General features: G+C 72.2%; 54 protein-coding genes (2 of these 54 cut by a window edge). 32 read left to right on the top strand and 22 right to left on the bottom strand.

Features of this window, described 5'->3' with window-relative positions; all coding sequences use genetic code 11:
- The 5 genes in view from CP970_RS33715 to CP970_RS33695 are tightly spaced (each overlapping or abutting the next) and all read left to right on the top strand, a layout consistent with a single transcriptional unit that may run on beyond the window.
- A protein-coding gene (locus CP970_RS33715) for a cobalamin biosynthesis protein (RefSeq protein WP_150494353.1) crosses the window boundary here: on the top strand, positions 1–345 show its 3' portion. It extends 594 nt beyond the left edge of the window; only the last 345 of its 939 coding nucleotides appear in the window; its start codon lies beyond the left edge, outside the window; its stop codon occupies positions 343–345.
- A complete protein-coding gene (locus CP970_RS33710; RefSeq protein WP_055549337.1) occupies positions 342–1,907 on the top strand; it encodes a cobyric acid synthase in 1,566 nt (521 codons plus the stop codon). The genes CP970_RS33715 and CP970_RS33710 overlap by 4 nt, the downstream gene beginning before the upstream one ends.
- A complete protein-coding gene (locus tag CP970_RS33705) occupies positions 1,904–3,985 on the top strand; it encodes a putative cobaltochelatase (protein WP_055549339.1) in 2,082 nt (693 codons plus the stop codon). The genes CP970_RS33710 and CP970_RS33705 overlap by 4 nt, the downstream gene beginning before the upstream one ends.
- Positions 3,985–4,593, top strand: coding sequence for a cob(I)yrinic acid a,c-diamide adenosyltransferase (cobO, locus tag CP970_RS33700; RefSeq protein WP_055549341.1), 609 nt, complete (start codon positions 3,985–3,987; stop codon positions 4,591–4,593). Before CP970_RS33705 ends, cobO begins: the two co-directional genes overlap by 1 nt.
- Positions 4,587–6,005 (top strand): cobyrinate a,c-diamide synthase, encoded by a 1,419-nt coding sequence (locus CP970_RS33695; RefSeq protein WP_055549343.1) that lies wholly within the window; start codon positions 4,587–4,589, stop codon positions 6,003–6,005. Before cobO ends, CP970_RS33695 begins: the two co-directional genes overlap by 7 nt.
- A 32-nt stretch (positions 6,006–6,037) precedes the next feature.
- Here CP970_RS33695 and CP970_RS33690 read toward each other — a convergent pair whose 3' ends face one another.
- Positions 6,038–6,769 (bottom strand): ZIP family metal transporter, encoded by a 732-nt coding sequence (locus CP970_RS33690; RefSeq protein WP_055549345.1) that lies wholly within the window; start codon positions 6,767–6,769, stop codon positions 6,038–6,040.
- A gap of 77 nt (positions 6,770–6,846) precedes the next feature.
- On the opposite strand from CP970_RS33690, the gene cobC reads away from it, so the two are divergent.
- Positions 6,847–8,406: an Rv2231c family pyridoxal phosphate-dependent protein CobC gene (cobC, locus tag CP970_RS33685; protein ID WP_150494352.1), complete on the top strand. Its 1,560-nt coding sequence runs from the start codon at positions 6,847–6,849 to the stop codon at positions 8,404–8,406.
- Positions 8,407–8,960: 554 nt separating this feature from the next.
- On the opposite strand, the gene CP970_RS33680 is transcribed toward cobC, so the two are convergent.
- Positions 8,961–9,899 (bottom strand): SCO1860 family LAETG-anchored protein, encoded by a 939-nt coding sequence (locus CP970_RS33680; RefSeq protein ID WP_079044004.1) that lies wholly within the window; start codon positions 9,897–9,899, stop codon positions 8,961–8,963.
- A gap of 335 nt (positions 9,900–10,234) precedes the next feature.
- Positions 10,235–11,332: an amidohydrolase family protein gene (locus tag CP970_RS33675; protein ID WP_055555566.1), complete on the bottom strand. Its 1,098-nt coding sequence runs from the start codon at positions 11,330–11,332 to the stop codon at positions 10,235–10,237.
- A gap of 88 nt (positions 11,333–11,420) precedes the next feature.
- On the opposite strand from CP970_RS33675, the gene CP970_RS33670 reads away from it, so the two are divergent.
- The 6 genes from CP970_RS33670 (at position 11,421) to thpD (ending at position 16,796) form a co-directional block, all read left to right on the top strand.
- On the top strand, positions 11,421–12,521 hold the full coding sequence (locus CP970_RS33670; protein ID WP_055555564.1) for a pyridoxal-phosphate-dependent aminotransferase family protein: 1,101 nt from the start codon (positions 11,421–11,423) through the stop codon (positions 12,519–12,521).
- Positions 12,522–12,753: 232 nt separating this feature from the next.
- Positions 12,754–13,083: a mycothiol transferase gene (locus CP970_RS33665; protein ID WP_079044005.1), complete on the top strand. Its 330-nt coding sequence runs from the start codon at positions 12,754–12,756 to the stop codon at positions 13,081–13,083.
- 360 nt (positions 13,084–13,443) lie between these two features.
- The gene (gene ectA, locus CP970_RS33660; RefSeq protein WP_079044003.1) at positions 13,444–13,995 is read left to right on the top strand and encodes a diaminobutyrate acetyltransferase; all 552 of its coding nucleotides are present in this window, start codon (positions 13,444–13,446) and stop codon (positions 13,993–13,995) included.
- A 110-nt stretch (positions 13,996–14,105) separates the two neighbouring features.
- Positions 14,106–15,377, top strand: a complete 1,272-nt coding sequence (gene ectB, locus CP970_RS33655; RefSeq protein WP_055553475.1) for a diaminobutyrate--2-oxoglutarate transaminase — start codon at positions 14,106–14,108, stop codon at positions 15,375–15,377.
- 50 nt (positions 15,378–15,427) lie between these two features.
- Positions 15,428–15,832 carry an ectoine synthase gene (locus CP970_RS33650; RefSeq protein ID WP_055553473.1) on the top strand — a complete coding sequence of 135 codons (405 nt, stop codon included), beginning with the start codon at positions 15,428–15,430 and terminating at the stop codon, positions 15,830–15,832.
- Between the two features lie 64 nt (positions 15,833–15,896).
- Positions 15,897–16,796 (top strand): ectoine hydroxylase, encoded by a 900-nt coding sequence (thpD, locus tag CP970_RS33645; RefSeq protein WP_055553471.1) that lies wholly within the window; start codon positions 15,897–15,899, stop codon positions 16,794–16,796.
- 69 nt (positions 16,797–16,865) lie between these two features.
- Here thpD and CP970_RS33640 read toward each other — a convergent pair whose 3' ends face one another.
- Entirely contained in the window at positions 16,866–17,927 is a 1,062-nt protein-coding gene (locus CP970_RS33640) for an alkene reductase (RefSeq protein WP_055553469.1), read from the bottom strand.
- Positions 17,928–18,087: 160 nt separating this feature from the next.
- Between CP970_RS33640 and CP970_RS33635 the strand changes: the two genes are divergently transcribed.
- The gene (locus CP970_RS33635; RefSeq protein ID WP_055553467.1) at positions 18,088–18,618 is read left to right on the top strand and encodes a MarR family winged helix-turn-helix transcriptional regulator; all 531 of its coding nucleotides are present in this window, start codon (positions 18,088–18,090) and stop codon (positions 18,616–18,618) included.
- A 247-nt stretch (positions 18,619–18,865) separates the two neighbouring features.
- Here the strand turns inward: CP970_RS33635 and CP970_RS33630 are convergent, their stop codons facing one another.
- From CP970_RS33630 to CP970_RS33610, 5 genes are all read right to left on the bottom strand, one after another.
- Positions 18,866–19,879 carry a maleylpyruvate isomerase family mycothiol-dependent enzyme gene (locus CP970_RS33630; protein ID WP_055553465.1) on the bottom strand — a complete coding sequence of 338 codons (1,014 nt, stop codon included), beginning with the start codon at positions 19,877–19,879 and terminating at the stop codon, positions 18,866–18,868.
- The gene (locus CP970_RS33625) at positions 19,876–20,493 is read right to left on the bottom strand and encodes an RNA polymerase sigma factor (RefSeq protein ID WP_055553463.1); all 618 of its coding nucleotides are present in this window, start codon (positions 20,491–20,493) and stop codon (positions 19,876–19,878) included. The genes CP970_RS33630 and CP970_RS33625 overlap by 4 nt, the downstream gene beginning before the upstream one ends.
- 83 nt (positions 20,494–20,576) lie before the next feature.
- Positions 20,577–21,623 carry an aminotransferase class V-fold PLP-dependent enzyme gene (locus CP970_RS33620; protein ID WP_055553461.1) on the bottom strand — a complete coding sequence of 349 codons (1,047 nt, stop codon included), beginning with the start codon at positions 21,621–21,623 and terminating at the stop codon, positions 20,577–20,579.
- A gap of 11 nt (positions 21,624–21,634) precedes the next feature.
- On the bottom strand, positions 21,635–22,372 hold the full coding sequence (locus tag CP970_RS33615) for a DsbA family oxidoreductase (protein ID WP_055553459.1): 738 nt from the start codon (positions 22,370–22,372) through the stop codon (positions 21,635–21,637).
- A gap of 86 nt (positions 22,373–22,458) precedes the next feature.
- Positions 22,459–22,824, bottom strand: a complete 366-nt coding sequence (locus CP970_RS33610; RefSeq protein WP_055553457.1) for a winged helix-turn-helix transcriptional regulator — start codon at positions 22,822–22,824, stop codon at positions 22,459–22,461.
- 63 nt (positions 22,825–22,887) lie between these two features.
- Between CP970_RS33610 and CP970_RS33605 the strand changes: the two genes are divergently transcribed.
- Positions 22,888–24,015 (top strand): Gfo/Idh/MocA family protein, encoded by a 1,128-nt coding sequence (locus CP970_RS33605; protein WP_055553455.1) that lies wholly within the window; start codon positions 22,888–22,890, stop codon positions 24,013–24,015.
- 33 nt (positions 24,016–24,048) lie between these two features.
- Here the strand turns inward: CP970_RS33605 and CP970_RS33600 are convergent, their stop codons facing one another.
- Positions 24,049–24,657, bottom strand: a complete 609-nt coding sequence (locus CP970_RS33600) for a DUF1349 domain-containing protein (protein ID WP_055553477.1) — start codon at positions 24,655–24,657, stop codon at positions 24,049–24,051.
- A 28-nt stretch (positions 24,658–24,685) separates the two neighbouring features.
- Positions 24,686–26,218 carry an aldehyde dehydrogenase (NADP(+)) gene (locus CP970_RS33595; RefSeq protein ID WP_079043883.1) on the bottom strand — a complete coding sequence of 511 codons (1,533 nt, stop codon included), beginning with the start codon at positions 26,216–26,218 and terminating at the stop codon, positions 24,686–24,688.
- 171 nt (positions 26,219–26,389) lie between these two features.
- On the opposite strand from CP970_RS33595, the gene CP970_RS33590 reads away from it, so the two are divergent.
- The 6 genes from CP970_RS33590 (at position 26,390) to CP970_RS33565 (ending at position 32,315) form a co-directional block, all read left to right on the top strand.
- Complete coding sequence (locus CP970_RS33590; RefSeq protein ID WP_055553451.1) at positions 26,390–27,163, top strand: IclR family transcriptional regulator; 774 nt, start codon at positions 26,390–26,392, stop codon at positions 27,161–27,163.
- A gap of 3 nt (positions 27,164–27,166) precedes the next feature.
- Entirely contained in the window at positions 27,167–27,643 is a 477-nt protein-coding gene (locus CP970_RS33585) for a GNAT family N-acetyltransferase (protein ID WP_055553449.1), read from the top strand.
- A gap of 150 nt (positions 27,644–27,793) precedes the next feature.
- On the top strand, positions 27,794–28,822 hold the full coding sequence (locus CP970_RS33580) for a hypothetical protein (RefSeq protein ID WP_317987173.1): 1,029 nt from the start codon (positions 27,794–27,796) through the stop codon (positions 28,820–28,822).
- Positions 28,819–30,072, top strand: coding sequence for a sensor histidine kinase (locus CP970_RS33575; RefSeq protein WP_055553691.1), 1,254 nt, complete (start codon positions 28,819–28,821; stop codon positions 30,070–30,072). Before CP970_RS33580 ends, CP970_RS33575 begins: the two co-directional genes overlap by 4 nt.
- Complete coding sequence (locus CP970_RS33570; RefSeq protein WP_055553689.1) at positions 30,069–30,728, top strand: response regulator transcription factor; 660 nt, start codon at positions 30,069–30,071, stop codon at positions 30,726–30,728. Before CP970_RS33575 ends, CP970_RS33570 begins: the two co-directional genes overlap by 4 nt.
- Positions 30,729–30,866: 138 nt before the next feature.
- Positions 30,867–32,315 (top strand): peptidoglycan D,D-transpeptidase FtsI family protein, encoded by a 1,449-nt coding sequence (locus tag CP970_RS33565; RefSeq protein ID WP_055553686.1) that lies wholly within the window; start codon positions 30,867–30,869, stop codon positions 32,313–32,315.
- Positions 32,316–32,436: 121 nt separating this feature from the next.
- On the opposite strand, the gene CP970_RS33560 is transcribed toward CP970_RS33565, so the two are convergent.
- The 5 genes from CP970_RS33560 to CP970_RS33540 all read right to left on the bottom strand — a co-directional run bounded on the left by CP970_RS33560 (position 32,437) and on the right by CP970_RS33540 (position 36,020).
- Entirely contained in the window at positions 32,437–33,186 is a 750-nt protein-coding gene (locus CP970_RS33560; protein ID WP_055553684.1) for a hypothetical protein, read from the bottom strand.
- A complete protein-coding gene (locus tag CP970_RS33555; RefSeq protein WP_055553681.1) occupies positions 33,183–33,527 on the bottom strand; it encodes a PadR family transcriptional regulator in 345 nt (114 codons plus the stop codon). Before CP970_RS33555 ends, CP970_RS33560 begins: the two co-directional genes overlap by 4 nt.
- Before the next feature lie 75 nt (positions 33,528–33,602).
- The gene (locus tag CP970_RS33550; protein WP_055553679.1) at positions 33,603–34,334 is read right to left on the bottom strand and encodes a CPBP family intramembrane glutamic endopeptidase; all 732 of its coding nucleotides are present in this window, start codon (positions 34,332–34,334) and stop codon (positions 33,603–33,605) included.
- A gap of 143 nt (positions 34,335–34,477) precedes the next feature.
- A complete protein-coding gene (locus CP970_RS33545; RefSeq protein ID WP_055553678.1) occupies positions 34,478–35,272 on the bottom strand; it encodes an HAD family acid phosphatase in 795 nt (264 codons plus the stop codon).
- 154 nt (positions 35,273–35,426) lie between these two features.
- Positions 35,427–36,020, bottom strand: a complete 594-nt coding sequence (locus tag CP970_RS33540) for a TIGR03086 family metal-binding protein (RefSeq protein ID WP_055553676.1) — start codon at positions 36,018–36,020, stop codon at positions 35,427–35,429.
- A 157-nt stretch (positions 36,021–36,177) separates the two neighbouring features.
- On the opposite strand from CP970_RS33540, the gene CP970_RS33535 reads away from it, so the two are divergent.
- On the top strand, positions 36,178–37,404 hold the full coding sequence (locus tag CP970_RS33535; protein WP_055553674.1) for an MFS transporter: 1,227 nt from the start codon (positions 36,178–36,180) through the stop codon (positions 37,402–37,404).
- Here the strand turns inward: CP970_RS33535 and CP970_RS33530 are convergent.
- From CP970_RS33530 to CP970_RS33520, 3 genes are all read right to left on the bottom strand, one after another.
- The gene (locus CP970_RS33530; protein WP_055553672.1) at positions 37,379–38,731 is read right to left on the bottom strand and encodes a S28 family serine protease; all 1,353 of its coding nucleotides are present in this window, start codon (positions 38,729–38,731) and stop codon (positions 37,379–37,381) included. The genes CP970_RS33535 and CP970_RS33530 overlap by 26 nt on opposite strands.
- A gap of 61 nt (positions 38,732–38,792) precedes the next feature.
- Entirely contained in the window at positions 38,793–39,959 is a 1,167-nt protein-coding gene (locus CP970_RS33525; RefSeq protein WP_055553670.1) for a hypothetical protein, read from the bottom strand.
- Complete coding sequence (locus CP970_RS33520) at positions 39,956–40,906, bottom strand: 5-dehydro-4-deoxyglucarate dehydratase (protein WP_055553668.1); 951 nt, start codon at positions 40,904–40,906, stop codon at positions 39,956–39,958. The genes CP970_RS33525 and CP970_RS33520 overlap by 4 nt, the downstream gene beginning before the upstream one ends.
- A gap of 276 nt (positions 40,907–41,182) precedes the next feature.
- On the opposite strand from CP970_RS33520, the gene CP970_RS33515 reads away from it, so the two are divergent.
- From CP970_RS33515 to CP970_RS33475, 9 genes are all read left to right on the top strand, one after another.
- The gene (locus CP970_RS33515) at positions 41,183–41,992 is read left to right on the top strand and encodes an NAD-dependent epimerase/dehydratase family protein (protein ID WP_055553666.1); all 810 of its coding nucleotides are present in this window, start codon (positions 41,183–41,185) and stop codon (positions 41,990–41,992) included.
- A gap of 193 nt (positions 41,993–42,185) precedes the next feature.
- The gene (locus CP970_RS33510) at positions 42,186–43,382 is read left to right on the top strand and encodes an alpha/beta hydrolase family protein (protein ID WP_055553665.1); all 1,197 of its coding nucleotides are present in this window, start codon (positions 42,186–42,188) and stop codon (positions 43,380–43,382) included.
- 217 nt (positions 43,383–43,599) lie between these two features.
- Positions 43,600–44,370 carry a DeoR/GlpR family DNA-binding transcription regulator gene (locus tag CP970_RS33505; protein ID WP_055553663.1) on the top strand — a complete coding sequence of 257 codons (771 nt, stop codon included), beginning with the start codon at positions 43,600–43,602 and terminating at the stop codon, positions 44,368–44,370.
- Between the two features lie 108 nt (positions 44,371–44,478).
- Positions 44,479–45,846 (top strand): ABC transporter substrate-binding protein, encoded by a 1,368-nt coding sequence (locus CP970_RS33500; protein ID WP_055551641.1) that lies wholly within the window; start codon positions 44,479–44,481, stop codon positions 45,844–45,846.
- On the top strand, positions 45,843–46,811 hold the full coding sequence (locus tag CP970_RS33495) for a carbohydrate ABC transporter permease (RefSeq protein ID WP_055551639.1): 969 nt from the start codon (positions 45,843–45,845) through the stop codon (positions 46,809–46,811). Before CP970_RS33500 ends, CP970_RS33495 begins: the two co-directional genes overlap by 4 nt.
- A 14-nt stretch (positions 46,812–46,825) precedes the next feature.
- Positions 46,826–47,677 carry a carbohydrate ABC transporter permease gene (locus CP970_RS33490; RefSeq protein WP_055551637.1) on the top strand — a complete coding sequence of 284 codons (852 nt, stop codon included), beginning with the start codon at positions 46,826–46,828 and terminating at the stop codon, positions 47,675–47,677.
- On the top strand, positions 47,674–48,663 hold the full coding sequence (locus CP970_RS33485; protein WP_055551635.1) for a zinc-dependent alcohol dehydrogenase family protein: 990 nt from the start codon (positions 47,674–47,676) through the stop codon (positions 48,661–48,663). The genes CP970_RS33490 and CP970_RS33485 overlap by 4 nt, the downstream gene beginning before the upstream one ends.
- 41 nt (positions 48,664–48,704) lie before the next feature.
- Positions 48,705–48,926: a hypothetical protein gene (locus CP970_RS33480; protein ID WP_055551632.1), complete on the top strand. Its 222-nt coding sequence runs from the start codon at positions 48,705–48,707 to the stop codon at positions 48,924–48,926.
- An 89-nt stretch (positions 48,927–49,015) separates the two neighbouring features.
- A complete protein-coding gene (locus CP970_RS33475; protein WP_191095093.1) occupies positions 49,016–50,248 on the top strand; it encodes a TerD family protein in 1,233 nt (410 codons plus the stop codon).
- Between the two features lie 88 nt (positions 50,249–50,336).
- Here the strand turns inward: CP970_RS33475 and CP970_RS33470 are convergent, their stop codons facing one another.
- The 3 genes from CP970_RS33470 to CP970_RS33460 all read right to left on the bottom strand — a co-directional run bounded on the left by CP970_RS33470 (position 50,337) and on the right by CP970_RS33460 (position 53,427).
- Positions 50,337–50,564: a CarD family transcriptional regulator gene (locus tag CP970_RS33470; protein WP_055549867.1), complete on the bottom strand. Its 228-nt coding sequence runs from the start codon at positions 50,562–50,564 to the stop codon at positions 50,337–50,339.
- Positions 50,565–50,743: 179 nt separating this feature from the next.
- A complete protein-coding gene (locus tag CP970_RS33465; protein ID WP_055549865.1) occupies positions 50,744–51,763 on the bottom strand; it encodes a 1-aminocyclopropane-1-carboxylate deaminase in 1,020 nt (339 codons plus the stop codon).
- A gap of 77 nt (positions 51,764–51,840) precedes the next feature.
- Entirely contained in the window at positions 51,841–53,427 is a 1,587-nt protein-coding gene (locus CP970_RS33460) for a TROVE domain-containing protein (RefSeq protein ID WP_055549864.1), read from the bottom strand.
- 99 nt (positions 53,428–53,526) lie between these two features.
- Here CP970_RS33460 and CP970_RS33455 point away from each other — a divergent pair, with 99 nt between their 5' ends.
- Positions 53,527–53,814: a hypothetical protein gene (locus tag CP970_RS33455; RefSeq protein WP_150494348.1), complete on the top strand. Its 288-nt coding sequence runs from the start codon at positions 53,527–53,529 to the stop codon at positions 53,812–53,814.
- 243 nt (positions 53,815–54,057) lie between these two features.
- Positions 54,058–56,099, top strand: partial view of a protein kinase domain-containing protein gene (locus tag CP970_RS45585; protein ID WP_263406804.1) — the 5' portion only. It continues 370 nt past the right edge of the window; the window shows 2,042 of its 2,412 coding nt (coding positions 1–2,042); the start codon lies at positions 54,058–54,060; its stop codon lies beyond the right edge, outside the window.

The raw sequence follows: 56,099 nt of genomic DNA, 5'->3' as shown, positions 1-56,099 counted from the left end.
GACGACGTCATGGGATGGCCCGGGGCCCGGCTGACCGCCGTCCTCGCGACGCTCGCGGGCGACTCGCCGCGCGGCGCGCTGCGGGCCTGGCGCGCGGACGCCGCGAAGCATCCCAGTCCCAACGCGGGGCCCGTCGAGGCGTCCTTCGCCGGGGCCCTCGGCGTACGGCTCGGTGGGACGCTCTCGTACGCGGGGCGGGTCGAGCACCGTCCTGTTCTGAACGCGACCGGGCGTGCCGTACGGGTCCCGGACATCGAGCGGGCCGTGCGGCTCTCTCGACGGGTGAGCTGGCTGGCGCTGGGGGTCGCGGTGGCGGCCGCCCGGCGGAAACGGAGAGACGCATGAGCGGCGGGCTGCTGGTCGCGGGGACCACGTCGGACGCGGGCAAGAGCGTCGTCACCGCCGGGATCTGCCGGTGGCTGACGCGCAAGGGCGTGTCCGTCGCGCCCTTCAAGGCGCAGAACATGTCCCTCAACTCCTTCGTCACGCACGAAGGCGCCGAGATCGGGCGTGCGCAGGCCATGCAGGCGCAGGCCGCGCGGGTGGAGCCGAGCGCGCTGATGAACCCGGTGCTGCTCAAGCCGGGCAGCGACCGCTCCAGCCAGGTCGTCCTCATGGGCAAGCCGGTGGGCGAGATGAGCGCGCGCGGCTACCACGGGGGGCGCCAGGCGGCGCTCTTGGAGACCGTCGTGGGATGCCTCGATGAGCTCCGGAGCACGTACGACGCCGTGATCTGTGAGGGCGCGGGCAGCCCCGCCGAGATCAACCTGCGGCGCACGGACATCGTGAACATGGGGATCGCGCGGGCCGCCCGCTTCCCCGTCCTGGTGGTCGGCGACATCGACAGGGGCGGGGTCTTCGCGTCCTTCTTCGGGACCACGGCGCTGCTGAGCGCCGAGGACCAGGAGCTGGTCGCGGGGTACCTGGTGAACAAGTTCCGCGGGGACGTCTCGCTGCTCGAACCCGGGCTCGACATGCTGCGCGGCCTGACCGGGCGGCGTACGTACGGCGTGCTGCCGTTCCAGCACGGGCTCGGCATCGACGAGGAGGACGGCCTGCGGGTGTCCCTGCGCGGCGCCGTCCGGGAGTCCGTGGTCGCGCCGCCGGTCGGCGACGACGTGCTGCGGGTCGCTGTCTGCGCCGTGCCACTGATGTCCAACTTCACGGACGTGGACGCGCTCGCCGCCGAACCGGGTGTCGTGGTGCGGTTCGTGGACCGGGCCGAGGAACTCGTCGACGCCGACCTCGTGGTCGTGCCCGGCACGCGCGGCACCGTGCGCGCCCTGGAGTGGCTGCGCGAGCGGGGGCTCGCCGCGGCCCTGGCGCGCCGGGCCGCCGAGGGGCGCCCCGTGCTCGGGATCTGCGGTGGCTTCCAGGTGCTCGGCGAGTACATCGAGGACGAGGTCGAGTCGCGGGCGGGATCCGTGGACGGGCTCGGGCTGCTGCCCGTACGCGTGCGGTTCGCCCGGGAGAAGACCCTCGCTCGGCCGGTGGGTGAAGCACTCGGGGAGCGCGTCGAGGGATACGAGATCCACCATGGCGTGGCCCAAGTCCTCGGCGGGGAAGCCTTCTTGGACGGCTGCCGGGTCGGCGAGGTGTGGGGCACGCACTGGCACGGGTCGCTGGAGAGCGACGCGTTCCGGCGCCGGTTCCTGACCGAGGTGGCGCGCGCGGCCGGACGGCGCTTCGTGCCCGCGCCCGACACGAGCTTCGGCGTACTGCGCGAGGAACAGCTCGACCTGCTCGGCGATCTGATCGAAGAACACGCGGACACGGACGCGCTGTTGGGCCTGATCGAGAAGGGGGTGCCGACGGGTCTGCCGTTCATTCCACCGGGGGCGCCCGCGGCACCCGCACCAACACCAGCGCCGTCAGCAACACCAGAACGTACCAAGGAGGCTCTGTGAGTACCCCGTATCCGTTCACCGCCCTCGTCGGGCAGGACGACCTGCGGCTCGCGCTCTTGCTGAACGCCGTATCGCCCGCCGTCGGCGGCGTGCTCGTACGGGGTGAGAAGGGCACCGCCAAGTCCACCGCCGTGCGCGCGCTCTCGGCGCTCCTTCCCGAGGTGCCGGTCGTCGCCGGGTGCCGCTTCTCGTGCGATCCCGCGGCCGCCGACCCGAACTGCCCCGACGGACCGCACGACGCGGGCGGCGCCACCGCGCGGCCCGCGCGGATGGTCGAACTGCCCGTCGGCGCCTCCGAGGACCGGCTCGTCGGCGCCCTCGACATCGAGCGGGCGCTCGCCGAGGGCGTCAAGGCGTTCGAACCCGGACTGCTCGCCGACGCGCACCGCGGCATCCTCTACGTCGACGAGGTCAATCTCCTCCACGACCACCTGGTCGACCTGCTCCTGGACGCCGCCGCGATGGGCGCCTCGTACGTGGAGCGCGAAGGCGTGTCAGTCCGGCACGCCGCCCGCTTCCTGCTCGTCGGCACCATGAACCCCGAAGAGGGCGAGCTGCGGCCGCAGTTGCTCGACCGGTTCGGCCTCACCGTCGAGGTGGCCGCCTCCCGGGAGACGGACCAGCGCGTCGAGGTGGTCCGGCGCAGGCTCGCGTACGACGACGACCCCGAGGGCTTCGCGGGGCGCTGGTACGACGACGAGAGCGCACTGCGCGAGCGGGTCGTGGCCGCGCGTGCGCTGCTCCCCCAAGTGACCCTGGGTGACGGAGCGTTGCGGCAGATCGCGGCGACCTGCGCGGCGTTCGAGGTGGACGGGATGCGCGCGGACATCGTGATGGCGCGCACCGCGACGGCGCTTGCCGCGTGGGCGGGCCGCACCGACGTGCTGAGCGAGGACGTGCGCCAGGCCGCGCTCCTGGCGCTGCCGCACCGCAGGCGCCGCAACCCCTTCGACGCGCCGGGCCTCGACGAGGACAAGCTGGACGAGACGCTGGAGGAGGCGCGCGAGGACGAGGCGCCCGAGCCCGATGGCGGCGGCTCCCCCGACGGCGACGACGACCCCGACCCGGACGGGCCCGACGGAGGCGGCGGAAAGCCCCCGGCGGGGGACGGACCCGACTCCCCCGAACTGCCCTCCCAGAACCAGGGCGAGAACGGGAACGAGAGCGGGAACTCGGGCGAGGACCAGGGGCAGGACGAGACGCCCGCCCCGGCGCCCGGCGGCGCGGGCGAGCAGCAGGCGGTGCGCGCCGCCGAGCCGTTCCGCACGAAGATGCTGAGCGTGCCCGGCATCGGCGAGGGCGCGGCGGGTCGACGCTCACGCGCGCGCACCGAACACGGCCGTACGACGGGTTCTCGACGCCCTCAAGGCGCCCTGACCAAGCTGCACTTGGCGGCGACCGTGCAGGCGGCGGCCCCGCACCAGAGGGCGCGCGGACGCTCCGGCACCGGACTCGTCGTACGCCGTGACGACCTGCGGCAGGCGACGCGGGAGGGGCGCGAGGGCAATCTCGTGCTGTTCGTCGTGGACGCCTCCGGGTCGATGGCGGCGCGGCAGCGGATGAGCGCCGTCAAGGGCGCCGTGCTCTCGCTCCTCCTGGACGCCTACCAGCGGCGCGACAAGGTGGGGCTCGTGACGTTCCGGGGCGCCGAGGCCGAGGTGGCGCTGCCGCCGACGTCGTCGGTGGACGCGGCTGCGGCCCGCCTCGAATCGCTGCCCACGGGCGGCCGCACTCCACTGGCCGCCGGGCTGTTGAAGGCGCACGACGTGCTGCGTGTCGAGCGGCTGAGGGACGCCGCGCGGCGGCCGCTGGTGGTCGTGGTGACGGACGGGCGGGCGACCGGAGGGGTCGAGCCGGTGGCCCAAGCCGGGCGCGCGGCGCGGCTGTTCGCGGCCGACGGGGTCGCCTCGGTGGTCGTCGACTGCGAGTCGGGCTTCGTACGCCTGGGCCTCGCGGCCCAGTTGGCGGGCGAGCTCGGCGGCACCGCCGTCACCCTCGACGAGCTGCGGGCGGATTCGATCGCCGGACTCGTCAAGGACGTACAGGGAATGAACTCGCCTTCGAGGAGGGCCGCTTAATGCCGCAGGGACAGCCGAGCGTCGTACCGGACGACGGACTCACGACGCGCCAGCGCCGCAACCGCCCGCTCGTCTTCGTCCACACGGGCATCGGCAAGGGCAAGTCGACCGCCGCGTTCGGGCTCGCGCTGCGCGCCTGGAATCAGGGGTGGCCGATCGGCGTCTTCCAGTTCGTGAAGTCGGCGAAGTGGAAGGTCGGCGAGGAGAACGCGCTGAAGGTCCTCGGGGCCTCCGGCGAGGGCGGCACGGTCGACTGGCACAAGATGGGCGAGGGCTGGTCGTGGATCCAACGCGCCCCCGCCGAGGGCGAGTTGACCAACGAGGACAAGGCGCGTGAGGGCTGGGAGCAGGTCAAGCGCGACCTCGCCGCCGAGACGTACAAGCTCTACGTCCTCGACGAGTTCGCCTACCCGATGCACTGGGGCTGGATCGACCCGGCCGAGGTCGTGGAGGTCCTCCGGAACCGCCCCGGCACCCAGCACGTGGTCATCACAGGGCGCAACGCGCCCCAGCAGCTCGTCGACTTCGCCGACCTGGTGACCGACATGTCCAAGGTCAAGCACCCGATGGACGCCGGGCAGAAGGGCCAGAGGGGCATCGAGTGGTAGCTCGCCTCGTCATCGCGGCGCCGTCGTCGGGCAGCGGCAAGACGACCGTCGCGACGGGCCTGATGGCCGCGTTCGCGGCCGCCGGGCTCGCCGTCTCCCCGCACAAGGTCGGGCCCGACTACATCGACCCCGGCTATCACGCGCTCGCCACCGGGCGGCCAGGACGCAACCTCGACGCGTACCTGTGCGGGCCCGACCTGGTCGCGCCGCTGTTCGCGCACGGGGCGGCCGGGTGCGACATCGCCGTGGTCGAGGGCGTGATGGGGATGTACGACGGGGCCGCGGGGCAGGGCGAACTGGCCTCCACGGCGCATGTCGCCAAGCTGCTGCGGGCGCCGGTCGTCCTGGTCGTCGACGCGTCGTCGCAGTCGCGGTCCGTGGCGGCGCTCGTGCACGGCTTCGCCTCGTGGGACCCCGAGGTGCGGGTCGCGGGCGTCATCCTCAACAAGGTCGGCTCGGACCGGCACGAGGCGCTTCTTCGGGAGGCGCTGGAGGAGTCCGGGGTACCGGTGCTCGGCGCGTTGCGCCGGGTGAGTGAGGTCCGGGCTCCCTCTCGGCACCTTGGGCTCGTGCCTGTTGCCGAGCGGCGGGCTGATGCGGTGGAGTCCGTGGCGGCGTTGGCCTCGCGGGTACGGGGCGGTTGCGACCTGGACGCTCTTCTCGCGCTTGCTCGGTCGGCGCCGGGCCTGCCGGGGGTGGCGTGGTCGCCGGGGCTGGTGTCATCACCGGCTTCGCCGAGTTCGTCCTCAAACGCCGGACGGGCTGAGATTCCCGCCGAGCAGGCTGAAAGTTCCGCCGGACGGGCTGGGTACAAGCCAGTTGTCGCCGTTGCCGGTGGGGCCGCGTTCAGTTTTTCGTATGCCGAGCATACGGAGCTGTTGCGCGCCGCCGGGGCCGAGGTCGTGCCCTTCGATCCTCTCCATGACGAGCAACTGCCCGACGGAACCGCCGGGTTGGTGATCGGTGGTGGCTTTCCCGAGGTGTACGCGCCCGAGTTGTCGGCGAACGAGCCGCTCAGGAAGGCGGTGGCCTCCCTTGCGTTCTCCGGGGCGCCGGTGGCCGCCGAGTGCGCGGGGCTGCTCTACCTCTCCCGCGAGCTGGACGGGAAGCCGATGTGCGGGGTGCTCGACGCCGACGCGCGGATGTCGGAGCGTTTGACGCTCGGGTACCGGGACGCGGTCGCCGTGTCGGACAGCGTGCTCGCGGTGGCGGGGACCAGGATGCGGGGGCACGAGTTCCACCGCACGGTCGTGGAACCCGGGGCCGGGGAGTCCCCCGCCTGGGGCCTGCACCAGCCCGAGCGGCGCGTCGAGGGCTTCGTGCGGCAGAACGTGCACGCCAGCTATCTGCACACGCACTGGGCGGCGGAGCCGGGCATCGCACGCCGGTTCGTCGAGAGATGCGCGACGTGACCGTACGCACCGGTCGTACCGGCCCTCGTGGTTCAGCCCGCGAGGCCCACCACCAGCCAGATGAAGGCGGCGCCCGCCACCGTGCACAGCAGGGTCGAGCGGGCCGGGTGGTCGTGGTGCGCCTCGGGCAGGATCTCGGCGGCGGCCAGATAGAGCAGCGCGCCGCCGAAGAAGCCGAGATAGCCGCCGAGCAGTTGCTCCGGAATGGTGAACAGGAGCGTCGACGCGGCGCCCACCACCGGGGCCGCCGCGTCCGCGAACAGCATCGCGAGGGCCTTGCGGCGGGCGTTCCCGTACAGGCTGGTGATCGTGTACGTGTTGAAGCCGTCGGCGAAGTCATGGGCGATGACGGCCAGCGCCACGGCCACGCCCATGCCGCCGCCGACCTGGAAGGCCGCGCCGATCGCGACGCCGTCCATGACGCTGTGCCCGACCATCGCGGCGGCCGCCGTGAGCCCCACCTCGGGGACCCGGCCGTTCGCGTGCTCGTCGGCGCCGTGGGCGGCGTGGCGGCCCGCGAGCAGGTGTTCGACCAGATGGGCGACGAGGAAGCCCGCCACGAACAGGAGCAGGGCCGCGGGGACGCCGAACACGGGCCCGCCAGCGGCCTCCAGCGCCTCCGGCAGCAGGTCGAGCCCGACCACGCCGAGCATCAGGCCGCCCGCGAGTCCCAGGACGAGGTGGCGCCGGTCGGTGACCCGCTGGGCCGTCCAGCCGCCCACCAGCGTCATGAGGAAGGCGCCGAGCGCCACGAACACCGCCATGGCACCTTGCTAACCGATTGACCCACCACGGCGCACATCCGCAGCCGCCGTACCCCCTTCGTACGAAAGGACCGCTCATGGCCGACGCCGACCTCGCCGCCGGTACGGTGCCGGTGCCCGCACCCGCCGCTCTGGTCGTCGGCGTGGGCGCCTGTGAGGACGCCGACGCGGCGGAGGTGCTCGGGCTCGTCCGGGACGCCGTGCGCGACGCGGGGCTCTCCCTGCGGGCCGTCGTCGAACTGGCGACGGTCGACGCGAAGGCCGACGAGCCGGGGATCGTCGCGGCGGCGGCGCGGCTCGGGGTGCCGCTCGTGGCGTACCCGGCGGCGGAACTGGCCCGGGTCCCGGTGCCCAACCCGACCGCGCGGTCCCGCGCGGCCGTCGGTACGCCCTCCGTCGCGGAGGCGGCGGCGCTGCGGGCCGGTGGTGAACTCCTCGTACCCAAAAGGAAGTCGACGCCGCACGGGCGTCCCGCGATGGCGACCTGCGCGATCGCGAGCCGCCCCGGTGAACCGTCCGCCCGCACCGAATCCACGGAGCCCGAGCCCATGCATACGCCTCCCTCTCCCGATCCCGATCCCGGTCCCGGTCCCGATCTGCGGCACCACGGGGACGCGGAGGTACGCGACGACGGCGCGAGCCTCACCGATCTGGCGGTCAACGTGCGGGCCGGCACTCCCCCGGCCTGGCTGAAGGAGCACATCCACGCGTCGCTCGACGGCCTCGCCGCGTATCCCGACGGGCGGGAGGCGCGCCGGGCCGTGGCGGAACGCCACGGGGTGACTCCGGACCGGGTGCTGCTCACGTCCGGGGCCGCGGAGGCGTTCGTGCTCATCGCTCGGGCCCTGAAGGTCCGTCACCCCTACGTCGTGCACCCGCAGTTCACCGAGCCGGAGGCGGCGCTGCGGGACGCGGGGCACGAGGTGGGGCGGGTGCTCTTGCGGGAGGCGGACGGGTTCCGGCTCGACGGGGCGGCGGTGCCGGAGGAGGCCGACCTCGTGGTCGTCGGCAATCCGACCAACCCAACGTCCGTGCTGCACCCCGCGGCCGCCGTCGCCGGGCTCGCGCGGCCCGGGCGGCACCTCGTGGTGGACGAGGCGTTCATGGACGCGGTCCCCGGCGAACGCGAGGCCCTCGCGGGCCGCACCGACGTGCCCGGCCTCGTGGTGCTGCGCAGCCTCACCAAGACGTGGGGGCTCGCGGGACTGCGGATCGGTTACGTGCTCGCGGCCCCGGAGACCATCGCGGCGCTGGAGCAGGCGCAGCCGCTGTGGCCCGTGTCCACGCCCGCGCTCGCGGCGGCACAGGCGTGCGTGACGCCGCGGGCGCTCGCGGAGGCGGGGCACGCGGCGCACCGGGTGGCCTCGGACCGGGCCCATCTCCTCGCCGGACTCGCGGAGTTGGCGCCTGCGGGGGTACGGGTGGTGGAGCCTGCGGAGGGGCCCTTCGTCCTTGTACGGGTGGCGGGGGCGGGGGTGGTCCGGGAGCGCTTGCGGGAGGGGGGGTTCGCGGTCCGTCGCGGCGACACGTTTCCTGGCCTTGGGCCTGACTGGATTCGGCTCGCTGTCCGCGATCGGGGGACCTCTACGGGGTTTCTCTCGGCGCTCAGGGGTGCTCTGCGGCGGCTGCCCCTGTAGGGCCGACTACCCCGCCGCTTCGCGGCGGATACCTTTCCCACCCACCCACCCGTATCTCCGCGACGGACCGTCCCTGTAGGAGCAACCCGCCTCGGCTTCGGCTGTGGGGCGGGGCCGCGGCGGTATGTCCGTCCTCGCCGTCCCAGGCGCACCGCCACGGCTTGGGTACCTCGGAACGAGGCCCCCAGTGCTCCGGGCGAACATACCGCCACGTCCCCTCAAGCCGGGATGGCGGCTGCGGGCCGGTGGGGCTACTGCTGTGGGCAATCGTGCCGCTGGGCGGCACGGGTGGGCACAGCCCCCGTCGCCGAGGAGCGAGGACGGGAGCACACGCCACGGCGCGGGCGGGGGGACGGAACCCCCACCGGCCCGCAGCCGCCAGCGCGCCTGAGGGGACGTGGGGGTATGTGCGAACGGAGCACAGTACAGACCGAGGCAAGGAAGCAAGCCCAGTAGCCCCCGCCCCGGGATGGCGAGTACGCACATACCCCCGCGGCCCCGCCCCCAAGACGAACCCAAGGCGCAGACACCCGCCCAAGGCGCCCCCGCCAGGATCAATCCCGGTTGCGCCGCGCGAACGCCACCACCCCACCACCCGCCACCAACAACGCCACCGCTCCACCCGCGACATACGGCGTCATCGAACTACCCCCCGTCTCCGCCAGGTTCGCCTCAGTCTTCGGTGCCGTCTTCGCGGCCACCGGCTCCTTCGGCTTTCCCTGCGGCTTTGTCCCCGTTTCCTCGCGCGGCTTCGCCGCGGGCGACTCGCACCCGGCCCCCGCCAGCGTCACCGTCCCCTCCACCTCCGCCACGTTCAGCTTCAGCGGATTCACCGACACCTTGAGCCGCAGCGCGGTCGCCGCCGCCGTACGCGATGTCGTATGCGTGCTCGACAGGTCGAGCCGCACCTCACCGACTCCGGGCACCTTCACCTCGGTCGTTCCCGAGGCGGTCAGCGTGACCCGCTTGCCGAGGACCGTCACCCCGCCCAGCAGGTTCGCCTCCGCGACAGGCCGCTTCCCCGCCTCGCAGACCGCCTTCGACGTGACCTGGTCGACCTCGATGAGGGAGAGCAACGGCAGCCCGGGCACGTGCACCTTGGCCCGCGCGATGTTGCTGTAGCCCTCCGCCCTGCCGCCCTTCACCGTGGCCCGCGCCGTCGCCACGTCCGCGCGCAGCACGCTGAACGGCTGTCCTCCGTCGACTCCGTCCAACCGCGCGGTGAGCGCGGTCTTCTCGGCGTCGGCAGGTGCGCGCACCTCGTTCAGGGAGACCTTGAGCGGGACGTTCACGGTCTTGTTGAGCAGGGAGACGTCGAGTCCGGTCCGCAGCACGACGGCGTCGGCGCGGCCGCCGCGCGTGCCCTCGTCGCCGCCCCCGGTCGCCTGCGCGGATCCGGCACCGACGAGGGCCGCGGGACCGGCGGCCAGGGCGGTGGTGATCGCGACGGCGGAGAGGCGGCGCGCGGGCATGCGGAACGTATTGCTGATCACAGTGGTGGAACCCCCACAGGAGAAATGGAGCCACCGGCGGCGCACGCCACATGGGGACATCGCGTGCGCACCGAAGGCGTCGCCCTCCTTCGACGAAGGACGACGCGGGAATCTTTACGCACTCAGAGTGAACGGTCAGCAACCTGGCGTGAGTTCACTCCAAAGGGAGGTTTCCGACCACTTCTTCGAATCTAGAGGCACGGGCGTTCCCGTAGACCCCATGGGCAACGCCCTTATCGGGCAGGGAAGTTGCCGCAAGGAAACATTCAACGACGCGAGCTGAACCCGCGTAACGCCCGGTCAACACCGCACAACGGCCCGGCCCGCACCGACCTTCACCCCACCACCCGCCCGTTCAGCACCACCCGCCGCGGCGCGGCGAGCACCCGCACGTCCGCCCGCGGATCCGCCTCGTACACCACGAGATCCGCCGGCGCACCCTCGACGAGCCCGGGACGCCCCAGCCACTCCCGCGCGCCCCACGTCGTCGCGGAGAGCGCGTCGACCGCGGGGATGCCCGCGAGGGTCAGTTCGGCGACCTCGGCCGCGACCAGGCCGTGGGCGAGGGAGCCGCCCGCGTCGGTGCCCGCGTAGACCGGGACCCCGGCGTCGTACGCGGCGCGGACCGTGTCGTAGCGGCGGTCGTAGAGCCTGCGCATGTGGTCGGACCAGCGCGGGAACTTCGCCTCGCCGCCCGCGGCGAGGTCCGGGAAGGTGGCGATGTTGACCAGCGTCGGGACGATGGCGACGCCCCGCTCGGCGAAGAGGGGGATCGTCTCCTCCGTGAGCCCCGTGGCGTGTTCGACGCAGTCGATGCCCGCTTCCACCAGGTCGCGCAGGGAGTCCTCGGCGAAGCAGTGCGCGGTGACGCGGGCGCCGAGTCGGTGGGCCTCGGCGATCGCCGCCTCCACCGCGCCGCGCGGCCAGCAGGCGGTCAGGTCACCGGCGTCCCGGTCGATCCAGTCGCCGACGAGCTTGACCCAGCCGTCGCCGCGCCGCGCCTCCTGGGCGACGTAGGCGACGAGGCCCTCGGGCTCGATCTCGTGGGCGTAGTTGCGGATGTAGCGCCGGGTGCGCGCGATGTGCCGACCGGCCCGGATGATCTTCGGGAGGTCCTCGCGGTCGTCGATCCAGCGGGTGTCGGACGGGGAGCCCGCGTCGCGGATCAGGAGGGCGCCGATCTCCCGGTCGGTGAGCGCCTGCTTCTCGGCGGTGGCGGCGTCGACAGGACCGTGCCCGTCCAGGCCTACGTGGCAGTGCGCGTCGACCAGGCCGGGCAGCGCCCAGCCCTGGACCGTGCGGATGTCGCCCGCCGCCGTACCGACGGGGCGGTCGTACGTCACCCTCCCCCCGACCACCCACAGTTCGTCCCGTACGTCATCGGGCCCTACGAGCACCCGCCCCTTCACGTGCAACACCGCGTGATCGCTCATGAACAGCAGCCTAAAAGGCGGCCGGTACGCTCGGTACCGCAGCCCGAACGAACTCGTGAGCGAAGTGAGCAGTGACGTGAGCAGTACTGTGACGCACCCCTTTCTGGACCTGGCGCCGCTGAGCGCCCAGCACTTCGCCGCCATCGAGGCGCGGGTGGCGGGGCTGCTCGCGACCGAGCAGGACGTCGTGATCATGCAGGGCGAGGCCCTGCTGCCCCTGGAGGGATGCATCAGGGGCGCCGCGCGGCCCGGCACGACGGCGCTGAACGTGATCACGGGGCCGTACGGCCAGACGTTCGGGAACTGGCTGCGCGACTGCGGCGCGACGGTCATCGACCTCGCGGTGCCGTTCCACACCGCGGTCACCGCGGAGCAGGTGCGCCAGGCGTTCGCCGCGCACCCGGAGATCGACTTCGTCTCGCTGGTGCACGCCGAGGCGGCGACCGGCAACACCAACCCCGTCGCGGAGATCGGCGCGGTCGTGCGCGAGCACGGCGCGCTGTTCATGCTGGACGCGGTGGCCTCGGTGGCCGCCGAGCCGCTGCTTCCCGACGCGTGGGGCGTGGACCTGTGCGTGATCGGCGCGCAGAAGGCGATGGGCGGGCCCGCGGGTGTCTCCGCGGTGTCGGTCAGCGAGCGGGCCTGGCAGCGCCTGGCCGCCAACCCGCAGGCGCCGCGCCGCTCCTACCTCTCCCTCCTCGACTGGAAGGAGCGGTGGATCGACGGCGGCAGGAAGGCCCTGCTGCACGCGCCCGCCCAGCTGGAGATGCTGGCGCTCGAGGCGTGCGTGGAGCGCATCGAGACGGAGGGCCTGGACGCCCTGATGGCGCGGCACGCCACCGCCGCGGCCGCCACGCGCGCGGGTGCGCTCGCGCTGGGCGGGGGCCTTGAGCCCTACGTGTACGAGGCGGGGGACGCGGCCCCGGTCGCCACCACGCTGCGCGCGCCCTCGGGCGTCGACGCCTCCGAGCTCGTCGCCAGGGCACTCGCCGCGGATCCGGTACTGCCACTGGTCGCCGGTGGCGGCGCGCTCGCCAAGGAGATGATCCGCGTCAACCACTACGGCCCCGACGCGACCCGCGGCGTCGTCCACGCCTCGCTGGCGGCACTGGGCGCGGCGATGACGGAGTCAGGCCGCACGGTCGACCTGGAGGCGGCCCGCCGAGCGGTAACGACCGCCTGGCACTAGCCGACATGGCCCCGCCACCGACCAAGGTGGCGGGCCCCGAAACGAAAACGCGCCGAGGCACCGGGCCCCGCAAGGGGCGCGGGGAACTGCGCGACAAGCCACGACGCACCCGCAGCCGCAGACACCCCTCACCACGCAGCCCCTTCGTCCCCCGCCCGGAAGGGCACCGCACCCCCGGTTCGCCACGGGCTGAACCCCGGCGCCCGCCCCAGGGCACGGCACCGTGCCCGTCATGACGACTCCGGACGAAGCACGCGGGGCCCGGCGGGAGGTCCCGCTGCTCTACGGAGAGCCGCCCGGGGGCTTCACCCCGGACCGGTCCAGGACGTTCGCCGAGGTGCTCGCCGTGTGGGAGCGCGAGGTCGCCGTGAGCCGGGAGATCTGCGCGGGGCGGTCGCTCGACGACACGGGGCGTCTCGGCCCCGCCGAGGCGGCCGCGGTGAACGGCGAGGACGTCGTGAGCCCGCGCTGGATCCTCGTGCACCTCATCGAGGAGTACGCCCGGCACAACGGCCACACCGATCTCATCAGGGAACGCGTCGACGGGGTCACCGGATCGTGAATCCACCCCTCCGCCCCTGTCTTCCATTGAATTCCCTCAGACGCCCTCAAGGCATTTTCACGAATTGTTTATAAACCCAAGAAGCACAGCTTCCCGTATTCTTCTGCCCGCTTTCCGGGGACCTAAACACTAAGATTTCAACAGCGCCAACCACCGTAATTCGGACCCACCCCGCAACAGTTGTGGATCTGTGACGCACTCCACATCGCGTCCATTTTGCGTGCTATCTCATGGGCAAATCCCCATAAATGGTCGAGATCTCATGCGGGCGCGCACCCCCGCGTGATAACACATCGACCTCTTTGGCGTAACCCCTTCCCCCGATGCAATCCCAAGAATTGCTCGGTAAATTCAATCCGCATGACCGCTGCACAAGCCGATCTACCGACCGACCTGCAAGCGAAATTCCAAAAAATGCCCGAGGGACTGCGACTCGACAGTCCCGTGGTCGCCGATGGCGCCGCGATCTGGCGGATCGCCCGCGACTCGAAGGTGCTCGACCTGAACTCCTCGTACAGCTATCTGCTGTGGTGCCGTGACTTCGCACGGACCTCCGTGGTGGCGCGGGACGCCGACGGCGAGGTGGCCGGTTTCATCACCGGCTACATCCGCCCCGACCGGCCCGGCACCCTGATGGTCTGGCAGGTGGCCGTCGACCACCCGCACCGCGGCAAGGGACTCGCCGCCGCCCTCCTCGACGGGCTGACCGCGCAGGTGAGCGCCGCGCACCCGGTGGACGCCCTGGAGACGACCATCTCGCCCGACAACACGGCGTCCGAGGCCCTCTTCACTTCGTACGCGAGGCGGCACGGCGCATCGGTCGCGCGCACGGTCCTGTTCGACGCGGGCCTGTTCCCCGACGACGGGCACGAGCCCGAGGTGCTCTACCTCATAGAGCCACTGCCGCACTGAGCGACGACGGACGGCGGGCACCACCCGCCCGGCTCCCCGCCCCACTCCCCCGGCTTTTCCTCAACACCCCCCACCTCCCTCGCACTTCTTCATCTCCCAGGAGATTCGCTGTGACCATCACCCAGCCCGACCTGAGCGTCTTCGAGACCCTGGAGTCGGAGGTGCGCAGCTACTGCCGCGGTTGGCCTACGGTCTTCGACCGCGCGCAGGGCAGCCGCATGTTCGACGAGGACGGCCATGAGTACCTCGACTTCTTCGCCGGTGCCGGTTCGCTCAACTACGGCCACAACAACCCGGTCCTGAAACGCGCCCTCATCGACTACATCGAGCGCGACGGCGTCACGCACGGTCTCGACATGTCGACGACGGCGAAGCGCGCCTTCCTGGAGACCTTCCAGAACGTCGTCCTGCGCCCGCGCGACCTGCCGTACAAGGTCATGTTCCCGGGCCCGACGGGCACCAACGCCGTGGAGTCGGCGCTGAAGCTCGCCCGCAAGGTCAAGGGCCGCGAGTCGATCGTGTCGTTCACGAACGCCTTCCACGGCATGTCGCTCGGCTCGCTCGCGGTGACCGGCAACGCCTTCAAGCGCGCGGGCGCCGGGATCCCGCTGGTGCACGGCACGCCGATGCCGTTCGACAACTACCTCGACGGCCGGACCCCCGACTTCATCTGGTTCGAGCGCCTCCTGGAGGACTCCGGCTCGGGCCTGAACACCCCGGCGGCCGTGATCGTCGAGACCGTGCAGGGCGAGGGCGGCATCAACGTCGCCCGCACCGAGTGGCTGCGCAAGCTCGCCGACGTGTGCGAGCGCTGGGACATGCTGCTCATCGTCGACGACATCCAGATGGGCTGCGGCCGCACCGGCGCGTTCTTCTCCTTCGAGGAGGCGGGCATCACGCCGGACATCGTGACGGTGTCGAAGTCCATCAGCGGCTACGGCATGCCGATGTCGCTCTGCCTGTTCAAGCCGGAGCTCGACGTGTGGGAGCCGGGCGAGCACAACGGCACCTTCCGCGGCAACAACCCGGCCTTCGTCACGGCGGCCGCCGCCCTGGAGACGTACTGGACCGACGGCCCCGCGATGGAGAAGCAGACCCTGGCCCGCGGCCAGCAGATCGAGGAGACCCTCAGCGCGCTGCGCGCCGAGTACCCCGACGACACCGTCGAGTACCGCGGCCGCGGCCTGGTCTGGGGCATCGAGTTCCGCGACAAGGAGCGGGCTAGCAAGGTCGCCAAGCGCGCCTTCGAGCTCGGCCTGCTCATCGAGACCTCCGGCCCCGAGAGCGAGGTCGTCAAGCTGCTTCCGGCGCTGACGATCACGACCGAGGAGCTGGACGAGGGGCTGCGGACGCTGGCACGCGCCGTGCGCGAGACCGCTTGACGGCCGCCCGCCCCGCACCGTACGACAGTTAAGAAAGCAGGCAACTCACCGTGATCGTCCGTTCGTTCAAGGACATTGAAGGCACCGACCGGCATGTGAAGGCCGCATCGGGCACCTGGGAGAGCAAGCGCATCGTCCTCGCCAAGGAGCGCGTGGGGTTCTCACTCCACGAGACCATCCTGTACGCGGGCACGGAGACGTCGATGTGGTACGCGAACCACATCGAGGCCGTCGTCTGCACCAAGGGCGAGGCCGAACTGACCGACGACACGACCGGCGAGAAGTACACGATCACGCCGGGCACCATGTATCTGCTCGACGGGCACGAGAAGCACACCATGCGGATCAAGGAGGACTTCCACTGCCTGTGTGTCTTCAACCCGCCCGTCACCGGCCGTGAGGACCATGACGAGAACGGCGTGTACCCGCTGCTCACGGAGCCGGACGAGGGCTGAGACCGGTCCACCGGTCCGCTGACATCCCGAACAGGGCCGTACGAGAGGAGAGGCAGGCACCACCATGACCACCGCACCCGAACGCACCACCGACCTGTACCCGACCCGAGGCGCCGCAGAGGTGCTCATCGAACGCAAGGACCCCGTGGTGTGGTCCGAGCCGGGTGCCGAAGGGCCGATCGCGGCCGGGGATCTGGCGGGGTTCGAGCGGGACGGTTTCCTGGCGATCGACCAGTTGATCACCCCGGACGAAGTGGGCGTGTACCACGCCGAGTTGGAACGGCTCATGAACGATCCCGCGATGCGGGAGGACGAGCGCTCCATCGTCGAGCCGCGCACGCGGGAGATCCGCTCCCTGTTCGAGGTGCACCGGATCAGTGAGCTCTTCGGCAGGCTGGCCGCCGACCCGCGCGTGGTGGGCCGGGCCCGCCAGATCCTCGGTTCGGACGTGTACGTCCACCAGTCGCGGATCAATGTGAAGCCGGGCTTCGGTGCCACCGGGTTCTACTGGCACTCGGACTTCGAGACCTGGCACGCGGAGGACGGCCTGCCGAACATGCGGACCGTCTCGGTGTCGATCGCGCTGACGAAGAACCACGACACCAACGGCGGCCTCATGATCATGCCGGGGTCGCACAAGACGTTCCTCGGCTGCGCCGGCGCGACGCCGAAGGACAACTACAAGCGGTCGCTGCAGATGCAGGACGCGGGCATCCCCTCGGACGGGACGCTGACCCACTTCGCGTCCGACCACGGCATCCGGCTCTTCACCGGCGAGGCCGGTTCCGCGACGTGGTTCGACTGCAACGCGATGCACGGTTCGGGGGACAACATCACCCCCTATCCGCGGTCGAACGTCTTCATCGTGTTCAACAGCGTGGAGAACACGGCGGTCGAGCCGTTCGCGGCGCCGGTACGACGGCCCGAGTTCATCGGTGCGCGGGACTTCACTCCGGTGAAGTAGCCTGCCGCGTACGACAGTTGGCCCGGCACCCAGGTGGGTGCCGGGCCGACTCGCGTGTGCCGGTCCGTACTACAGCGCCGGGTAGTCCGTGTAGCCCTTCTCCGTGCCGCCGTAGAACGTCGCCTGGTCCGGCGTGTTGTAGGGGCCCTCGGTCCGCAGGCGGGCGGGCAGGTCGGGGTTGGCGAGGAACAGCGCGCCGAAGGCGATCAGGTCCGCGGTGCCGTCCTCGACCAGGGCGAGCGCGTCATGGCTGGTGGGACCGTCGGTCCGCGGGCTCAGGACGAACGTGCCGCCGAACTCCTTGCGCAGCCGGGTGGAGAGCTCACGGACCTCCCCCACCTCCATGACGTGCAGATACGCCAGGTCGAGCGCGGCCAGCTCCTTCGCGAGGGCGGTGTACGTCGGCTCCGGGTCCGGCTCGGAGATGTCGTTGAAGGGGTTGCCCGGCGAGACGCGGAAGCCGGTGCGCTCGGCGCCGATCTCCGCGGTGACGGCCTTGGCGACCTCGACGGCGAAGCGGATGCGGTTCTCGACCGAGCCGCCCCACTCGTCCGTGCGCCGGTTGGAGCCGGGGGCGAGGAACTGGTGGATCAGATAGCCGTTGGCGCCGTGCAGCTCGACGCCGTCGAAGCCCGCGTCGATCGCGTTGCGCGCGGCGGCGGCGAAGTCGCCTACGGTCGCGCGCACCTCGGCGTCGGTCAGCTCGCGCGGGGTGATGAACTCCTTGGGCCCTTCGGCCGTGAAGACCTGGCCGTCGGCGGCGACCGGCGAGGGTGCGACGTTCACGAGACCGTCGGGCAGCAGCACGGGGTGGCCGATGCGGCCCGCGTGCATGATCTGGGCGAAGATCCTGCCGCCCGCCGCGTGCACGGCGTCGGTGACCTTGCGCCAGCCCGCCACCTGGGCCGCGCTGTGCAGGCCCGGGGTGTCCGGGTATCCCTGGCCGACCACGGAAGGCTGGGTGCCCTCGGTGATGATCAGCCCCGCGGAGGCGCGCTGTGCGTAGTACTCGGCGGTGAGATCCGTGGCCACACCGCCCTCACCTGCGCGGCTGCGGGTCATGGGGGCCATGGCGATGCGGTTGCCCAGGCGGTTGCCGGACAGGTCGATCGGGTCGAACGCGGTGGTCATCAGGACTCCCGGGCAGGTTGTTATGTGGTCGGCCAAGTATCTGCGCCGGATGTCACTGTAACCCATTCATTGGCCGACCAAGGTAATATTCCGGAAGACATACTGGAGGCATGCTCGAGACGTCCCGAGAGCACCCCGCGACCAGCAGCAGGAGCACCCGATGAAGGCCGACACCGCACCGTCCGCCACGGCCGGCGACCCCGTCTGTACCCCCGGCTCGCACGGGGTCGCGCAGGCGGGCCCCGTCAGCCTCGCCGTCAGCCGGGTGGCACGGCTGCACCGCGTCGCCGCGGGCAAGCTGCTCAAGGGGCTCGGTCTCTATCCCGGCCAGGAGTTCGTGATGATGCACCTGTGGGACGCGGGTCCGGTACGACAGTCCGAGCTCATCAAGGCGGTCGAGCTCGACCCGTCCACGGTCACGAAGATGCTCCAGCGGCTTGAGCAGGCCGGGCATGTGCGGCGCCGTCCCGACCCGGCGGACCGGCGGGCCGTGCTCGTCGAGGCCACCGATGCGAGTTGCGGGTTGCTTGCCCAGGTGGAGGGGGCCTGGGCGGAGTTGGAGGGGCGGACGCTGGCGGGGCTTGATGTGGCGGAGCGTACGGAGTTGGCGCGGCTGCTTTCCAAGGTGGAGGCGAATCTTTGTGTGGAGACGGCGGGGTGTCCTGAGCGGGTGGGTGAGACCCGGCTCTGACCGGCGCCGTTGCTCGTGCCGTCGTCGGGTGGACCCCAGCGGTGCTTTTCGCGCAGTTCCCCGCGCCCCTGACCGCACCGCTGCCTCTGCCTCCGTCGGGTTGGCCTCAGCCGGGCTTTTGCGCAGTTCCCCGCGCCCCTGACCGCACCGCTGCGCCTGCCCCCGGCGCGTTGACCCCAGCCGGGCCTTTCGCGCAGTTCCCCGCGCCCCTGAGCACGCCGCCGCCCGTGACCCCGTCAAGTTGGTGCTACAGCCACGACAGTGAAGTCGCTCGGGACAGGAGGTGGTCGGATGCGGATTTGTCGCCTGATTGGCCTTGGGGGATTTCGGTTGGGGGGCGGCGGCCGCCTATCAGGAGGCAGAAGTCGACCGGGTCCAGGACCAGTTGGGCGCGTACCGCGTCGTCCGGGTTGCCCAGGATCCATTCGGTGCCGCCGCCCTCTCCCTCGACGGTGAGCGCCACCGTCGGTGCCTGGGGGCCCAGGGCGATGCCGAGGATGCGCACGGCGAGCCGGACGAGTTGCCACAGGTGCGGGACCCGCGGCGGGGGTACCCGCCGGTCGAGCGCCCTGCCGATGTCGTCGGCGTGCACCCAGGCCTCGAAGGCCCGCACCAGGAAGTGGTCGCCGACCGGCAGCCGGACGCCCATCAGCACGGCGGCGCGCGCGGCGAGTTCCGGGTCGTGGGCGGCGGGTGCGGCAAGGAGCCCCGCGGCCTGGTTGCGCCAGGTGGCGACGGTCTGCGCGGGGGTGCGCAGCCGCTCGTGGGCGATGACGTCGGAGGTGCGCGCCGCCCAGGCCGCCCGCCACGACGTACCTTCCGGCGCCGAGGAGGCAGGCACGCGCGCGTGCAGGCCGAGACGGAGTGCGAGCGGCTCGTCCGCGGCGATCAGATGCGCGACGGTGTCGTGCACGTCCCAGTCGTGCACGACCGGCGTCCCCCAGTCACCCCGCTCGTCCAACTCCCCGAGGAGCGCCTGGAGTCCGGCGACCGCGGCCGCGTAGGGCGCGGCGTGCGGGGCGGTCCGCAGGGCGGGGGCGCGGGTGCGGAACGCGCGGGAGAGGACGTGCGGGGCGCCGGAGGGCGACGGCGCCGGTGGCCCCTCCAACTGCCGCACCGTCTCCCGCAGCCCGCGCGCCTCCGTCGAGCAGTCCGCGCAGCCGGGAAGGTGCGCCGTGATCCGGTGTTCGTCGCCGGGCAGGAGCGCTCCCGCCGCCCAGGCGCCGAGCAGTTCGCGTACGTCCTCGTGTTCCGTGGTCATGGGATCTCACCTCGCAGGGGCGGGTCCGCGAGGGTCTCTGCCAGGGTGCGCAGGGCCGTCCGCAGGCGGGTCTTCGCGGTGCCTTCGGGGATGCCGAGCTCGACCGCGGCCTGACGGTACGTCCGGCCCGCGAAGTAGGCCAGGTGCACCACCTGCCGCTGGTGCAGCGGCAGCCGGGCAAGCGCGGAGTGCAGCAGGAGCGAGCGTTCCTGTTCGAGGACGGCCTCGTCGGGGGCGGGTCCTGGGGCGGGGACGGCGCGCAGCACCGTCTCGTCCGCGTGCTTGGCCTTGCGGTGCCGTTCCTCGCCGCGCACCCAGTCCACGGCCCGCCGGTGGGCGAGCATGGAGAGCCAGGCGCGCAGGCTGCCACGGCGCGCGTCGAAGGCGTACGGCCTGCTCCAGAGGTGGGCGAAGACCTCCTGCGCGACGTCCTCCGCGGCGGCGGCGCTGCGGGTGACCCGGGTGGCGACGCGGTGCACGAGGTCGCCGTAGGCGGCGTAGACCTCGGCGAGCGCGGCCTCGTCGCCGTAGACGAGGCGCCGGTGCAGATCGTCGTCGGGCGGTGGCCGTTCGGGGCCGCCTCTCGCGTCCGCCGTGTCGAACGCCCGCTTCATCGGCACCACCACCTCGCGCGGCCGCCCGGCGCGCCCGCCCCGCCCTGTCAAGCGTGACGTCCCGCCGCCCGGTGCGCCAGGGGTCAGCCGGAGAGCACGTCGAGCAGGCGGTCCACGTCCGCCTCCGTGTTGTACAGGTGGAACGCGGCGCGCAGGTGTCCCGCGCGTGCGGAGGTGACGACCCCGGCGCGGGCCAGTTCGGGCTGCCGGTCGCCGAGGCCCGGCACGGAGACGATGGGGGACGTGCCGGGCACCGGGGTGCGGCCGAGCCCGGCGAGTCCCGCGCGGTAGCGGGCGGCGAGGGCGGTGTCGTGGGCGTGCACCGCGTCGATGCCGGTCTCCTCGACGAGCGTGAGGGCGGCGGCCGCGCCTCGGTAGGCGAGGAAGGCGGGCGGTTCGTCGAACCGGCGCGCGTCGGGGGCGAGTTCGGTGACGGGGCCGTACGAGGAGTTGTCGGTGTCGGCGGCCGCGAGCCAGCCCGCGTGCAGCGGGACCAGGGACCGTTGGGCCTCTTCGGTCACCGTGAGGAACTGGGCGCCGCGCGGGCAGAGCAGCCACTTGAAGGCGCCGGTGACCGTGTAGTCGTACAGCGAGGCGTCGAACGGCAGCCAGCCCACGGCCTGCGTCGCGTCCACGAGGGTGCGCGCGCCGTGCGCGGCGGCCGCGGCGCGGACCGCCGCGAGGTCGGGGGACCTGCCGTCGGCCGACTGGACCGCGGAGAAGGCGACGAGCGCGGTGTCGGGGCGGACGGCGTCGGCGAGCGAATCCAGCGGCGCGTACCGCGCGCGGAGGTCGCCGCGCACGGTGAAGGGGGTGGCGACGGAGGCGAACTCCCCTTCGGGGAAGAGGACTTCGCCGCCCGGCGGCAGCGAGCCCGCGATCAGCGCGACGTGCACGGCGACGGAGCAGCCGATCGCCACCCGGCCCGGTGACACCCCGACGAGGCGGGCGAAGGACGCCCGGGCCGCTTCCACGGACCCGAAGTCCTCCGCCCCGCCCGGCCTGCCGTCGCCGAGCTCGGCGGCCATCGTGCGCACGGCCTCGCTGGCGCGGTGCGGCGGCAGACCGCAGTTCGCGGTGTTGAGATACGTCGTCGTGGGCGCGAACTCGGCGCCGGTGTCGATCCCCATGGGACCAACTCTTATACGGTGTCGCCCTGCTGCGGAACCGCGCATCCGTCGGGGCCGCACGCCTCGCCGTCGGCGCCTTCGGTGCCCGCGGCGATGGTGGTCAGCGGCGAGCGGTCGCCCCACGCCTGCTGGAGGGCCTGCGCGAAGACGTCGGCGGGCTGGGCGCCCGAGACGCCGAACTTGCGGTCGAGGACGAAGAACGGCACCCCGTTGGCACCGAGCTCCGCGGCCTCGCGCTCGTCCGCGCGGACGTCGGCGGCGTACTTCTCCGGGTCGGCGAGGACGCCGCGCGCCTCTTCGGCGTCGAGTCCCGCGGCGACGGCGAGCTCCACCAGGCGCTCGTCGTCCTCGAAGACGGACCGCTCCTCGGCGAAGTTGGCGCGGTAGAGCAGGCCGATCAGCTCGTCCTGGCGGCCCCGCTCCTTGGCGAGGTGCAGCAGCCGGTGCATGTCGAAGGTGTTGCCGTGGTCGCGGCCCTCGGTGCGGTAGCCGAGGCCCTCGGACGCGGCGTTCTCGCCGAGGCGCTGCTCGCCCTCGCGGGCCTGCTCCTCGGACATGCCGTACTTCTTGGTGAGCATCGCGAGCACCGGGGCGGTGTCGCCCTTGGCGCGGCCGGGGTCCAGCTCGAAGGAGCGGTGCACCACCTCGATGCCGTCGCGGTGCGGGAAGGCGGCGAGGGCCTTCTCGAAGCGGGCCTTGCCCACGTAGCACCAGGGGCAGGCGATGTCGCTCCAGATCTCGACGCGCATGTGTGTGACTGCTCTCTTCAGGTCGTACGTTCAAGTCGGTACGGAGGGTGCCTCCGCTCCTGCCCTCAACGTATGGGCAAAGCGCCTCATTCCCCCGCCGCGAACTTTCCCGTGTTCGCCCTGACCCAGGTGCGCAGGTGGGCGAGGGGGTCGAGGGCGCCGCGGCCCAGCTCGGTCAGCTCGTACTCGACCCGGGGCGGGACCTCCGCGTAGACCGTGCGCCGCACGAGACCGTTCTCCTCCAGGCGGCGCAGGGTCTGGGTGAGCACCTTGGGGCTGACGCCCTCCAGCTTGCGGCGCAGCTCGCCGAAGCGGCGCGGCCCCTCCTCCAGGGCCGTGATCGCCAGGCCCGTCCACTTGTTCACGAGCAGCTCGAAGACCGCGCGGCCGGGGCAGAGCAGTCCGTAGATGTCGTGGCGTCCGGGGGCGTCGTTGCCGGTCTGACCAGTCATGGTTTCCAAAATATAGCTGTCCCCCTTGCGGGTGATCAGGGGGCGCCGCCTACCGTCCCGATCATGAACTTCGCGACCACCGCCCTCCCGTCCCCCGTCCGCGTCGGCCTCGTCGGCCTCTCCGCCCGCGGCGGCTGGGCACCCCGGTCCCACCTGCCCGCGCTGACCGCCCTCGACGGGTACGCGCTGCGGGCCCTGTCCGCGTCGAGCGGCGCGTCGGCGCGGGCCGCGGGCGAGAAGTACGGGGTGCCGCTGGCCTTCGGCTCCACCGAGGAGCTCGTCCGCAGCGACGAGGTCGACCTGGTCGTGGTGAGCGTGCGCGTGCCGCTGCACCGCGAGGTGATTCTCGCCGCGCTCGGGGCGGGCAAGGCGGTGCTCTCCGAGTGGCCGCTCGGCAACGGCCTCGCCGAGGCCGAGGAGCTCGCGGCGGCCGCGGACCGCGCCGGGGTGCGGACGTTCGCGGGTCTTCAGGCCCGCTCGGCACCCGCGGTCCGGTACGTCCGCGACCTGGTGGCCGACGGATACGTGGGCGAGGTCCTCTCCACCAGCCTGGTCGCGTCGGGGCGGCGCTGGGGTGCCGTCTTCGATCCTGGCGGGGAGTACCTGCTCGACAGGGCCAACGGCGGCACGATGCTGACCATCCCGTTCGGGCACACGATCGACGCCGTGACCATGGTGCTCGGCGAGTTCACCGAGGTCTCCGCGACCCTGGCGACCCGGCGTCCCGTCGTGCGCGAGGAGAGCACGGGGCGGGCCGCGCCGATGACGGCCGACGACCAGATCGCGGTGAGCGGGCGGCTCGCGGGCGGCGCCGTGGTCTCGGCGCACTTTCGCGCGGGGCTCTCCCGGGGGACGAATTTCCACTGGGAGATCAACGGCACGGCGGGCGACCTGGTCGTCACGGGCGACTCGGGCCATCTCCAGCAGGCGGCACTGACCGTACGGGGCGCGCGGGGCGCGGAGGTCTCGGTGGCCGAACTCCCCGTCCCCGCACGCCATTTCGACGTCCGCGCCCTCGACGGCGTGCGCGGGCTCCCCTCGTACAACGTGGGCGCGCAGTACGCCCAGATCCACGCCGACCTCACCCAAGGCACCGCCCACGCCCCGGACTTCGCCCACGCGGCGCGCCGCCAGGGGCTGCTCGACGCCATCGAGCGGTCGGCCGCGACCGGGGCGCGGATCAGTCTCTAGCGGGTCTCCAGCGGGTCTCCAGCGGATCAGTCGTCAGGAGCCGTCCCGCAGCCCCTGCGGCCAGTTGGGCCGGAACTCGATGTTCTCGTACGTCACCACGCAGCCCTCCCCGACCGGCGACTGCGCGAGGAAGCCGACGAGCGCGGCCCGCGCGGACTCCTCGTCGCCGAGCGAGAAGATCCGTACGAACGTCCAGTGCTTGCCGTCCTTCGACGCGTGGAACGCGAACGCCGAGCCCGTACGGCTGATGCGCAGCCAGGCGCTGTCGCCGTCCACGACGAAGGCGTTGGAGTCGTCGGAGCGGCCGCGGGTGACGACCGTGCAGATCGTGGGCTCGTCCGGGGAGCGCTCCAGGCAGAGCTTGGCCCATTCCCGGTCGCCCACGTGCAGATAGAGCACGCCCGCGTCGAAGGCGGCGGCGAAGCCGACCGTGACGCGGGCGATCAGCTGGAAGTCGCCCTCGGGCGCGCCGAGCAGGCGGGGCGCGTCGGACGCGGGGTCCAGCGCCTCGCCCGTCGGCGGCACGAAGCGGTCCTGGCGGGCGCCCGCCCAGCCGGTGAGCGTTCCTTCCTCGTACGACCAGTTGCCTTCGGGGCCGTACGTGCGCAGCGGGAAGGGCAGTTCGGGGAGAGTGACGTCCATGGCGTCAGTGTTCCAGGCGCCCGGCACGTCAGTGCTCCTGGGCTCCGTCGTAGCGGCGCGGCAGACCCAGCGGGTTGGCGTCGCGCAGCTCGGGCGGCAGGAGTGCCTCGGGGGTGTTCTGGTACGCGACGGGGCGCAGCCAGCGCTCGATGGCGGTGCCGCCCACGGACGTCGACGTGGACGTGGTGGCCGGGTAGGGGCCGCCGTGGTGCTGGGCGGGCGCGACGGCGACGCCGGTGGGCCAGCCGTCGACGAGCACGCGGCCCGCCAGCGGGGTCAGCTCGGCGAGCAGCTCGGCGCCCCGGCCGCTCTCGCCCGCCGCCTCGTCGGCGGAGAGCTGCACGGTGGCGGTGAGGTTGCCGGGCAGGCGGGAGAGGACGGCGGTGATCTCCACGTCGTCGGCGTACCGCGCGACGACGGTGACCGGGCCGAAGCACTCCTCCAGGAGCAGGTCGTACGCCCCTTCCTCGGCGAGCCGGGCGGCGGGGACGGTGAGGAAGCCCGCGCTGACCGTGTGCTCGCCGCCCGCGCCGGGCGTCACCGGGGCGTCCACGTCGGGGAGTTCGGCGCGCTCGCGGACCCCCGCGACGAAGTTGTCGCGCATGCGGTGGTCGAGGAGCACCCCGGCCTCGGTGTCGCTGACCGCCTCGGTCAGGGACTTCACGAGCCGGTCGCCGCCCGCGCCCTCGGGGGCGAGGACCAGGCCCGGCTTGACGCAGAACTGGCCGACGCCGAGCGTCATCGAGCCCGCGAGTCCGGTGCCGATCTGCTCGCCGCGCTCGGCGGCCGCGGCCTCGGTGACGACGACGGGGTTGAGGGAGCCGAGCTCGCCGTGGAAGGGGATCGGCACGGGCCTGGCGGCGGCCGCGTCGAAGAGGGCGCGCCCGCCCCGTACCGAACCGGTGAAGCCCGCCCCTGACACCAGCGGGTGCTTGACCAGTTCGACGCCCGCGTCGAAGCCGTGGACGAGACCGAGCACGCCCTCCGGGATGCCGTGTCGCGCGGCGGCCCTGCGCAGCGTGGCGGCGACCAGTTCGGAGGTGGCGGGGTGGTCGGGGTGGGCCTTGACGACGACGGGGCAGCCCGCGGCGAGGGCGCTGGCGGTGTCGCCGCCCGGCACGGAGAAGGCGAAGGGGAAGTTGGACGCCGAGTAGACGGCCACGACGCCGAGCGGGATCTTGTAGCGGCGCAGGTCAGGGACGGGCGGGGTGGCCGTCGCGTCCGGGTGGTCGATGACGATGCCGAGGAAGGCGCCCTCGTCGACGACGGCCGCGAAGGACCGCAACTGGTAGCAGGTGCGGGCGAGTTCGCCGGTGAGCCGGACGGGGCCGAGCGCGGTCTCCGCGTCGGCGGCCTCCACGAGGTGCTCCTTGGCCCCTTCGAGGAGTTCGGCCGCGGTGCGCAGGAAGGCGGCGCGGACGGCGCGGACGGCGAGCGCGGACGTGGCGGCCGCGGCGGCGCGGACCGCCTGGTCGACCTCCTCCGCGGTGGCCGCCACCGCAACCTGCTCGCGCTGCTTCCCGGTTCGGGGGTCGACACTCCAGACTGGTGCTGCTGCCACCGCGGATTCCCTTTCCAGAGGTGATGCCGGTTTTCGCCAGGGGTCTTGCCAGGGGTCTTGCCAGAGGTATGCCACTCACCAGGGGCGTTCGATATGCTGAACACCGTCTCCAATGCTGAATGAGTGGAGACTTCGGAGACTATTTCTCGGCGAACTAAGGGGTCAAGGGCGATGTCGGCTGGCGAGACCGGAGGCGGTGCGCAGGTCAAGTCCGCGGTGCGGACGGTGGAATTGCTCGAGTACTTCGCGGGCCGTCCCGGAATGCACTCCCTGGCCGCGGTCCAGGAAGCCGTCGGCTACCCGAAGTCGAGCCTCTACATGCTGCTGCGCACCCTGGTCGAGCTCGGCTGGGTGGAGACGGACGCGACCGGCACGCGGTACGGCATCGGGGTGCGCGCGCTGCTCGTGGGCACGTCCTACATCGACGGCGACGAGGTGGTCGCGGCCGCCCGCCCGACCCTGGACCGGCTCTCGGACGACACCACGGAGACGATCCACCTGGCGCGGCTCGACGGCACGAACGTCGTCTACCTCGCCACCCGCCAGTCCCAGCACTACCTGCGGCCCTTCACGCGCGTGGGCCGCCGCCTGCCCGCGCACTCCGCCTCGCTCGGCAAGGCGCTGCTCGCCACCCACACCGACGAGCAGGTGCGCAAGATGCTCCCCGAGACGCTGCCCGCGCTCACCGAGCACACCATCACCGACCGCGAGAAGCTCATCGAGGAGCTGCGTACGGTGCGTGAGCAGGGCTTCGCGGTCGACCGCGAGGAGAACACGCTCGGCCTGCGCTGCTTCGGCGTCGCCATCCCCTACCGCACCCCGGCACGCGACGCGATCAGCTGCTCGGTGCCGGTGGCGCGCCTCACGCCCGCCCACGAACAGATGGTCAAGGACGCGCTGTTCGACGCGCGGGACCGACTGACACTGGCAACTCGTAGGCTCTGAGGCATGGACGTCACCCTGCGCGAGGTACACGACAGTGATCTGCCGGTCTTCTTCCGGCAGTTGAACGACCCCGAGTCACGCCACATGGCCGCGTTCACCCCCGAGGACCCCGCCGACCGGGACCGCTTCGAGGCCCGCTGGGCGAGGAACCGCGCGGCCGTCGGCGTAGACCTGCGCACGGTCCTCGCGGACGGCGACGTGGTGGGCAACGCCGCGGTGTACGGCGAACCGGGCGAGCGCGAGGTCACCTACTGGATCGACCGCGCCTACTGGGGCCGCGGCCTGGCCACGGCCGCGCTGCGCGAACTCCTCGAACTCGTCCCCGAGCGCCCGCTGTACGCCCGTGCGGCGGCGGACAACGCGGGCTCGCTGCGGGTCCTGGAAAAATGCGGCTTCCGCGCGACCGCCCGCGAACGGGGCTTCGCGCAGGCCCGCGGGGCGGAGATCGACGAGGTGGTCCTGATCCTGGACGCCAACTGATCCTCCCGTGTCGCGGGCGGGACGCCGCCGGGTGGACGGGCCCCCTCCGCCACACGGGGGAGGCGGATCCTCACGGCGCAGGACGTGTGTCGCGTGGGGGCGCGGGAGCGTTGACGTATGGATCTGACCTCGCTTTCATCTTCTTCCCCGGTGGGCCGTAGCGGGCGGCGGGAGGGGGCCGTCCTGCCGCGGGAGGCGGGAGGGGGCGGCGCACCCTTCGTGCTCGGTGGGGTCCGTCGCGCGCTGCGAGTCGTCGCCGGGCTCGCCTGCCTCCCGTATCTCTCGCTCAAGATCGCCTGGATCTCCGGGAGTCACCTCGGGATCCCCGGGAGCAGCCCGCTCCTCGAGCACCGCACCATGATGATCTTCGCCAACGGCCTGACCGTCCTGATGGACGCGTCCGTGCTCGTCCTGGTGCTGCTCCTGACCCGGCCCTGGGGCCTGCGCACGCCCGCATGGCTGCTCGCCGTGCCGATGTGGGTGGCGAGCGGGCTGCTCGTGCCGATCATGGCCGGGTTCCCGCTGCAGCTCCTCGTGACCGCGCTCGGCGGTGGCGCCGCCGGGTCCTCCGGGGGCGAGGCGGACTCCGAACCCTTCCTGCACGACTGGGTGTTCGGCGTCGTCTACAGCGGCTTCATCCTCCAGGGCATCGCCCTCGGCGCCCTCTTCGTGCTGTACGCGAAGGACCGCTGGGCCCACCTGTGGCGCGGCCGCCTCGGGGAGCCGGCGCGCGACGGCGCCAGGGGCCCGCGGATCGCCGCGTTCTGCGCCGCGCCGCTCGCGCTGTTCCCCGTCACCGCGCACCTGTTGTGGGCCTCGGGGGTCGACGCAGGCCTCAACGCGTCGCGGGCCGAGGGGCGCGACGCCGGGTTCGCCGTACTGGAGTGCCTGAACGCGGTCTATCTCCTCGCGGCCGTGGCGGGCGCCCTGCTGCTCGTCCTGCGGCGGCCGCCGTCGCTGTCGGTGAAGGTGCCGCTCGCGCTCGCCTGGCTCGGCTCCGGCGCGGTGGGCTGCTGGGGCGGCTGGCTGCTCTTCGGCGCGCTCATCGGCGCGGGCGACATCGGGCAGCGGCCCACCGGGCCGATGCTCCTGACCTACGCTGTGCACATGATCATCGGGTTGCTCGTGGCCGCCACGGGGGCGCGCTTCCTCGGGGAGCGGTCGAGGTCCACCGCGTGAAGGACCTGGCGGCCGCCCTGTTCGGGCGGCGGGCGCGCCGCAGGTGGATCCATCTGATCCTCGGCGGCGCCCTCGCCATGCCGTACGTCTTCGTCGGCTCCGTGATCGTCGGCCCGCTCTTCGGCGACAAGCAGTTCTTCGGCTCGGTCGCCGCCCAACTCACCTCCTTCGCCGTCGGGTTGCCGCTCGCCGCGATCACCGCGCTCTTCCCGCTGACCCGCCCGATGTCGGTGGCAGCCGTGCGCGCGCTGTGCGACGTTCCGGGCGGCCCCCTCGCCGACGGGCCCGCGCGGAGCCGGGCGGCGCGGGGCCGTACCGTCGCGTGGTTCACGCTCCACCTCGGCCTCGGCGGGATCATCAGCGGGATGTCGCTCGCGCTGCCGCCGTTCGCCGTCTTCTTGATCGCCCTGCCGGTGGCGCCCGGACTGCGGGGCGGGAGCACCGGATCGCCCGCCGTCTTCGACGAGCCGTGGATGCTGGCGCTCGCGCCGCTCATCGGCCTCGCGGCCCTGGCCGCGCTCGGGGCGTGCGCGGCCGCGGCGGGCGGGCTGCTCGCGCGCTGGGCGCCCGCACTGCTCGGCCCCACGCCCGCCGACCGGCTCGCGGCCGCCGAGCAGCACGCCGCCGACCTCGCCGTACGCAATCGCCTCGCCCGCGAGCTGCACGACTCGGTGGGCCACGCGCTGAGCGCCGTGACGCTCCAGGCGAGCGCGGCCCGCCGGGTCCTCGACAAGGATCCGGAGTTCGTCCGCGAGGCGCTCGCCGCGATCGAGGACACCACCCGGCGCACGGTCGGCGAGCTCGACGCCGTGCTCGGCGTGCTGCGGGAGGCCGACGACGCCCGCTCGACGGAGCCCGCGCCGACCCTCGCCGACCTGGCCGGGCTGCTGCGCCGCACCAGGGCGGCCGGACTGCGGGTGAGCGCCGACGTGGCGGCGGCGCCCGAAGCGGTGCCGCCGCTGGTCTCCCGCGAGGCGTATCGCATCGTGCAGGAGGCCCTGAGCAACGCCCTTCGGCACGGCGGCGAAGGCACCTCCGTGACGCTGCGCATCGCCCTGGACGACACCGGCCTGACCGTCACCGCCGAGAATCCGCTGCCGCCGCACTCCCCCGGCTCGCGCCCCGGCGGCGGTCACGGTCTGCGCGGCGTCGCCGACCGGGCGCGGCTGCTCGGCGGCACGTCGCGGGCGGGACCCGCCGACGGGATGTGGCGACTGGACGTACGACTTCCTCTGAAGGGACAGCAATGACGGCGCACGACATCAGGGTCGTCCTCGCGGACGACGAGCGCATGGTGCGCACCGCGCTGCGCGCGATCCTCTCCGCCGAGCCGGGCATCGAGGTCGTGGGCGAGGCCGCGACCGGCGCCGAGGCGGTGTCCGTGGTGCGGGAGCTGACGCCCGACGTGGTCCTGATGGACGTCCGGATGCCGGAGATCGACGGCATCCGCGCCACCGAGCGCATCCTGGCGGCGATGCCCGAGCCACCGCGCATCGTCGTCGTGACGACCTTCGAGAACGACTCCTACGTGTACGAGGCGCTGCGCGCGGGCGCGTCCGGCTTCCTCCTCAAGCGGGCGGACGCGGACTCCCTGGTCCAGGCCGTGCGGATCGTCGCGCACAGCGATTCGCTGCTCTTCCCCGCCGCCGTCCGGGCGCTCGCCGCCGAGTACGGCGGGGCCGAGGCCGCGCCGCCCGCCTGGGTGGCCCGGCTGACGGGCCGGGAGAGCGAGGTGCTCCGGCTGATGGCGGCGGGCCTGACCAACGCGGAGATCGCGGGGCGGATGGGCGTGGGCGCGGCGACGGTCAAGACGCACGTGGCCTCCGTGCTCGCCAAGACCGGCGCCCGGGACCGTACGCAGGCGGTGATCGCGGCGTACGAGGCGGGTTTCATGAAGACCGGCTGAGGCACGCTCTCCGGGGACCACGGCCACCGGGCGCCCCGAACCCCGAGAACTCCCCGAACCTTAAGAACTCTCTGAGAAAACGGCCGGAAGCGGCGCAGAAGGGAACGAACCGCTCCCCTCCGCTCGTCCTCCCGTGGGATGAACAAGACGATCAGGCACGCCTCGGTCTTCGCGCTGGTGCTCGTGCTCGCCCTGCTTGTGCGGGCGACATGGGTGCAGTTCTACGACTCGAAGGCTCTCGCGGACGACAAGCTGAACCGGCGCAACGCGATAGAGCAGTACGCGAACCCGCTGGGCGACATCATCGTGGGCGGTGAGGCCATCACCGGCTCCGAGCGGACGAAGGGCGGAGACCTCGCGTACAAGCGCACCTACAAGGACGGCGACCTCTACTCACCGGTCACGGGCTACAGCTCCCAGGTCTACGGCGCCACCCAGCTCGAAGGCATCTACAAGGACCTGCTCGACGGCACGGACAACCGGCTGAAGAACCCGCTCGACACGGTCACGAACAAGCGCGCCGACCCCGGCGACGTCGTGACCACGATCGATCCCGCGGTGCAGAAGGCGGGCTACAAGGCGCTGGGTGACATCAAGGGCGCCGCGGTCGCCATCGACCCCAAGACCGGCAAGATCCTCGGCATGGTCTCGACCCCGTCGTACGACCCGTCGAAGATCAGTGGCTCCACGGACTCCAAGGAGTGGAAGGAGCTGACCACCGACAAGGAGAAGCCGATGGTCAACCGCGCGATGCGCCAGCCGCTGCCGCCCGGTTCCACGTTCAAGCTGGTCGTCGCGGCGGCCGCCCTGGAGGACGGTCTCTACGGCTCGGTGGACGAGAAGACGAGCAGCCCGAACCCGTACACGCTGCCCGGCACGCGCACGGTCCTGAACAACGAGAACCGGTCCGCCCCCTGCGAGAACGCGAACATCCGCACGGCGCTCCAGTACTCGTGCAACAACGTCTTCGCGAAGATGGCCGTCGACCTGGGCCAGGACAAGGTCAAGGCGATGTCCGAGAAGATGGGCTTCAACGCGGACAAGCTGGACGTGCCGGTGCGCGCGGGCAAGAGCGTCTACCCGTCCGGCATGGAGAAGTCCCAGACGGCGCTGACCGGCATCGGCCAGTTCGACGTGACGGCCACCCCGCTGCAGATGTCGATGGTCTCCGCGGCCATCGCCAACGGCGGCGAGCTCGCCAAGCCGTACATGGTCTCGCAGATCAGCGACGCGGACGGCAACGTCCTGGAGAAGTACGGCGACGGCGACGCGCAGCGCGTGATGAGCGAGTCCACCGCCGAGGGCCTGCAGTCCGCCATGCAGACGGTCGTCGAGAAAGGCACGGGCACGAACGCGAAGATCAGCGGCGCGACCGTCGGCGGCAAGACCGGCACCGCGCAGCACGGCGAGAACAACAGCAAGACGCCGTACGCCTGGTTCACCTCGTACGCCAAGGGCGGCGACGGCAAGGAGGTCGCGGTCGCGGTGATGATCGAGTCGTCGAGCGCGGCACGTGACGAGGTCAGCGGCAACGGCCTGGCGGCGCCGATCGCGAAGGCGATGATGGAGGCGGCGCTGAAGTCATGAGGGGCGACCGCCCGTTATGGACCGGGCGACCCGGGTGCCCGGTGGGTACGCGTACGGAGAAGTCCCGGTGGCCACCGGGAGATGCGGGGGCCACCGGGACTTCTCCGTACGCGGGTCGCCCTTAGCGGGAACGGGAACGGGCCAGCCACGTCTGGGTGATCCAGAGAACGGCGGCCACCGCGGCAGCCCCGCACAGCAGCCCCACCAGGAAGCCCGCCCCGGAGCTCTCCTCGCCGTCGCCGACGGCCACGGAGACACCCGCGACGGCCACGGCGACCGCGAGCACGGCCAGCAGGGCATAGAACTTCCGGCTGAAGAAGCGGGACCGCTCCGGTACCGGCGGCGGCGACGCGACCTCGGCGGCCGGGCCCAGGCTCGCCGCCAGCGGCCGCTTGAACCACGCGTAGACCGCCCAGGTGCCGCACGCCTCCCAGCCGTCGGGCGCGAGCCGCGCGTCGAGCCCCTCGCGCCCCCGGGACACCAGCTCGCGCCGGTACTCCCAGCGCTGCGGGCTCGCCAGGTCGCGGTGGCTGACGAAACGGCCGAGCGCGTCGACCCGCTCGACCTCCCAGCCCTCGCCGCCGAAGCGGTTCAGGAGCTCCTCGTCGACATAGGTGTCGGCGGTCCAGCGCCAGGTCTCCACCTGCTCGGCGGGCGCGGCCGGTGTCCGCTCCCCCGCGGCGGGCACCAGCTGCGCGGCGAACTCGTCGGCGGGCCCGAACTCGGCCTCGGCGTCGTCCGCCCCGGATTCCTCCAGGTGGGCTGCCAGGTCCGCGACGGTCGCCTCGACGCGATCGGCGGGCAGGCCGTGCGACCGCAGCCGCTCGGCCAGGTCGATGAGGTAGCCGTCCTGCTCGTAGCGGGTGTTCATCGTGGATCCACTCCCGCCTTCGCGAGGACGTCACGTACGGATGCGTCGAAGGCGAGCCACAGGCCGCCCTGTTCGCCGAGGGTCTCCCGGCCCGCGTCGGTGAGCCGGTAGTAGCGGCGCCCCGGGCCCTTCTCGGTCGCCCGGAACTCCGCGTCGACCAGGCCCGCTTCCTCCAGACGGTTGAGGACGGGGTAGAGCGTGCCGCCCTTGATCTGGCCGAAGCCCGCCGCGCCGAGCAGCTTGGCGATCTCGTAGCCGTAGCTCTCGCCGTCGGTGAGGCTGGCGAGCACGAGGAGGTCGAGTACGCCCTTGAACCAGCTGGCGCGACGGTCGGCGGTCACTGCGGTCTGCCTTTCAGCACGGGGCGGCTGCCCTTCAGCATGGGACGGCTCCCTTTCGGCGGGTCAGGCGGCGGGTCATGCGGCGGGCGCCGCGCGCAGCTTGTCCGGCGCGGGGAGCATCAGGTCGCGCATCGAGAGGATCACGTGCACGGCGACCGGGACGAGCAGGCTGCCCGTCGCGAGGTAGAGACCGGTGAGCACCGCCCCGAAGATACCGAAGACGAGGACGCCCTGGCGGCCCTGGTAGTACCCGGCGACCGCGTAGACGAGGACCGAAAGGGCCGCCGCCGCATAGAGGTTGAGGCCGAGGGCACCGACGCCGAAGGCGATCAGGAGGCCGCGGTAGACCAGTTCGGCGCAGAAGCCGTCGGTCACGGCGACGGCGATCGCGAGCCTGCGCTCCTCGGTGGTGCGCGGCAGCATCGCCTCGATGGCGGCCATCCCCGGCACGTTCTTGCCCTGCGCGGCGAGGTCGCGGAAGTTCCGCCCCGAGGCGACCGCGGCGGCCCCGATGACCAGGACGATGGCGACGGCGTACCCGGGGCGCTCGGGCATCGCGAGGCCGAAGTCGGCGGCGGCCGCGGCGGGCGAGAGCAGCAGCGCCGCGCCCGCGACGGCGGCGAGGGCCCACCACAGCGCGAGCACGAAGGTGAAGTAGCGGACCAGGGCGCGGGGTTCGGTGTCCCTGCGGCGGGCCAGCGAGCCGTACGCGCGACGGCCGAGCCAGGGCTCGCCGAGCAGCAGATAGGCGGCGAGCGCGGCCGTGACGGTCGTGGCCGCAACCGAGAAGTCCGGCGAGATGGTCATGGGATCCCCCTTCCCTGGGGGCCGCGCGGCACCTGAGGTGCCCTGTGCCGCGCGGCCCTGAGCGTCTGAGCTACCTAGACCGTAGAGCGACCTAGTCAGGAATGCAACCTATCTCGCGACGCCATGCAGCAGGAGGGGCGGATTCAGCCCACGAAGTACGTCGGGTTGGGGAGCTTGTACGTCTTGTCCGCGTAGCCGCCCGCGAGGTCGGAGACCTGGTCGCCGAAGCTGCCGACGATGTCGTAGCCCGTCGACTCGATGTGCTTGCGGGTGCCCTCCTTGAACTGGACGGTGTCGCACTTCCAGGCAGCGGGCGTGGCGCAGTGGCTCAGGTAGGCCGGGGGGTTCACCTTGTCCTTGGTGAAGACGTGGGTGCGGTCGAGGCGCGTGTCGTACCCCGCCTTCGCGAGGTTGGTGACGGCGCCATCGCGCTGCGACTCGGCGAGCCCGGTGAGGAAGAAGACCTCGACGCCCTTGCTCTTGGCGTACTTCACCAGTTCGGGCATGCCGAACACGGCGGGGCGCTTGGCCGCCTTGACGTACGCGTCCCAACTGTCGTTGTTGTACGTGAAGTTGGTGGACTTCTCGTAGTCGAAGCTGAGCAGCGCGGTGTCGTCAACGTCCAGGACGATCGCGGGCTTCTCGCCGTGGCCATGGTGGGCCTTGCGCGCGGCCTTCTTGATGTCCTTCTTCGCCTTGGCCTGGATGCGGGCCAGATCCTTGGCGTACGGGCTGTCGGGCGAGGACTTCCAGACGCCGTCGGCACCCTTGGTCGCGCCGTAGTACGCGTCGATCTCGCCGACGAGCAGGCCGATGTTGTGGGGCTCCTTGGTGGCGCGGGGCCGGTCCTGGTCGGCGGTGGCGACGGTGCCGTACAGGACGGCGCCCGCGACGGTACAGGTGGTGGCCAGGGCGGCCACGCGCAGGGACTTCCGCATGGATGCGATCTCCGGGTCGGGTCGTGGATCGTGCAGGTCACCGACTGTCTACGCGCATTGACCCGGGTGTGGGGAGACCCTTTGGGAGACCTTTTAATCGATCGATACCAGATCTCCATGCCCGGCCGACGAGTTGAGGGGTCCCCCGGGCTCCTCAACTCGTCGGCGTCCAGCGCGGGTCGCGGCCGCTCAGGCCGATCACCCGGTCCAGGAGCGGGGCGTCGTCCGGCACCGGGACCGGCTTGCCGAACAGGCCGCCGTCGTCCCCGCCCCCGCCCTCGGCGGGCGTGAGCAGCGCCTTGGCCGCCGTCAGGCTCGCCACGTCGGGCGCGTACTCCTGGCCGGTGGCGCGCGCCAGGTCCCAGCCGTGCACGACGAGTTCGTCGACGGCGACGAGTCCCGCGACCTCGCCCGGCAGGTCGATGCCGCCCGCGCGGGTCATGCCCTGCCAGGCCGCCGGGTCGCGCCAGGCGTCGGCGAGGGCGTCGAGCGCCTCGGGCAGCTCGGCGCGCCAGCCGGGCGCCAGCTCCGGCGCGGAGCTCCCCGGGTCCCGGTCGAGCTCGGGTCCGAGGTCCTTGCGGGCGGCCTGGGCGAAGGCGCGGGAGAGGTGCAGCAGATGACCGAGCACCTCGCGCACCGTGTAGTCGGGGCAGGGGGTGGGCCCGGTGAGCCGCTCGTCCGCGACGCGGTCGGCGATCCGTGCCACGAGGCGGGCCTGCGGCCCCAGGTCGAGCGTGTCGGTCGTCATGAGAAGTCCTTCTGAGTCGGCGATCCCGGTACGTCTGAGTCGGCAGTGTCGGTACGTCTCCTCTTGTAGACCGGCCCGGTGGCCCGAACTCATCGCGGGCCACTAGGCAATCCGCCCGATTCCGTCCGGGGGGCCTTAGGAAGCAGCATCGGCTGGCATGACAACGACGATCGTGCGCGTCCTGCGGGACCGCAACGCGGGGCTCTATCTCGGCGCGGTGGTGGTCTCCGGCTTCGGGACCTCCGCGCTGTGGCTGGCATCGGGGATCTGGGTGAAGGAGCTGACCGGATCCGACGGGCTCGCCGCGCTCTGCCAGTTCGCGCTGTGGGCGCCCACCCTCATGGGCCCGCTGCTCGGCACGCTCGCCGACCGCACCCGCCGCAGACCGCTGCTCGTGGCCGCCAACCTCGCGCTCGCCGCACTGCTCCTGACCCTGGTCGCCGTCGACGACGACGCGGGACGGCTCTGGATCCTGTTCACGGTGCTCTTCCTCTACGGGGCGTGCGGCGTCGTCACCGACGCGGCGGAGGCCGCCCTGGTCGCGACGGCCGTCGACAAGGAGCTGCTCGGCGACTTCAACGGCCTGCGGATGTCCGCGAACGAGGGCATGAAGCTGGTGGCGCCGCTCGCGGGCGCGGGCCTGTTCGCCGCGTACGGGGGCGCCCCGGTGGCGCTCCTGGACGCCGTCACGTTCGTGCTCGCCGCCGGGATGTTCGCGCTCCTGCGAGTGCGCGAGGCCGTCCCGGTGCGTGAGCTCGCCTCGCTGCGGGCGAGGACCGCGGAGGGGGCCAGGTATCTGTGGGGGCACGAACGCCTCCGGCCGCTCGTCGTCGCGGGCGGCCTGACGATGCTGAGCTCGGGGATCACCGGCGCGACGGTCTACGCGGTCGTCGAGCGCCTCGGCCACTCCCCCACGTACACGGGCGTGCTCTACGTCGTGCAGGGCGCGGGGTCCGTCGCGGTGGGCGTGGCGTCGGGGGCGCTGATGCGGCGGTTCGGCGCGCGCCGGTTCGGCGGCGCGGGCATCGCCCTGACCGCCCTCTCCGCGGCGCTGACCGCGGTGCCGAACGACGCCGCGGTCCTCGCGGGCAGCCTCACGAACGGCATCGGACTGCCCTGCGTACTGATCGCGGGCCTCACCGCCGTACAACGCGAGACGCCCGACGCGCTCGTCGGGCGGGTGGCGGCGACCGCCAACACCCTGATGTTCACGCCCACCGCGATCGGCATCGCGGCGGGCGCGGCGCTCGTGGAGAGCGTCGACATCGCGATCCTGCTCCCGGTGCTCGCGGGGGCGCGGCTGCTGATCGCCGCGCCCCTGCTGAGGTCCTGGGGGGACGAAGGGGCCCGGGAGCGGGCTACTTCACGTCCGCCCAGCGCTTGATCGTCGCGACGGCCTCGGCCTGTTCGGCGGCGGGCAGCTTGGCGATCGAGGCGCCGTGGTTGGCGCCCGGCACCACGTAGCGGTGCGAGTCGCGGTGGCTCGGGGTGAACTTCTCCGCGCTCCACGGGTCGTTCTCGCCGTAGATGAACATCATCCGCTTGCCCTTGGTCTTCACCCAGCGGTCGACGTCGGCGATGGTCTTGTTCTCGTACGTGCCGCGCATGGCGGCGGGCAGCACCGAGTTGGGCTGGTAGATGTCCGGGTAGTGGCGGACGTCCTTGAGGTGCTTGAACTTGAGGTCGGCCCAGCCGAGTTGGGTGGCGGCCTGCCGGTAGTAGGGGCCCGTGCCGTTGGTGCCGAGGGTCTCGTCCTGGTAGACGCTGAAGCCGTGCTTCTTCGACCAGTCGTAGAGCTCGTCGTCGCCCGCCTTCTTCGCGTCGGGCACGGTCGGGCAGTCGGCGGCGGTGCCGGACTGCCAGAAGTTCCACACCTGGTCCAGGACGGCGAACTCGTAGGCCCGGTCGGTGGTGCCGAGGGTCTCTTCGAAGGTGTCGCCGTTGGTCTTGGCGTCCGCCTCGAACTTGGGGAGCAGGGCGTCGCGGCGTACGAGCATCTCGCGCTGTACGGCGTTGAGCGCGGCCCTGCACTCCTTGGTGCCGACCGTCTCGAAGAAGCGCTCGTAGCCGCTGTCGTCGCGGTTGTTCGCGTCGTTGGGCGCGACGAACGCGACGACGGCGTCGAGGTCGTCGGGGTAGAAGCGCTCGTGGTACGTCGCCGTCATGCCGCCCTTGCTGGCGCCGGTGCCCAGCCACTTGCCCTTCTCGATCCCGCGAAGCGCCCGGGTGAGGCGGTGCTCGTCGGCGGCCTCCTGCTGGACGGTCATCTTGGACCAGTCGTCGCCCGCGGCGCCCGAGGGGCGGGACTGCGCGAAGTAGCGGTGCTCGACGCTGACCTGGTTGGCGTCGATGAGCTTGGTGAGCGCGGTGGTGCCGCCCGCGAGGGTGTAGCCGCCGGTGTAGAGGACGGTCGGCTTGCCCGTGTCCTTGTGCCAGAGCGTGGCGCGCTGGGTGAAGGTGGCGCCCTTGGGCTTGCGGTGGTCGACGGGCTGGGCGTACGTGAGCGTGTAGAGAGGGAAGCCCTCCTTGTCGGCGACGGAGACGACCGTCATGCCCGGAATCCTCTCGAGCCGCTCGCGGATGTCGGTCGCCGCGTCACCGGCCCGGGCCGCCGCGCCGGTCCCCGCGGTGGCGGGCACCGCGCCGCCGAGCACGGCGGCCCCCGCCATCAGTCCGGCACAGACCAGCGCGGATATCCCCTTGTTGCGCACCTTGTCTCCCTTGTCCCCTGATACTGGAGCGACGGTTGTGGTGCGCGGATCGTATCGGCGATCACCGCGGGTGTGACAGGGCCTCCGCGACCTGCGCAAGGTCCGCGTCCGAGGCCAGTCCCGCGTGGTAGAGACGGAGTTCGGTGGCACCGAGCTCCGCAGCCCCGGCCGCGTCGGCGGCGAGCGTGGCGGGGCTGCCGCCCATGCCGCTCACCACGGTGAGGTTGGCGGCCAGGACCGTCCCGGTCCGCGCGTGGGCGGCGAAGGGCCGCAGCGCCCGCACGCCGCCCGTACAGGGCACCACCACGCCGTCCGCCACGGAGAGGACGTGCGCCGGGTCGACGCCCGCGTTCGCGCCGCAGTGGTACGGCACCGGGTCCGCGTGCAGCAGCACCTGGAAGTCGGCGGGGGCCGCCGCGCGGACGGCGCCGATCGCGGCCTCCTGGAGCGTGCGGGCGGTTTCCTCGCGCCACGCGCGCGTGGCCGCCGCCTGCCGGGCGCCGATGAGCTTCTCGACGGACTCCCAGCCCGTGTCGTCGGCCTCGCCGCGCCACACGGGCTCCAGGCCCTCGCGGACGGTGGACGCCAGCGCGTCGGGGTCCAGGCCCTGCCCGTCGTACCCCTCCCTGCAGCAGGAGCAGAAGCACAGCGACATCAGGTACTGCCCGGCCTCGCCCAGGGGGACGCCCGCGATCTTGTCGTGGGCGTGCAGGTGCGCCAGGCCGTACCAGCCGCAGGACTCCAGTTCCGTGCCGCGCGCTCCGGGGCGTACGGCGGCCTCGGCGGCGAGGTCGACCAGGTACGCGCGCGTGGCGGGCTGCGCGACGCAGGGCGCCCAGGGGTAGCGGTCTCCGTAGGCGTTGACCACGGAGGTGGCCGGATGGTCGCCGCCCAGGCGGGAGTTGTGGGCGAGGACGACCCAGCTGTGCACCTCGATCCCGGCGTCCTGAAGGGCCTTGGCCGCCTCTCCGTAGGCGTCGCCGCGCGCCCAGTCGCCCGCCGCGTAGGGCCGCGGCGCACGCCCCTGCCACTGCCCTCCCGGCGGGTACAGCACGGACGCGTGCGCGGCCGTGACGACGCGGTGGCGCGGGTGGCGCGGGGTCAGCGCGCGCGTGGAGTGGTAGGCGGCGGCGAGGGTGACCTGCCGGATGCCGAACCTCACCAGGCGCGCGGGGGCCTCGGGGTCGCCGACGACGTCCCAGGGGTAGAGGAACGCGGCGGTCCTCACGCGCCCTCCCGCAGCAACGCCCTGCCCTGCTCGACGAGTTCGGCCAGGCGCTTGACGTGATCGTCGGCGGGCTCGTGCAGCGGCGCGCGGACGGGTCCCACGTCGAGGCCGCCGAGCCGCACGCCCGCCTTGACGAGCGAGACGGCGTAGCCGCGCCCCTCGGCGCGCAGCTCGACGAAGGGCCGGTAGAAGCCGTCGATGAGGCGGTTCACGGCCGCGTCGCCCTCCTCCGTACGCGAGTTGAACGCCCGGTGGAAGGCGAGCGCGATGTCGGGCGCGAAGCAGAAGACGGCCGACGAGTAGAGGGTGACGCCGATGCCGCGGTAGGCGAGCCCCGTCAGCTCGGCGGTGGGCAGGCCGTTGAAGTAGAGGAAGTCGTGCGGTCCTTCGCCGCGCACGGCGGAGACGGTGCGCTGCATCAGGTCCATGTCGCCGAGCCCGTCCTTGAAGCCGATGACGCGCTCGGCGCGGGCGAGTTCGACGACGCTCTCCGGGGTGAACACGGCGTTGTCGCGCTGGTAGACGATGACGTCGAGGGAGGTGGCCGCGGCGAGTTCGGTGTAGTGCCTGACCAGGCCCTCCTGTCCGGCGACGACGAGGTAGGGCGGCATGGCGAGCAGCCCGTCGGCGCCCGCCTCCTCGGCCAGGCGCGCGTACCGCACGGCGAGCGCGGTGCCGTATCCGGCGCCCGCGACGACCGGCACGCGGCCCGCCGTCTCCGCGACGGCCGCGGCGACGCACTCCTGGAACTCCTCGGGCGTCAGGGCGTGGAACTCGCCCGTGCCGCAGCAGGCGAACACGGCCGCCGCACCGGCCTCGACGCCCTCGCGCACATGGGCGCGGAAGACGTCGACGTCGACGGATCCATCGGGCCCGAACGCGGTGACCGGGAAGAACAACGGCCCGCTGGGGACGCGAAGTCGAGTGGCGAGGGGGGCTGACGTCACGGGCTCTCCCTAGGCGTGCACGTTTCTGATCCATGTCCATATCCCTGAACGCACTCACGCTAAGCCGCCCCCCAGACGCCGGTCAAGCGCGCGAACTCCCCGCACAGGAGCGGATTTTCCGGCTCCGCGCACACTCGGGGGCCACGCCGTCAGGACCCTTGACGCGGTACGGCCGAGATCCCTAGCGTGTCCATGGATGTGAATCCTGTACGCGCATGAGTACACATGAGTACATGCATATGTGGCCCACCGCGGCCGCGCACGAGGAGACCCGCCATGCCCGCTCCCCGCACCGTCCTGCTCACCGGCGCCGCAGGCGGCCTCGGCACCCTGATGCGTGGGCTCCTGCCGGCCTACGGCTACACGCTGCGCCTGCTCGACATGCGCCCCCTGCCCGGCGAGCCGGACGCCGTCACCGCCGACCTCGCCGACCGGGACGCGCTGCGCGAGGCCGTGCGCGGGGTCGACGCCGTGCTCCACCTCGCGGGCATCTCCCTGGAGTCCACCTTCGACAAGATCCTGAAGGCGAACATCGAAGGAACGTACAACCTCTACGAAGCCGCCCGCGAGGAGGGCGTGCGGCGGATCGTCGCCGCCTCCTCCAACCACGCGGTGGGCTTCACGCCGCGGCCCCAGGGCGAACAGCCGCTGGTCCCGGTCGACACCCCGCGCCGCCCCGACACCTTCTACGGCCTCTCCAAGTCCTTCGGCGAGGACCTCGCCCAGCTCTACTGGGACAAGCACGGCATCGAGACCGTCTCCGTCCGCATCGGCTCCTGCTTCCTGGAACCGGCGAACGTACGGATGCTGTCCGTCTGGATGAGCCCCGGCGACGGGGCCCGGCTCTTCCACGCCGCGCTCACCGCCGAGGACGTGCGGCACACCGTCGTCTACGGCTCCTCCGCCAACACCCGCCTGTGGTGGGACCTCTCGTCGGCCCGTGCCCTCGGCTACGAGCCGCGGGACGACTCCGAGCAGTACGCCGAGAAGCTGGTCGCCGAGCAGGGCGAGCTCGATCCCGCCAACCCGGACCACGCACACCTGGGCGGCCACTTCTGCACGAACCCGCCGGTGTGGCCGTACTGACGAACGGTTTGCGAACCGGGTGACGACCGGACCGTCCGCGCACTGACCTTGGGCTCCTGTTCGATCGACGTTCGGCGCCCGTGACCTCTGACGTTCGTCCTGCGACGTCGACGTTCTCTTGACGAAGGGCCCATTCCGGTTCCTGCTCAGGGGCGACGCGATGCCGGGCACAGGACCTCTAGCGTTTCTTTGCATGAGCGAAACCCGGAAGACCCTGCGTGGCCGTGCCCTCGTTCCGCTGCTCGCCCTGGCCCTGACCCTGCCCCTGGCCGACGGCGCGGCCTCCCTCGCCGCGACGCCGCCCGGCGCCTCGGATGGCCGGGCGACGTCGTCCGTGGCCACGGCGGAGGCCGAACTTCCCCGGCCCACCGGACCGTTCGCGGTCGGCCGCGACACCCTGCACCTCGTCGACAAGAGCCGCCGCGACCCCTGGGTGCCCTCGGCGGGCGCGCGGGAGCTGATGGTCTCGGCGTACTACCCCGCGCTGCCCGGATCGGGGCGCCCCGCCCGCTACATGACCAAGAAGGAGGCCCAACTCCTCCTGACGTCGGGGCACATGGCAGGGAAGGTGTCCGCCGCCGACTACAGCGGCGCCCGCACCTTCGCGCGTACCGACGCGCGCCCCCTCCAGGGACGGTTCCCGCTGGTCCTGCTCTCGCCCGGATTCACCACGTCCCGCGCCACGTTGACCCACCTCGCCGAGGACCTCGCCAGCCGCGGCTACGTCGTCGCCACCGTCGACCACGCCTACGAGGCCGCGGGCGCCGCGTTCCCCGGCGGCCGGACGCTGACCTGCGCGGCGTGCAGGACACTCACCGAGCCCGGCGTGCTCAAGACCGTCACCACGGGGCGCGCCGATGACCTCTCGTACGTCATCGACCGGCTGACGGGACCCAAGGCGACCTGGCGGTACTCCCACCTCATCGACCCCGCCCGGATCGGGGCGGGCGGCCACTCCGTGGGCGGGGCCGCCGCGCTCGCCGCCATGGCCGCGGACCACCGGGTGCGGGCGGGCCTGAACATGGACGGCACCTTCCACACGCCCGCCACCGGGCTAGCGGGGCGCCCGTTCCTGATGCTGGGCACCCGCGCCGAGCACAGCGCGGGCGGCAGGGACGAGAGCTGGGACCGCACCTGGCGGGGCCTGGACGGCTGGAAGCGGTGGCTGACGGTCAAGGGTTCCGGCCACTTCACCTTCACCGACGTCCCCGTCCTGCTCGGCCAGCTCGGCGCCGCCCTGCCCGACGCGCCGCTCTCCGGCGAGCGCTCCCAGCGCCTCACCCGCGCCTACGTCGGGGCCTTCTTCGACCAGTCCCTGCGCGGCATCCCCCAGCCGCTGCTCGAAGGCCCCGATCCGGCCGACCCCGAGGTCGCCTTCGAGCGTCCCTGACCCGGGCCCGCCCGCCATACGGGCGGCGAACGGGCACCCGCCACCCCCGAAACGGGCACGCCCGCCGCCCGTGCCACAGGCCGTCGCCCCGCCAAACGGGCACATGCGGGCAGCATCGTGCCCCCTGCGAGCCTGTTCACCCCCGGGGCCCGCGCTGTAGAACTTCCCCACAGGGCCCGAACGGGCACCGCACGACCCCGGGGAAGAGGTGGCACCGATGACCGCGGAAGAGCGTCAGCGGCAGATCGTCAGCGCGGCGCGCCACTCCGGCTCCGTCGACGTGACCGCGCTCGCCACCGAGCTCGGTGTCGCCAAGGAGACCGTCCGCCGCGATCTGCGGGCCCTGGAGGACCACGGCTTGGTCCGCCGCACCCACGGCGGCGCCTACCCCGTGGAGAGCGCGGGCTTCGAGACCACCCTCGCCTTCCGCACGACCATGCACGTCCCGGAGAAACGGCGCATCGCGGCCGCCGCCGCCGAGCTGCTCGGCGAGGCCGAGACGGTCTTCGTCGACGAGGGGTTCACCCCGCAGCTGGTCGCGGAGGCGCTGCCCGCGGCCGCGGCGGGCCGCGCGCTGACCGTGGTCACCGCCTCGCTCGCCACCGCGGGCGCGCTCGCCGAGGCCGAGAACATCACGGTGCTGCTGCTCGGCGGCCGGGTGCGCCCCGGCACGCTCGCCACCGTCGACCACTGGACGACCCGCATGCTGGCCGGGTTCGTCATCGACCTGGCGTACATCGGTGCCAACGGAATCTCCCGCGAGCACGGCCTCACCACGCCCGATCCGGCGGTCAGCGAGGTGAAGGCGGCGGCCATCCGGGCCTCGCGGCGCACCGTGTTCCTGGGCGTGCACACCAAGTTCGGGGCGAGCAGCTTCTGCCGGTTCGCCGGGGTCGGCGACCTCGACGCGATCGTCACGGGCGGCCGGCTGCCCGCGTCCGAAGCCCATCGGTACTCCCTGCTCGGGCCGCAGGTCGTCCGCGCCTGACGCGCCCTTCCCCTCCCCGCCCTCCGTCCCCACCCCTCCGGCTGCTCAGCGCGGCCTCCCGCACACCCTCACCCACCCCATTGATCCCCCTATGTCCAGGAGCGATTCATGCGAACCCGGAGCCGACCCATGCCGCGCGCGCTCGCCGCGGCCGCCGCAGGGACGCTGCTCGCCCCGCTGCTCACCGGTTGCTGGACCGGCGCGGGCGGGACCGGTTCAGGCGGCGACTCCATCAACGTGCTGATGGTCAACAACCCGCAGATGGTGGAGTTGCAGAAGCTCACCGCCGCCCACTTCACCAAGGAGACGGGCATCGAGGTGAACTTCACCGTCCTGCCCGAGAACGACGTCCGCGACAAGATCAGCCAGGACTTCGCCAACCAGGCGGGGCAGTACGACGTGGCGACGCTCAGCAACTACGAGATCCCGATCTACGCCAGGAACGGCTGGCTGCACGAGGTCGGTTCGTACGCCCGCCAGGACAAGGGCTACGACGAGAAGGACATCCTGCCGCCCATGCGCCAGTCCCTGACCGGCGACGACGGCAAGCTCTACGGACAGCCCTTCTACGGAGAGTCGTCCTTCCTGATGTACCGCAAGGACGTCTTCAAGAAGGCGGGCCTGACCATGCCCGCGAAGCCCACCTGGCGGCAGGTGGCGAAGCTCGCCGCCGAGGTGGACGGCGCGCAGCCGGGGATGAAGGGCATCTGTCTGCGCGGGCTGCCAGGCTGGGGCGAGGTGATGGCCCCGCTGACGACCGTGGTGAACACCTTCGGAGGCACCTGGTTCGACAAGAGCTGGAAGGCACGGCTCGACTCCCCCGAGTTCGAAAAGGCAACGCGCTTCTACGTAGACCTCGTTCGCAAGCACGGCGAGTCGGGAGCCGCCCAGTCCGGCTATGCCGAGTGCCTCAACAACCTCACCCAGGGCAAGACCGCCATGTGGTACGACGCGACGGCCGCCGCCGGATCCCTCGAGGCCGCCAAGTCCCCGGTCAAGGGCAAGATCGGCTACGTGCCCGCGCCGGTGGAGCGGACGAGGAGTTCCGGGTGGCTCTACACCTGGGCGTGGGGCCTGCAGAAGGCGTCCAGGAACCCCGACAAGGCATGGAAGTTCATCTCCTGGGCGTCCGGCAAGGAGTACGAGGAGCTGGTCGGCGAGAAGATCGGCTGGTCGAACGTGCCCGCGGGCAAGCGTGCCTCCACCTACGCGAACCCCGCCTACCGCAAGGAAGCCGCCGCCTTCCAGGACGTCACCCGCGCCGCCATCGAGGGCGCGCGGCCCCGTGACCCGGGACTGCAGCCGCGGCCCGCGCCCGGCATCCAGTTCGTCGGCATCCCCGAGTTCACCGACCTCGGCACCAAGGTCTCCCAGGAGATCAGCGCGGCCATCGCGGGACGCCGATCCGTCGAATCGGCCCTGAACGCGGCACAGGAGCTCGCCGAGAAGATCTCCGAGGAGTACGAGGGACGATGACCTCCACCGCGAGCACCTCCACCGCGAGCACCACCGCCGCCGGGCACACGCGCGTGCCGACCGCCCGCACGCCGGGGTCACCGGGACGGCTGCGCGCCTGGGCCACCAGGGCCCCGCTGCTGCCCGCCCTGATCTTCATGGTCGTCGTGACCCAACTGCCGTTCGTGGCGACCCTGGTGATCTCCTTCTTCGACTGGAACGCCCTCTACCCGGACGCCCGCAGCTTCACCGGGTTCGCCAACTACACCGAGGTCCTCACCGACCCCGACCTGCGCAAGTCCGTCCTGACGACGATCCTGCTCACCGCCTCCGTGGTCATCGCGAGCCTGGTCATCGGGCTCGGCCTCGCGCTGCTCCTCGACCGGAGGTTCCGGGGCCGGGGGCTCGTGCGGACCCTGCTCATCGCGCCGTTCCTGCTGGTGCCCGTGGCCGCCGCGCTGTTGTGGAAGCACGTGCTCTACAACCCCGAGTACGGGCTCTTCAACGGCCTCCTGCACTGGGTCGGCGGCGACGGCGCGAGCCAGCCCGACTGGATCTCCAACACCCCGCTGCTCGCCATCGAGGCGTCCCTGGTGTGGCAGTGGACGCCCTTCATGATGCTGATCCTCCTCGCGGGGCTGCAGAGCCGCGACACCGAACTCATCGAGGCCGCCCGCATGGACGGCGCGAACAACTGGCAGGTCTTCCGCCATCTGACGCTGCCGCACCTGCGCCGCTACCTCGAACTGGGCGCGCTGCTCGGCTCGATCTACATCGTGCAGAACTTCGACGCCGTCTTCACGATCACCTCGGGCGGCCTCGGCACCGCCAACCTGCCCTACACCGTCTACCAGAGCTTCTACCAGGCCCACGAGAACGGCCTGGCCTCCGCGGCGGGCGTCCTCGTCGTCATCGGTTCGATCATCATCGCGACCTTCGCCCTGCGGGTCGTCTCGTCCCTCTTCCGTGAGGAGGTGTCACGTTGAGTTCCTCGTCCTCCTTGAAGTCCCCCGCGAAGTCCCCCTCGAAGTCCCCCGTGAAGGGGCGGGCGCTCGGTCTGGTGGCCTGGCTCGCCGGGATCCTGTTCTTCCTGCCCATCGCGTGGATGGCCCTGACGTCCTTCCACTCGGAGCAGGACGCCGCCACCAACCCGCCCTCGCTCGCCGCCTCGCTCACCCTGGACGGCTACCGCGACTTCTTCGGGGCGGGCGGCGGCGCGAGCCCCTGGCCCTCGCTGATCAACTCGGCGGTGGCGTCGGTCGTCTCGACGCTGTTCGTGCTCGTGCTCGCGCTGCCCGCCTCGTACGCCCTGTCCATCAGGCCCGTGAAGAAGTGGACGGACGTCCTCTTCTTCTTCCTCTCGACGAAGATGCTGCCGGTCGTGGCGGGCCTGCTGCCCCTCTACCTCTTCGCCAAGAACACCGGCCTGCTCGACAACATCTGGCTGCTCGTCATCCTCTACACCTCGATGAACCTGCCGATCGCGGTGTGGATGATGCAGTCGTTCCTCTCCGAGGTGCCCAAGGCGATCATCGAGGCCGCGCAGATCGACGGGGCGCGCCTGCCGACCATCCTCGCGCGCGTGGTGGCCCCCATCGCGCTGCCCGGGATCGCCGCGACCTCGCTGATCTGCTTCATCTTCAGCTGGAACGAACTGCTCTTCGCCCGGGTGCTCAGCGGCGTCGTCGCCCAGACCGCACCCGTCTTCCTGACCGGCTTCATCACCAGCCAGGGCCTGTTCCTGGCGAAGGTGTGCGCCGCGTCGCTCGTGATCTCCCTGCCGGTGCTCGCCGCGGGGTTCGCCGCCCAGGACAAGCTGGTCCAGGGCCTGTCGTTGGGAGCTGTGAAATGAAGGCCGCGATCGTCGAGTCGGTGGGCAAAGTCGTCGTCGGCGAGGTGCCCGACCCCACGCCAGGACCCCGCGATGTCGTCGTGGAGGTCGCCGCGTGCGGCCTGTGCGGCACCGATCTGCACATCCGCCAGGGCGAGTTCGCCCCGACCCTCCCCGTGGTGCCGGGGCACGAGTTCGCGGGCACCGTCGCCGCGCTCGGCCGTGACGTGCGCGATCTCGCGATCGGCGACCGCGTCGCCGTGGACCCGTCCCTGCACTGTCACGAGTGTCGGTACTGTCGGGCCGGGCGCGGCAACCTCTGCGAGCGGTGGGCCGCGATCGGGGTGACCACCGCGGGCGGCGCCGCCCAGTACGCCCTGGCGCCCGCCGCCAACTGCGTCCGGCTGCCCGATCACGTACGCACCCAGGACGCGGCCCTCATCGAACCGCTCTCCTGCGCGGTGCGCGGCTACGACGTCCTCCAGGCCAGGCTCGGCGCACACGTCCTGATCTACGGCTCGGGCACGATGGGCCTGATGATGCTGGAACTGGCCAAGCGGACCGGCGCCGCCTCCGTCGACGTGGTCGACCTCAACCCCGAGCGGCTCGCCACGGCGAAGCACCTCGGCGTCTCCGCCTCCGCGGCCGGGCCCGACGAACTCGACAGGCCCGAGGGCTGGGACGTGGTGATCGACGCGACGGGCAACGCCGCGGCGATCCAGGACGGTCTCGGCCGGGTCGCCAAGGCGGGCACGTTCCTGCAGTTCGGCGTCTCGGACTACGCGACGCGGGTCAGCATCGACCCGTACCGCATCTACAACCAGGAGATCACCATCACCGGCTCGATGGCGGTACTGCACAGCTACGAGCGGGCCGCCGAGCTGTTCGCGGGAGGGGTGCTCGACCCGGACGTCTTCATCAGCGACCGGCTGCCGCTCGACTCCTACCCGCAGGCGCTCGACCGGTTCGCCTCCGGGGCGGGGCGGAAGATCGTCGTGGTGCCGTAATCCGGTACCGCTCGCCATGGCCGGGACGTACGCTCCCGGCCATGCCGAGACCTCATGGATTCACCTACGAACAGCGCTCCGACGGAAGCGTCGTCATCACCCACGGCGCCCGTGCCGCGGGGACCCTGCGCGGGGCGCGCGCCGAGCAGTTCATCGCCGAGGCCGAGGGCGGCGACGCACAGCTGGTGATGGCCCGCTGGACGGGCAACTACAAGCGCGGCAACGAACGCTCGGCACGGTCGCACGCCCGCAACCGGGGCTGAGGAAATCCCGCCGCGAGCAGCCGAGAAAATCCCGCCGCGGGTAAGGGAACGGCAAAGCGGGGTCGCTCGTTACTCCCGGCATGACAGCTATGACCCCCGGCTCGAACATCCCGCTGACCGCCGCCCGCGTGGCGGTGGACGTCGCCGCCCCCGTGCGGCTCGACGTATCGGGCCTGCTGCTCACCGCCGACGGCAAGGTGCGCTCCGACGACGACTTCATCTTCTTCAACCAGCCCTCGGGCCCCGGTGTGACCTACCAGTCCGGCGGCGGCACGACCCCCGACAAGGTCACCGTGGACACGGCCGCCGTGCCGCCCGGCATCGAGAAGATCGTCGTGACCGCGAGCCCGGACGCGGCGGGCCAGACCTTCCAGGGCGTCGAGCCCACGGCCACCATTCGCAACGCGGACGACGGCTCGGTGCTCGCCACCTTCACCCCGCCGCAGCTCGGCGCCGAGACGGCCCTGGTGATCGTCGAGATCTACCTGCGCAACGGCGCGTGGAAGGCCCGCGCCGTCGGCCAGGGGTACTCCAACGGCCTCGCCGGGATCGCCACGGACTTCGGCGTCTCGGTGGAGGAGCCCGCCCCGGCCGCTCCCGCCGCCGCTCCCGCCGCTCCGGCGCCCCCGATGGCACCCCCGGTGGGCCAGCCCGTGCAGGGCCCCCCGCCGCCCGTCGCGGACCCGCGCCTGGCCGCCCCGCCCGCGCCCGCCGCGCCGCCCGCCGCCCCCGCGCCCGGCGCCGGAAAGATCAACCTGGACAAGGGCCGGGTCAGCCTCCAGAAGAACCAGACGGTGTCCCTGGTCAAGGGCGGCCGCCCGCTGCTCTCGCAGGTCAAGATGGGCCTCGGCTGGGAGCCCGCGTTCCGCGGCAAGGACATCGACCTGGACGCCTCCGTCATCGCGTACGGCCCGAACCGCAACCACATCGACAGCTGCTACTTCGGCAAGCTCTCGATCGTGAACGGCGCGATCAAGCACTCCGGCGACAACCTCACGGGCGAGGGCGGCGGTGACGACGAGGTGATCGTCGTCGACCTCGGCCGGATCCCCCAGGAGGTCACGGGCCTGGTCTTCACGGTGAACTCGTTCTCGGGACAGAAGTTCACCGAGGTCGCCAAGGCGTACTGCCGTCTGATCGACGCGGCGACCGGCGAGGAGCTGGTCCGCTTCGACCTGACCAACGCAGAGGCGCAGACCGGCGTGATGATGGCGAAGCTGATCAAGCAGTTCACCGGCGAGTGGGAGATGACCGCGATGGGACAGTTCGTGAAGTCCCGCACGGTGCGCGGCATGGTGAAGCCCTCGGCGCAGGCGCTGTAAAGGTCCTGGAGCGACACATGAGGGGCGGCGGACCGCATGCGCGGTCCGCCGCCCTCATGTGTGTCAGGTCACAGGCACAGGGTCGGACTCAGAGCTTGGCCAGCTTCGGGTAGGGGCTCAGGAAACGTCCCTGGCGTCCGGCGAAGTCGATGACCACCGCGTCCTCTCCCTCGACGCCGACGATCCTCCCGAGTCCGTACTGGTCGTGGGAGACCCGGTCGCCCACGGCGAACTGCTCTACGGGTGGTGCGGGCGGAGCGGGCACGTTGAAGGGACTGTTCGGCAGGTGGCGGCGCGAGCCGGGGGGCCTCGTCATGTTCGCAGTATGCGCCCCCGGAGACCCGGCGCACCATGCTTCGAGCTCACACCGCCCTCACATCGGTATGGAACAGACACACAAAACGCAGCCGCAGCACACTGCCCGCCGGCCCCGGACACGACCCGAACGGGCTACATGGATAACGCTCCGCGCTTCGCCGCTCACGCTCCGTACGTTCAGAACAGCGAGCTGTAGGCGTTGAGGGCGGGCTGCCCGCCGAGATGGGCGTAGAGCACGGTCGCATCGCGCGGGATCTCACCCCTGGCCACCAGGTCGACGAGGCCCGCCATCGACTTCCCCTCGTAGACCGGATCGGTCACCATGCCCTCCGTCCGCGCGGCCAGGCGCATCGCGTCGAGGGTCGCCTCGTCGGGGAGGCCGTAGGTGCCCGCGTGATAGCGCTCGTCCAGCTCGACGTCCGCCGCCACGTCCCGGGACACGCCGATGAGGTCCGCCGTGGAGCGGGCGATCCTGGTGATCTGCTCGCGGGTGCGGTCCGGCTCGGCGGAGGCGTCGATGCCGAGGATCCGCCGCGGCCTGTTCCCCTCCTCGGCGAGCGCGGCGCAGCCCGCGACCATGCCTGCCTGCGTGGATCCGGTGACCGAGCAGACCACGACGGTGTCGAAGAAGACCCCCAGGTCCCTTTCCTGCTCGACGAGTTCGTACGCCCACTGCGCGAAGCCGAGGCCGCCGAGCCGGTGTTCGGAGCAGCCCGCCGGTATCGCGTACGGCCTGCCGCCCGCCTCCTCGACCTCGCGCACCGCCCGCTCCCAGCTCTCCTTGACGCCGATGCCGAACCCGGCCCGCACCAGGCGCACGTCGGCGCCCGCGAGCCTGCTGAGCTGGATGTTGCCGACCTTGTCGTAGCCGGAGTCGGGCCAGTCGACCCAGCTCTCCTGGATCAGCACGCACTTGAGCCCGGCGCGGGCCGCCACCGCGGCGACCTGGCGGGTGTGGTTGGACTGGACGCCGCCGATCGACACGAGCGTGTCGCAGCCCTGCGCGAGGGCGTCGGCGACCAGGTACTCCAGCTTCCTGGTCTTGTTCCCGCCGTACGCGATGCCGGAGTTGCAGTCCTCCCGCTTGGCCCAGAGCGTGGCGCCGCCGAGGTGGTGGGTGAGCCGCTCCAGGGGGTGCACGGGCGAGGGCCCGAAGAGGAGCGGATAGCGCTGGTAGGTGTCGAGGGGTGCGGACACGGGAGCCTCCCGGAGTCGGGGATCGTGACGTTAGATCCCCGGCTCCGGGAGGGACAAGAGCACCCGAGGGCCCTGCCTCAGGCCGCGTCCCGCCACGGCCAGTCGGCATCGCGCCCCGCCTCGAGCAGCTGCACCATGCGGAACGCCGCGTCCGAAAGGCCGCCGAAGACATGGCGGTTGCCCGTGCCGGACGCGCCGTGGCCCGCGCGGTGACCCGCCAGGTTCCAGGTGTAGACGGGCACGTCCTTCGGCACCTGCTCGGTCGGGTCGCCGTGGTGGTTGTACGCCGCCTGCTCGTCGGTGACGATCAGGACCCGGTCGTGCTTCTTGTAGAAGCGGCGCACCGTCGCGGTGGTGTCGGTGCCGCCGAGGTCGCCGAAGCGGCCGAGGACCTTCAGGACGGACTCCCCCGCGCGGTACTTCACCCGGTCGCTGGTGGTGCCGAACTGGACCAGGTCCGCGTTGGCCGCCCGCAGTGCGACGGCCGTGCCGAAGACCGCCGCCGCGTCGGCCCGGTTGAGCTGCGAGCGGTTCGAGAGCGGCGCCCACATCGAGCCCGAGCGGTCGACCAGGATCAGCGTGCGCCCCGGCAGCGAAGGGACGTTCGTCAGCGAGTGGCCGAGCGCCCGCTCCAGCGGGTACGACCAGCGCAGCGACGGCGCGTGCCGGTACGCGGCGAGGTAGCGGAAGGGGAACTGCCGCGACCGCGCGACGGCTTCGGGGTCCGCGAGCCGCTCCGCGACACTCGCGGCGACCTCGTCCGAGACGCCCGCCTCGTCGAAGTTGCGCAGGTTGCGGACCAGCGCCATGGCGCCCATCGACGGGATCACGGCTTCCCAGGCCGCCTTGTCCATCGGCCCTTGCAGCCAGCCCGCGAGGGCCTCCCAGGTGATGCCCGCGGCGGCGAGCCGCTCGGCGCCACCGGGCCCGGTGACCACCGCGCGCCGCGCGTCGACGGGCAGCGCCATCAGCTCCCGGTGCGCGGCGAGCACGCGCGCGCCCTCGGGCGGCACGGCCGTCTCCGGGTGGTGGCGCCGGTCCAGGGCGTACCGGAAGAGGGGGCCCTGCCACGGCTTGTCCGGGTCGGGGGCCGCGTGCACCAGGTTGAGGATGTCGCCGAAGCGGTAGCCCTTGGACGCGGTGTCGTACTTCAGGAGCGACTTCTCGCCGTAGAGGCGGCGCACCGCGTCGGCGACGCCGCGCTTGACGGGCTTGGGGATGTTCCGGCCGTACGTCGACGTCCAGTAGCCGAGGAACTCGCCGGGCTCGTCGGGGCGGCGCAGTACGGAGGCGACGACCTGACGGCCCGTGGGCCCTGCCGTGGCGTGCGCGTCGAGGCGTGCCTTGACGTACTCGGCGGCGCCGACGAGGGAGGCCGTGCGCATGTTGCCGTCGCCGCGCAGCCAGCCGAGCAGGCCCGCGGTCCACGCCGGGTCCTGGACGGCGAGGCGGCGCACGAGCGTGACGAAGCGGTCATCGCGGCGGTCACCGGTCTCGTAAAAGGTCTGCTGGGACACGAAGTTGGCGACCGCGAGCAGGAAGAGTTCGGAGCGCGCCTCGCGCAGATGTCCGGTGCCGCCCTCATACGTGTGCGTGGTGCGGCCCGTCGACTTCACGGGAGAGGCGATGAGCGCCTTGACGGACTTGGTGTTGAAGCGTGCCATGAGAATTCCCCCGAATTCATCGTGATTTACGTTGCGGGGGGGGCATCATGCGGCAGGAGTGGGCCCGAGTTCAGAGATCGGCGACGGAATTCATATCGGATGCTCTACCGGATTGAGCTACATCGACCCGAAGTCGATGACGGGATTCGAACCCGCAACCATCTGAGCAAGAGAAGTATCCGCGGCCTGCGCACCGGGCACACACCAGCCGCTGAGCCTCCCGAGATCAAGGCTGGTGGCGGCGTGATCCAGGAAAAGGAAGCAGTCGCGGCCGACGCACCGGGAGGTGCGGGGAAGAACATGAAGTTATGGGTGTCCAGAGTTCATTTCGGCGGAACCGACGATGGTGCTCAACCCCTGAGCTACACCGGCCTGAAATGCCGGTGACGGGACTCGAACCCGCCTCCTCCCCATGATGAGTGGAAGTAGGTCCTGCCTGCGCACCTGGACGTTCCTCACTTTAGGAGAGTGAACTGGCGGGGCGCCAAAGGTTTTTCGCGGCCTTCGGCCTCCCGGTGATTTCCCGGCGGACGCAACCGTACGATGCCTCACGGGCGTCGCACAGTGCGTCGGGTCGTCTGTCATGTCGTCTGTCGCGCGAGGGGCCAGGTGCCCCTGGAAGGAGGGCCCGTGGAGGTCGGCGGGTACCGGATCGTCTCGCTGCTGGGCGAGGGCGGCATGGGCCGCGTCCACCTGGCGCGGTCCGCGTCGGGACGGCCGGTCGCCGTCAAGACGGTCCATGGGCACCTCGCCGCCGACCCGGAGTTCCGCGAGCGCTTCCGCCGCGAGGCGCTCGCCGTGCGGGCCGTCACGGGGCCGTACACCGCCGCCGTGCTCGATGCCGACCCGGACGCGGAACAGCCGTGGCTCGCCATCGAATTCTGCGCCGGGCCCGGCCTGCCGAAGGCGGTGGCCGCGCACGGGCCGCTCGGCCCAGCCGAACTCGCCACGCTGGGCGCCGCGCTCGCCGAGGCCCTCGGGGCGGTGCACGCGGCGGGCCTCGTGCACCGTGACGTGAAGCCGTCCAACATCGTCGTCACGCGCGACGGACCCAAGATCATCGACTTCGGCATCGCCAAGAGCGCGGCCGACGCGAGCCTCACCGCCGAGAGCGAGGCGATCGGCTCCCCCGGCTTCATCTCCCCCGAGCAGCTGGCCAGGGGCGTGCGGCCGGGGCCCGCCGCCGACGTGTTCGCGCTCGGCGCGGTCCTCGCGGTCGCGGCGACGGGGCGCGGCCCGTTCGGCACGGGCGGCGCGCCCGAGGTCCTCCACCGCACGCTGCACGACGAGCCCGACCTCCTCGGCGTCCCCGGCCCCGACTGGGTCGCCTTCCTCGGCCGCTGCCTCGCCAGGGACCCCGCGGACCGGCCCACGGTCCCCGAGGTCCTCGCCTGGTGCGGTGAGCGCGCGCCGGACGAGCCGTGGTGGGAGCAGGAGCCGGTGGCGGGGCTGATCCGGCGCCGCGAGGACGCGGTCGCGGAGCTGCTCGGGGAGGGTGCGGAGCCGCCTGGCGGGGCCGGGGACGGGGACGGGGACGGCGCACCGTCGGGGCCGGTGGAGCCGTCGGCGCCGGTGGAGCCGGTGGGGGCGCTAGGACCGTCGGCGCCGGTGGGTCCGGTAGGACCCGTAGGACCCGTAGGACCGCCGACGGCGACGGCGCCGGTGCGGACCGGCGAGCCCACGGATGCCGCGGGAACCGCGGAATCCACCGCACCCGCCGCCCCGCGCGACGAGCCCCCGCCTCCGCCCCGCTCCTCCCGGCGCCGCCTCCTCGCCTGGGGCGGCGCGGCCCTCGCGGCCGTGGGGACCACGACGGCCGGTGTCCTGTTCCGCGGGGACGGCGAGGACGGCGGGGCCGGTGCCGACAAGCGCCGGGCGCCGCGGCCGCCCGTCGGTGAGGTGATCTGGAGCCGTGACATCGGTGAAGTCGCGTACGGCGGAGCCCTGTTGCGCGGCGGCGACGACCTGTACGTGCTAGACGACGCCGGGCTCACCCGCCTGGACGCGGCGACCAACACGGTGCGCTGGACCTACCCGCAGGAGAACCTGCGGAGCGTGCGGACGAACGGCGACCTGGTCTATGTGCTGCGGGACAGCCTGATCGAGCCGGAGCTGATCGTCCTGCGCGCGGCGGGCGGCCGCACGGCGTGGACGTCGGGCGTCCTGCTCCGCAACCGGCACCGGCCGCCACGCCCCCTGGACGCCCCCAGCAGCGAGCTGGAGGGCAGCCACGGCCTGTTCACCGTGGCGGACGGCGTCGCCTGCCTGGTCACGTACGTGCCGTACGGCACCCGGTGGGAGCGGCGCGGCACCTGGGACAGGCCCTGGCGGGCGTACGGATTCGACTCGCGTACGGGGGACGAGCTCTGGTTCCACGAGGGGCGCGCGGCGGGCGTTCTCGGCGTGGACGACGCGGGCGGGCGGATAGCCGTGGCGGCCGCGGCGCAGGATCCCGGCAAGCCGGGCACCGACGGGTACGCGCACGGGGACCCGCTGGTCGTCCTCAAGGCGTCCGACGGCACGGTGGACCGGGAGGTCGAGAACGGGGCCCGCCGTCCCCAGGTCCATCCCGGTGCCGAGGGGATCGGCTACTTCGCCACGGACGACCGGATCGAGGCGGTCGACCTGGGCGACCGCCGTACGGTGTGGGACCGGCCCGTGGAGTCCGGCAC

The sequence above is a fragment of the Streptomyces kanamyceticus genome (genome assembly GCF_008704495.1).
GTDB classification, from domain to species: domain Bacteria; phylum Actinomycetota; class Actinomycetes; order Streptomycetales; family Streptomycetaceae; genus Streptomyces; species Streptomyces kanamyceticus.
Note: the sequence above shows the minus strand (reverse complement) of the source record. Positions and strands in the feature narration are given on the sequence as shown.

Bases quoted from the DNA above. Each gene is read 5' to 3' on its own strand.
- thpD (WP_055553471.1), top strand. From the start codon at position 15,897: ATGACCACCGCACCCGAACGCACCACCGACCTGTACCCGACCCGAGGC.
- CP970_RS33630 (WP_055553465.1), bottom strand. From the start codon at position 19,879: ATGACCACGGAACACGAGGACGTACGCGAACTGCTCGGCGCCTGGGCG.
- CP970_RS33505 (WP_055553663.1), top strand. From the start codon at position 43,600: ATGACCGCGGAAGAGCGTCAGCGGCAGATCGTCAGCGCGGCGCGCCAC.
- CP970_RS33480 (WP_055551632.1), top strand. From the start codon at position 48,705: ATGCCGAGACCTCATGGATTCACCTACGAACAGCGCTCCGACGGAAGC.
- CP970_RS33510 (WP_055553665.1), top strand. From the start codon at position 42,186: ATGAGCGAAACCCGGAAGACCCTGCGTGGCCGTGCCCTCGTTCCGCTG.
- CP970_RS33675 (WP_055555566.1), bottom strand. From the start codon at position 11,332: ATGAGCGATCACGCGGTGTTGCACGTGAAGGGGCGGGTGCTCGTAGGG.
- CP970_RS33460 (WP_055549864.1), bottom strand. From the start codon at position 53,427: ATGGCACGCTTCAACACCAAGTCCGTCAAGGCGCTCATCGCCTCTCCC.
- CP970_RS33620 (WP_055553461.1), bottom strand. From the start codon at position 21,623: ATGGGGATCGACACCGGCGCCGAGTTCGCGCCCACGACGACGTATCTC.
- cobO (WP_055549341.1), top strand. From the start codon at position 3,985: ATGCCGCAGGGACAGCCGAGCGTCGTACCGGACGACGGACTCACGACG.
- CP970_RS33710 (WP_055549337.1), top strand. From the start codon at position 342: ATGAGCGGCGGGCTGCTGGTCGCGGGGACCACGTCGGACGCGGGCAAG.
- CP970_RS33560 (WP_055553684.1), bottom strand. From the start codon at position 33,186: ATGAACACCCGCTACGAGCAGGACGGCTACCTCATCGACCTGGCCGAG.
- CP970_RS33600 (WP_055553477.1), bottom strand. From the start codon at position 24,657: ATGGACGTCACTCTCCCCGAACTGCCCTTCCCGCTGCGCACGTACGGC.
- CP970_RS33540 (WP_055553676.1), bottom strand. From the start codon at position 36,020: ATGACGACCGACACGCTCGACCTGGGGCCGCAGGCCCGCCTCGTGGCA.
- CP970_RS33610 (WP_055553457.1), bottom strand. From the start codon at position 22,824: ATGACTGGTCAGACCGGCAACGACGCCCCCGGACGCCACGACATCTAC.
- CP970_RS33475 (WP_191095093.1), top strand. From the start codon at position 49,016: ATGACCCCCGGCTCGAACATCCCGCTGACCGCCGCCCGCGTGGCGGTG.
- CP970_RS33690 (WP_055549345.1), bottom strand. From the start codon at position 6,769: ATGGCGGTGTTCGTGGCGCTCGGCGCCTTCCTCATGACGCTGGTGGGC.
- CP970_RS33615 (WP_055553459.1), bottom strand. From the start codon at position 22,372: ATGCGCGTCGAGATCTGGAGCGACATCGCCTGCCCCTGGTGCTACGTG.
- CP970_RS33495 (WP_055551639.1), top strand. From the start codon at position 45,843: ATGACCTCCACCGCGAGCACCTCCACCGCGAGCACCACCGCCGCCGGG.
- ectA (WP_079044003.1), top strand. From the start codon at position 13,444: ATGACCGCTGCACAAGCCGATCTACCGACCGACCTGCAAGCGAAATTC.
- CP970_RS33590 (WP_055553451.1), top strand. From the start codon at position 26,390: ATGTCGGCTGGCGAGACCGGAGGCGGTGCGCAGGTCAAGTCCGCGGTG.
- cobC (WP_150494352.1), top strand. From the start codon at position 6,847: ATGGCCGACGCCGACCTCGCCGCCGGTACGGTGCCGGTGCCCGCACCC.
- CP970_RS33515 (WP_055553666.1), top strand. From the start codon at position 41,183: ATGCCCGCTCCCCGCACCGTCCTGCTCACCGGCGCCGCAGGCGGCCTC.
- CP970_RS33640 (WP_055553469.1), bottom strand. From the start codon at position 17,927: ATGACCACCGCGTTCGACCCGATCGACCTGTCCGGCAACCGCCTGGGC.
- CP970_RS33455 (WP_150494348.1), top strand. From the start codon at position 53,527: ATGCTCTACCGGATTGAGCTACATCGACCCGAAGTCGATGACGGGATT.
- CP970_RS33585 (WP_055553449.1), top strand. From the start codon at position 27,167: ATGGACGTCACCCTGCGCGAGGTACACGACAGTGATCTGCCGGTCTTC.
- CP970_RS33565 (WP_055553686.1), top strand. From the start codon at position 30,867: ATGAACAAGACGATCAGGCACGCCTCGGTCTTCGCGCTGGTGCTCGTG.
- CP970_RS33545 (WP_055553678.1), bottom strand. From the start codon at position 35,272: ATGCGGAAGTCCCTGCGCGTGGCCGCCCTGGCCACCACCTGTACCGTC.
- CP970_RS33635 (WP_055553467.1), top strand. From the start codon at position 18,088: ATGAAGGCCGACACCGCACCGTCCGCCACGGCCGGCGACCCCGTCTGT.
- CP970_RS33485 (WP_055551635.1), top strand. From the start codon at position 47,674: ATGAAGGCCGCGATCGTCGAGTCGGTGGGCAAAGTCGTCGTCGGCGAG.
- CP970_RS33470 (WP_055549867.1), bottom strand. From the start codon at position 50,564: ATGACGAGGCCCCCCGGCTCGCGCCGCCACCTGCCGAACAGTCCCTTC.
- CP970_RS33535 (WP_055553674.1), top strand. From the start codon at position 36,178: ATGACAACGACGATCGTGCGCGTCCTGCGGGACCGCAACGCGGGGCTC.
- CP970_RS33570 (WP_055553689.1), top strand. From the start codon at position 30,069: ATGACGGCGCACGACATCAGGGTCGTCCTCGCGGACGACGAGCGCATG.
- CP970_RS33550 (WP_055553679.1), bottom strand. From the start codon at position 34,334: ATGACCATCTCGCCGGACTTCTCGGTTGCGGCCACGACCGTCACGGCC.
- CP970_RS33605 (WP_055553455.1), top strand. From the start codon at position 22,888: ATGAACTTCGCGACCACCGCCCTCCCGTCCCCCGTCCGCGTCGGCCTC.
- CP970_RS33625 (WP_055553463.1), bottom strand. From the start codon at position 20,493: ATGAAGCGGGCGTTCGACACGGCGGACGCGAGAGGCGGCCCCGAACGG.
- CP970_RS33665 (WP_079044005.1), top strand. From the start codon at position 12,754: ATGACGACTCCGGACGAAGCACGCGGGGCCCGGCGGGAGGTCCCGCTG.
- CP970_RS33500 (WP_055551641.1), top strand. From the start codon at position 44,479: ATGCGAACCCGGAGCCGACCCATGCCGCGCGCGCTCGCCGCGGCCGCC.